Below are 55,506 nucleotides of genomic sequence, written 5' to 3'. Positions count from 1 at the left end.
CCGTCCCGGACTCCGCGTACAAGCGCCTTTCGCAGGACTGGAGCGGCTACGACACCCTGCTCGCCGCCGGCGACCAGACCGGGGACGGCCGCCCCGACCTGCTGGCCCGCGACGCCGCGACCGGCAACATCTACCTGTACGCCCACAACGGCACCGACGGCTTCAAGGCCCGGGTGAAGATCCGCTCCGCCTGGACCGGCTACAAGCGGGTCATCGGCGCCGGCGACCTGAACGGCGACGGCTTCGGCGACGTCCTCGCCCTGGACAAGTCGGGCGAGCTCTGGCGCTACAACGGCACCGGCACCGGCACCCTCAAGGACCGCGTCCGGGTCTTCAGCGACTGGGGCGGCTCCTACAAGGACGTCATCGGCGCCGGTGACCTCAACGGCGACGGCAAGAACGACCTCGTCTCCCGCGACACGTCCGACAACCTCTGGCTCAACGCGGGCAAGGGCACCGGCACGTTCGCCGGCCGCACCCAGGCCGGGACGGCGACGTACTGGAAGACCTGGGCGTCACTGGCCTGATCCTTGGCCTGATCCTTGGCCGAAGGCCTGATCGCTGGCCGAAATGGATATGGGTTCATTATCCCGTGAGTTCTGCGGGTTTATCGCCCGATCGGGGTGGATGATCGCCATGTCTCGGCACGGTTACGGGGTCCGTGGTATGATCGATCTCAGTTGCAGTTGTGGTTCCCAAAAACTTCAAGTGCACTCGTCGGCTCAATGTGCTGATGGGTGCGCTTTGTATGGCCGGTTCTTCCGGACGGGGTAATCATCACGGCGGCGTGGGGCTCACACAGTGTGGGCCCGCGGGCACTGCCCCGAAGGAGATATGACATGGCTACTGGCACCGTCAAGTGGTTCAACGCGGAAAAGGGCTTCGGCTTCATCGAGCAGGAGGGTGGCGGCCCGGACGTGTTCGCCCACTACTCCAACATCGCCACCCAGGGCTTCCGTGAGCTCCAGGAAGGCCAGAAGGTGACCTTCGACGTCACGCAGGGCCAGAAGGGCCCGCAGGCCGAGAACATCGTTCCCGCCTGACGCTGACGCGTACTTCGTAGCTGGGGCCCGCACCTTGGGTGCGGGCCCCAGCTCGTTGCTTTTTTCCGGGCCGTGAGCCCGGGGCGCCCGTCATCGAGGCGCCGCTCAGATACTCGGACGCGCCGATTCCGGCTGTTCATCCATCGCCCTGAACTCGGCAGCGTCTTTCTCCGGTTCGTTCTCGCGGTTCCCCGCACCTTTTCATTTCTTCGCCGGGAATTCCTTGATACGTGCCGCTTCAAGCCGCATCAAGGAAGGTTCCATATGAACCACACGTCTCGTAGAAATGAACGTTATTCGTACGGCCGCTCGGGCGCGTCCGAGAACTCCCGTGGCGGCGCCCGCCGGGGCGGGGGCTTCGGCTCCCAGTCAACCGGCCGCTCGGGTGGCAGCGGCGGCTCCGGCTACGCCGGCCGTTCCGGCGCTCCCGGCCGCGGCGCACGCAGGTCCGGGGGAGTGCAGGGGGAGTTCGCGCTGCCGGTCACGATCACGCCGGGGCTGCCCGCCGCGGAGGCGTTCGCCGACCTGGACATGCCCGCACCCCTGCTGGCCGCGCTGGCCGGCGAGGGCGTGACCGTGCCGTTCCCGATCCAGGCGGCCACCCTGCCCAACTCGCTCGCGGGCCGCGACGTCCTCGGCCGCGGCCGCACCGGGTCCGGCAAGACCCTCGCGTTCGGGCTCGCGATGCTGGCCCGTACCGCGGGCAGGCGCGCCGAGCCGAGGCAGCCGCTGGCCCTGGTCCTCGTACCCACCCGCGAGCTCGCCCAGCAGGTCACCGACGCGCTCACGCCGTACGCCCGGTCGCTCAGGCTGCGCCTGGCGACCGTGGTCGGCGGCATGTCGATCGGCCGCCAGGCGGGTGCGCTGCGCGGCGGCGCCGAGATCGTCGTCGCGACGCCGGGCCGCCTCAAGGACCTCGTCGAGCGCCGTGACTGCCGACTCGACCAGGTGAGCATCACCGTCCTCGACGAGGCCGACCAGATGGCCGACATGGGCTTCATGCCCCAGGTCACCGAGCTGCTCGACATGGTGCAGTCCGAAGGACAGCGGATGCTGTTCTCGGCCACCCTGGACCGCAACGTCGACCTGCTGGTCCGCCGTTACCTCCACGACCCGGTGGTCCACTCCGTCGACCCCTCGGCGGGCGCGGTCACCACGATGGAGCACCACGTGCTGGAGGTGCGCCCCGCCGACAAGTACGCGACCACCACCGAGATCGCGGCCCGGGACGGCCGGGTGATCATGTTCCTGGACACCAAGCACGCCGTGGACCAGCTCACGAAGCATCTGCTGAGCAGCGGCGTACGCGCCGCGGCGCTGCACGGCGGCAAGTCGCAGCCGCAGCGCACCCGCACGCTCGCCCAGTTCAAGACCGGTGACGTCTCCGTGCTCGTGGCCACGAACGTCGCCGCGCGCGGCATCCACGTCGACAACCTCGACCTCGTGGTGAACGTGGACCCGCCGGCCGACCACAAGGACTACCTGCACCGCGGCGGCCGTACGGCCCGGGCAGGCGAGTCCGGCAGCGTTGTCACGCTCGTCCTGCCCAACCAGCGCCGCGAGATGAGCCGCCTGATGGCGACCGCGGGCATCACCCCGCAGGTCGCCCAAGTCCGTTCCGGCGAGGCTGAGTTGACCCGCATCACGGGCGCCCGCCGCCCCTCCGGTGTGCCGGTCACCATCGCCGCACCGGCGGAGCGCCCCAGGCGCACCGCCTCCCCGGCCCGTGGCCGGGGCGGCCGGTCCGCCGCCCAGGGGCGCCGCTCCGCCACCGGGTCCTCGTCCGCCTCCCGGGGGCGTTCCGGCACCGGCCAGGGCAACTCGTCGTTGCGCGGCGCCGCGTAGTCACGAAGCTCGCAGAACGAAGCACGAAACACGGAGTGCCGGTGGGGGTCGGTCGTCGGTCGCGGTCAGCGACTCGGCCGCTGCCCGCCGGTACTCGGCGGCTCGGATAAAATCGGTGCTCATGTCGAACCCCGACGAACTGCTCATTGCCGTCGCCGCCACGGTGGAGACCGGGCAGAGCAATCAGATGTCCCTGACCGTGGTCGCCGGTGGCGCCGTGATCACCGGAAGGCTGGCGCCCGAGGCCGTATGGCGGCAGCGTGTCGCCGAAGTCCTGACGGACTCGGACCGCCTCGGCCAGTTCTCCGGAATCTTCACCGCGGACCCGGCGGAGCGCCGCGTCCGCCAGAGCAGGCCGCCCACGCATCTCCACTTCCACGTCGCACGGATCATCCAGGGCACCACCGGGATCCCCGAGACGGGCGGGATGTACCGCGTCGCGATCGAGGACATCAGCGCCTGGACCGTGGGAGATTTCAGCTACTCCGACCACTGAGACCACTGACGACCAACGGCCCCGGCCCGTCCGGACGAACCGGACGGGCCACGAGCAGCGAGCTCTGACACCTACGGGTTACGGCGTCACCGGTGAGCCGCCGAAGGTCACCACGAGGTGGCCGTCCGAGGCGTGGGACCAGCCGAGGGCGCCGGAGTACGACGAGCAGCGGGAGCCGTTCGTCCCCGTCCAGAACTGGTTGGAGCTGTCGGCGTTGCCGACGGTCTTGTCGTTCGACCCGCTGACGGCGAACCGGCACGAGGTGTCGGTCCGGAACACCGAAGTACCGGCGTCGAAGGAGAAGTTGCGCTCGGCGTTGTCGATGCTCGCGTTGTTCGAGATCGTCATCGAGCCGGGGTTGCTGTTGTAGGTGAACCCGTGGTGGCCGTTCTTGTAGGCGATGCTGTGCTGGACGACGTGGTTGACCGCGATGTCGTCGCCGCCGAGCTTGTAGCCGTTGCGGTCGCCGTTGGAGTTCACGGTGCCGTCGCTGAGCGTGCCGTTGTTGTAGGAGAGGGAGTACTCGATCGTCACCGGGCCGATGGCACCCGTGTCTGTCTTGGTGTAGAGGTCCCAGCCGTCGTCGATGTTGTTGTGCGACACGTCGTAACGGAAGACGTTCCCCGTGCCGGTGGTGAGCTTCGCGGCGAAGCCGTCGGCGTCCTCGCCGTCGGAGTCGGCGTTGTCGTGCGACTCCGCGCTCACGATCAGGTTGTTGGACGGCCACTGGCTGCTGGGGGTGGTGGAGGCGATGCGTCCGAGCTGCAGCCCCGTGTCGCGGTTGTAGCGGGTCACCGTCCGCTCGACGACGTTGTTGCTGCCGCCGACGTAGATCCCGTTGTCACCGGCGCGCTCGACGACCAGGCCGTAGACGTGCCAGTACGACGCCATCAGCTGGAGCCCGCGGTTCGACGAACTCTCGGTCTGCGCCGAGAAGTTCAGCACCGGGGTCTCGCCCGGGTAGGCGGACAGGGTCGTACGGGCGGCCGAGGTGCCGTTGCTGCCCGCCGGGACGGTCACCGTCGACGAGTAGGCGTAGGTCCCGCCGCGCAGGTAGATCGTCCCGCCGGGTGTGATGCGGGAGATGGCCGAGGGGAGCGTCGTCGGGGCGGACTGGGTACCGGCCGCGCTGTCGGTGCCGCCCGGTGCCACGTACAGCGCGCTGCTCGACGGCGGTGTGGTGGTGCCGCTCACGTCGACGTCGAGGTAGTCGAGGTTGGCGAGACCGGCGGAGCCGGTCGGGTTGAACCGGATGGTGTTGCTGCCCGCGTTGACCGGCACGGTGAGCGTCTTCGTCACCCATGTCGACCAGGCGCCGGTGGCCTCGAACGAGGCGGACGTGGCCGTTGATCCGTTCACCACGACGTTCGCGTCTCGCGCGGCGGTCGTCCCGTTGGCGAAGCGGACGTTCAGCGTCGCCGTGCCCGCGCTCGCGGCGTTCACGGTGAACTGGGCATAGCCGGAGGTCGAGTTGGTGCCGTTGCAGAAGCCGGTGCCGGAGTAGCCGGTCCAGTCGGAGTCGATGGTGCCGGTGCAGACCGCGGGCGAACTCTCGGCCTCGTAACGGGTCGACGCGGCCTGCGCCGTGGTGCCGGACAGTGCGACGAGGCCGCCGGCGAGCAGGCCTACGGCCGCGACGACTGGTCTCACGTGCATCGTTCGTCGTTGCATCGTTCGTCTCCATGTTGATCGAGGGGCAACGTGGCTGGTTCGAGTGCATGAACGGGCCGTGCGGTCGGACATCATGTTCAGCGAGGACTCGGTGAGGGTTCAGTGAGTCATCGACAAGAGGAAAGCGCTTTCTCCGGGACGCTAAAGGTGTTGCCGTGAACGCGTCAATGGATGTGCACATGATTAATGTTCATCAGTCTGAACAATCTGCAGGACCGTGAGCGGCCGACGCCGAGGCCGAAGTCCAGGCCGACGCCTGGACCGCCCCCGGCGACTTTGCCGTCTCTTTACAACCCGCTCCCGCACTCGGTCGTCTCTCCGCTCGACCCGTCACCGCCGAAGACGAAGAAGACGAAAGAGAGCGATCAATGCGCCGTACTGTCCTCAGTGCCCTGGCACTCGCCGCCACCGCCGTACTGGCGAGCACCGTGCCCGCGTTCGCCCACGGAGCGACCCCGAGCCCGGCCCCCACCACGGCCCGCCCGACCGCCACCACCGCCCCCTCGGCCACCCCCGCCCCCTCTCGCAGCGCGGAGCCGACCCGGGCGCCGTCCCCCGCTCCCTCGTCCGTGAGTGCGGAGCCGACCCGGGACACGGGCAACGGCCAGGTCTCCGTCGTACCGTCGGGCGCGCCCGACACCGGGGTGACGGCGACGTCGTCCTCGTCCTCCGGGTCCGAGGGCCAGGTGATCGGCGGCAGTGCCGCGGCGGTGCTCGCCGCGGGCGGTGCGACGTTCTTCGTCGTACGTCGCCGGCGGGCGACCGGGGCATGACCCCGCTCTCCAGGCGCGCGTTCACGACCGCGGCGATGGCCTCGCTGCTCGTCGGCTGCGGCGGCCACGGGACTCCCCGGGCCGCGACCGGAAACCCGGGGATCACGCCCTCGCCTTCGCATACGTCCTCGGGTGCGTCCTCGAAGTCGGTGCGGGCGCTGGGGCGTTCGGCTCCGGTCCGGCTGCGGATCCCGGCCATCGAGGTCGACACCCCGGTCATCCGGCTGGGGCTGGCGCCGGACGGCAGTGTGCAGGTGCCCCCGGTCACCGCGCACGACCGCGCGGGCTGGTACCGGCACTCGCCGACACCGGGCCAGGTCGGCCCGTCGGTGATCCTCGGCCATGTCACCGTCGGCACCTACGGCGACGGGGTCTTCCGCCACCTCGACCGGCTGCGCCGGGGCGACCGGATCGTGGCGCGCCTGGAGAACGGCACGGCGGCGGAGTTCGCGGTCACCACCGTACGGACGGTCGCCAAGGCACACTTCCCGGCGGACGACGTCTACGGCGACGTGGACCACTCGGAGCTGCGGCTCATCACCTGCGGCGGCGCCCGCACCGGCGACGGCTACCTGGACAACGTGATCGTCTTCGCCACGCTGAGCTCCACGAACGCCACCGGCACCACGAACTCCAAGGGCTGAACGGGCTCGGAGGGGTCAACGGGTACCGAGGGTTCGACCGGTCCGGAGGGGCCAACGGGTCCGAGGGCTCACCGGGTCGGTCCCACGGCGAACGTCCGGCCGATGGAACGCCCGCCGACGTCCGGGCATCCTCCCTCACGACCAGGTCCCCCCACGACCGTCCCCAACGACCGTCACCCGCAACTGTCCTCACGACCATGGAGAGCGTTGAAACGGTCCCGCGACCAGGCCGCGTCCGAACTGTTCGAGGCCTTGTATCCACGCCTGGCCGGCTGGTGCCGCCGGCTCGTCGACGACGACGGGACGGCCCACGAGATCGCCTCGGAGGCGTTCACCCGGCTCTGGGCCCGGTGGACGTCCGTGGAGGAGCCGCGCGGCTTTCTCTACGTGACTGCGGCGAACCTGGTCCGGGACCACTGGCGCAAGATGGAGCGCGAGCGCAAGGCGCTCCGCCGGGCCGGCACGGAAGCGGCGGTCCGCCCCCACACCGAGGACGTGGACCCGTCCGTACGCCTCCTCGTGCAGTCCCTGCCGGAACGGCTGCGCGTGCCGATCCTCCTCCACTACTACGCCGACATGCCGATCCGGGAGGTGTCCGTGCTGACCGGGCGCAAGGAAGGAACTGTCAAGGCCGACCTCCACGCGGCCCGCGAAATGCTCCGCGCCCACCTGAGGAGAAGCCTTGACCACACGCTTTGACGACGGCCCGGACTTCGACCCCGACGACCCCCTCGCCGTCATCCTGCGCCCGCCGTCCTCCGACTACCTGGCCCCGCCGCCCGACCGGTACGAGACGATCCGCCGCACCGCCTCCCGCCGCCGCCTGCGCCGAGCCGCCGCGGGCGTCACCCTCTCCCTGGCGGCCGCGGCCCTCATCGCCCTGCCGCTGCACTTCGCGGGTCCCGAGCGGCCCAGCACCCCGACAGTCCCGCTGGCCCCGCCGCCCGCGACCAGTCCCACGCCGCCGCGCCCCACCGGGCCGGCATCCCCCGAGCCCAGCAGCCCCACTTCCACCCCCGCCCCCCGGACCGCCGTGCCCAGCGCCCCGGCCGGCACCGCCCGCTCGACGCGCACGTACGCCCCGTCGGCCACCCCGCCCTCGGCCCGCGCCGAACCGTCGACGGATGGCACCAGGGCCGTCCCGACCACCCAAGGCACCGCCGGACGGTAGTGGGCAGGACCCCGGCTCCGCCTCGACCCGGTGACCGATGCCCGCGCCCCTTGCTTCAGCCCTCGACGCTTCAGCCCTCGACCCCGGTGGAGGAGTGGGCGGCACCGACGGGCTTGGACTCGGGGGATCCGCGTTGGCGCAGGTAGACCGAGAGGATGGCCATCGAGGCGACGGCCAGGAGTTCGGACTGCCAGTTCTGCAGCGTCCGATTCCAGAAGTCGGCGGAGCCCAGGTACTGCACCCACGAGATGGGTGCCTGGAGTTGCCGCAGGTGTTCCTCGTTGTAGGCGGCCGTGCCGCTGATGGACTGGGCCAGCCAAGACCACAGGAAGATGACGGCCATGACGACGCCCAGGGAACGCGAGTACAGCGTCTGCCGCCATCCCTTTTCGGCCGCCCAGGCCGGTGAGGAAGGACTCGCGTGGTCGCCGACCTTCTGCTCCCGGTCACTCTCCACGCCGATCTTGTGGAGTTCCTTGGACTCGGGTGAACCGCGCTGGACCAACCAGACGGTGCCGAAGACGTAGAGGAAGAACTGCAGGTACTCCGACTGCCAGTTCTCGGTGACGTCCACGGCGAAGTCGGAGGTCGCGAGGTACGGGAGGAACCCGATCGGCTGCAGCCCGTCGGTGACGAGCTGGTTGTTGAAGTCGGCATGGCCGGTCACCGCCTGCCCGGCGAGGCTGAGCAGGAAGCCGATGCCGAAGGCGAGGGTCAGGCTGTTGTCCTTCACGAACCGTGTCGGGCGGCTCACCGGTGCATCAGCCCCACTGCCGTGAAGTAGCCGAGACCGACGCCGACCGTCAGCAGGACCAGCGTGAACAGGGTGCGCATGGTCGCCCGCTCACCCGCCTTTCACCTTGCATTGATACGGCTGCTCAGGGCGCGGCACGCAGCCCGCCGCGGTGACCCTCCACCCGGCCGGGAAGACCGACAGGAACAGGGTGTCGGTGTCGAGGACGACCTGTGCCTGGCGCCCGTAGACGTGCACCTTTCGCACCGCTCCCGCGTAGGACAGTTGCTCCTCGGGGAGGGCCTTGGTGCAGGGGGACTCGGCGGACTGCTCCACCTCCTGCCGGGTTGCGGGGGCCAGCGCCGCGCAGGCGTGGGATGCGTCGGCCCGCCGGACGCTCTCCTCGAAACGCAGGGCCGCCCGCGACGCGGCCGCCTCCCGCTCCCCGAGCGTGCTGCAGCCGCTCAGACAGACCACGCCGGCCAACACCACCAGCCCGGTGCACCTCCAGCGCGACAACGAGACCTCCGCTTGTCCGTACGTCAGGGCTGTCGGGCCATGCTGATGCGGCGCCGGCTGCGGTGCACGGCAGCCGCGCCGTATCCGGTGCGAACACAGGGCGTTCGGGCTAGAGCGGTTGCGCCGGATCGATCGGGCCGGATCGATCGGGCCGGACCAGTCGGGCATGACCAGTCGGGCCAGAGCGGTCCGAGGGGTTGACGGAGGCTCGTGTGACGGCCACTTTGGAGGACATCTGATTGTGGGAGCGCTCCCATGAGACGGGGAGGAGGGCCTGCCCGGCCGGGGCGCCCAAGGGGCGGTCCGCGACGCCCTCGGCAGCGTTACGTCCATCCGTCAAAGGAGTGACCCTGTGCAGACGCCCCGTCAGTTGTCCCGAAGGACGCTCGTCAGTGCCGCCGCCGCGGGCGTCGTCACCGCCGTCGCACCCCCCGCGCAGGCGTCCGGTGTCCGGGCCCGCTACCGAACGGTGGGCCGAGTCGTGAAGGCCGGTGGCGGGTTTGTGCAGTACACCTGGCCCGGCATCTACTTCGAGGGCCGGTTCCGGGGTACCGGGGTCGGCATCGTCCTCGACGACTCCGACAACGACTACGACGTCCGGATCGACGCAACGACCGTGGCCACACTGGTGACTCCGGGCCGGACCACGTCCTGGATCGACGGCCTCTCCGACGCCGAGCACAGCGTGCGGCTCGTCAAGCGCACGGAAAGCCCCTGGGCCGTGGGCCGGTTCGGCGGGTTCGTCGCCGCGCCCGGGGGTGCGGTCCTGGCCGGGCCCCGGGCGCGGAGCAGGCAGATCGAGTTCATCGGCGACTCCTACACCGCGGGCTACGGCAACGCCTCCACCGTCCACGACTGTTCGGGCAACGGCGGAGTCAACCGCAACAGCAACGCCGACCTGGCCTTCGGCGCCCTCACCGCCCGGCGCCTCGACGCCGACTACCAGATCAACGCCTACTCCGGCCGGGGCATGGTCCGCAACTACAACGGAAGCAGCCCCGGTACGGACTTCCGCACCTACTACGACCGCGCGCTGCTGAACGTCGACGGCGACGTCTGGCGCAAGCCCGACACCTGGCAGCCGCAGGTCGTCGTGGTCGGCCTGGGCATCAACGACTTCTCGACCCCGCTCAACGCGGGCGAGCCCTGGACCACGCAGGACGACCTGATCGCCGCCTACGAGACGGCCTATCACGGCTTCATCGACAAGCTGCGTGCCCGGTACGGCAGCAGGACGTTCATCGTGGTCAGCGCCACCTATGTCGCCAACACGCCCGCGTTCGCCCAGACCGCCCTGCGCATCGTCCAGACACGCAACCGCCGGGGCGACAGCCGGGTCCGCTACTGGTACTACGACGGCCCCGGCCTCGACTACCTCGGGTGCGACTGGCACCCCTCCTTCCACGACCACCGGATCATCGCCGGGCTGCTCGACGACTACCTGGCCACTCTTCCGCTGCGCTGGTAGTCAGGGGCGCCCCGGCGTCTCCCGTATAGCGTTCACTCCCCTTCATTGCAACGTCAATGAGGGGGAGTGTTGCGTTAAAAGTACACCTGTTGCAACGATTTATTGCCTCTCACCTGCAGTGATGATGTTCGAGTGCAACAACATCGTTGCCGATCTAGCGAACGCAACGTAGCGTTTCCGGAGTCAGAAACACTGAACTCAAGGAGCGCACCATGCAGAAGTTCGCCACCTCCGCCCCGATCGCCGCCGTCCTCGACATCCCCGCCGGACTCATCCGGTTCATCGCCGCCGACCGGGCCGACACCACGGTCGAGGTCCGGCCCGCGGACGCCTCCAAGAACCGCGACGTGAAGGCGGCGGAACGGATCACGGTCGCCTACGAGGACGGGGTCCTGCGGATCGAGACCCCGGCAGCGGGCAACCGGATCCTCGGCACTTCCGGCTCCGTCGAGGTGACCGTCCAACTGCCCGCCGGCTCGCACGTCGAGGCGAAGGCGGCCCTGGCCGAGCTGCGGGGCGTGGGCCGGCTGGGCGACGTCGTCTTCGAGGGCGCGCAGGCCACGGTCAAGCTCGACGAGACCGCCGGCGCGCGGCTCACCCTCCAGGCCGGCGACGTCTCGGTCGGCCGGCTGGGCGGCGCCGCGGAGATCAGCACGCAGAAGGGCGACATCCGGATCGCCGAGGCCGTACGAGGCACGGTCGAACTGCGTACCGAGGCCGGCGAGATCTCGGTCGGCGCCGCCCCCGGGGTCTCCGCCTCCCTGGACGCCGGCACCGGCTACGGCCGGATCCACAACGCGCTCAAGAACACCGACGGCGCCGAGGCCGGCCTGAACATCCGCGCGACCACCGCCCACGGCGACATCACCGCCCGCAGCCTCTGACCCGAAACCGACGAAAGCCGCCCTCTGTCACGCAACCGGCAACCAGCAGCCAGCAACCGACAACCCGCAACCCGCAACCCGCAACCCGCAACCCGCAAAGGAGAACTCTGATGAAGTCGCCGCTCGCACAGAAGCCCGCGACGGCGACTCCGGCCGGCCCTGGACCCGTCGCCTCCTTCATACGGTTCGTGATCCTGGGAGGCGGCGTCGGAGTCCTCTCCAGCTTCGCGGTACCGCTGTCGGCCAGGATCATGCCCTGGGTGGTCTCGAACGCGATCGTCACCGTCGTCTCCACCCTGCTGTGCACCGAACTCCACGCCCGCTACGCGTTCGGCAAGGGCCGCGGCGCCGGATGGCGGGAGCACGGCCGGTCCGCGGCCTCGGCCGTCGCCGCCTACCTGGCGACCAGCATCGCCGTGTTCGTCCTGCATCTGACGCAGGCCTCCCCCGGCATGCAGACCGAGCAGCTCGTCTACCTCAGCGCCTCCGCCCTCGCGGGCACGGCCCGCTTCGCCGTCCTGCGCCTCTATGTCTTCGCCACCAAGGGGACGGGGCCGCAGGCCGGCGTGCCTGCGGCCCCGGTGGGGTGCTGGGGTCAGGACGGGTCGCCGTACTGGAGACCGCGTCCGTTGGTGCCGATGTAGACGCGTCGATCCGCCACTCCTGGGAGGCGGAGGAGCTGTCGGTCTGCTGCTCGGCGGCGGCCGCGCGGGCGGTCGAACCGCCCGCTATGCCCAGCACTTTGCCGCTGTTGCGGTTCACCAGCTCGTAGTAGCCGCCGCCGGTGGGCCTCAGCTTCCACTGCTGGTTGGCGGTGTGCTGGTCGGTAACCTGCTGGATACGGGTGCTGTCAGCCGTGGAGAAGCCGTTGACGTCCATCACCTTGCCGCTGCGGACGGAGACCAGCTGGTAATAGGCCGCGCTGTCGACCGGCGCGGCCTGCGATTCCTCCTGTGTGAACAGGAGATACGGCACGACGACGGCGGCGGGGATGCCGAACAGCAGACCTGTGGCGGTCCAGCGGCGGCGGTGACGCCCGCGGCGCCCGCCGTTCGTGGGGTCTGGGTCTTTCACGGGGGGTGTTCTCCTTGCGTACCGTGCACCAGAGGAAGGGCGAATCCAGGCACTGGAGGGACCGGATCCGACTCCTTGTGGTCACAGGGCACGCATAGGGTTGCCGCGCAGAAAACCCCAGATCGCTGACCTGGGGTTTCGGAGCGGGCCTGGGTTCGGCGGGCCGGGGTTCAGCGCACCGGGAAGCCGAAGGAACAGCCCTGCTGCTTGAGCCAGGGGAGGATCCGGCGCAGCGCCTCGACGGTCTGGGAGCGGTCGCCGCCCGCGTCGTGGAAGAGGAGCGTCGGACCGTTGGACAACTCCCGCTGGACGGTGGCGACGATGGTGTCCGTGCCCGGCCGCTCGAAGTCCTTGGTGTCGACGTTCCAGCCCAGCGGGCGCATGCCCCGGGAGGCGGCGAGCTTGCGGCTGTAGGGGGTGAAGGCTCCGCCGGGCGCGCGGTAGTACATCGGCCGTACGCCCCCGGACGCCTTGGTGATCATGCGTTCGGCGTCGAGTATCTGCTGCGACTGGTAGGCCTGGGGCTTCTTGTCCATGGTGGTGTCGTGCGACACCGAGTGGTCGCACAGCCGGTGCCCGGCCGCGACCACCTTCTTCACGAGGTCCGGGTGGGCCTGCGCCTGCGTCCCCACCATGCAGAACGTGGCCTTCACCCCGTACTCCCGCAGCACGTCGAGCACTTGAGGGGTCCACACGGGGTCCGGGCCGTCGTCGATGGTGATGTTGACGCCGCGCGGGCCCTTGTCCGAGGCGTGCGCGATGGTCACCGCCACCGCCTTGACGCCGCCGCCCGCGGCGCCCGCCGCGGGCGGCGCGACCGCGCGAGGCGTCGAGCGGTCCACGCCATCGGCCTGCGCGGTCCACACCGAGGCACCCACGGTCAGCAACGTCACCCCGAGCGCCGCCCCGAACACCTTGCCGTACCAGCCCCGCCCGCCACCGTGCCGTGCCATGTCCGCCCCGCTTCCCGCAGTTCTTCGCCGACCCCTCGGTCATCTCCCGACCACCTGGCAGGACGAGCAATGGCGCCCGCAGGATCCGTCTGTTACCGATCACGGACAATTCCGAGGAAGTCCACGGGAACCGCGGCGGCGTCAGCGGCAACGTGAGAGCCACGGTCACCGCCTGGCCGGCTCGGTGCCGTCGGGCGTTCTCGTACCGTCGGCGGCTGCACCGCGTCGCGCCGGCGAATCGAGCGCGGGTGAGGCCCCTCTGGGCGGTGCGGATGAGGCCCCTCAGGGCGGTGGCGGACGGCAAGTGATGACAGGTGCCCTCGGCCGGGGCGTGCGTGCCGCATGTGACGTTTGAGTCCGCAGGTGCGCTGGGTACGACGGGCTGCCTGTGTGATGGCTGTGCCCAAGTCGTGGGAATGAAGCGGGGGATGAGAGTGGCTCAGCGTGCAGCACGTCATCGGCGTTCGGTGAAGCGTCGTGTTCTTGCCGGGTTTTCGGTCGCCGCGGCGGCCGGGATCGCGGTGACCGCGACGGTGGCCATGAATGCCGAGGCCGCGTGGACGTCGACGTGGAACGTGTCGGCCTCCGGCTGGACCCCTGACGATTCCCCCACGGTGTCGGTCGACCGGCAGGGCGACGCCCTGCTGGCCTGGAACGCCTGCGACCTGTCGACGCCGGGCTGCTACTACCGGATCCAGACCAGAGTGAAGACCGCGAGCGGTACGGTGACGGCGATCCGCACCCTGTCGCCCGACGGCGCCGCGCCGTCCTGGCCGGAGGCCGCCTCCGACGACACCGGCGACTCGGCGGTGGTCTGGCAGCAGGACAGCCAGGTAGTGGGCCGCCGGGTCTCGGCCTCCGGCAGCCTCGTCGGACCGCTCCAGAAGCTGTCGACGTCGGCGCCGGCGACCACCCCGGCGGTCGCCGTGACCCCGGGCGGCACCGCGATGGCGGTCTGGACGGAGATCCGCGACGGCAGCTGGTACGCGGTCGCCCGCCGCCTCAAGCTCGACGGCACGCTCGGCGCGGCCATCACCCTCGGCAGCGGCTCCGCCGAGAAGCCGGCCATCGGCGTCGACCGAGGCGGCCAGTTCGTCGTCGCCTGGGTGCGCGGCTCGGAAGTCGTGGCCAAGCGGATCACGTCGACGTCGGTCTCCTCGACGAAGGTGCTCACCACACCGATCGCGGCGTACGGCGGTTTCGGCATGGTGCGGATCGGCGTGGACCGGGACGGTGACGCGGTCGTCAGCTACCACTCCGGCGGCGGTGACCGCTCGCAGGTCTGGGCCTCGCGCTGGAGCCGCACCGGCACGCTGTCGTCGCCGCTGCGCATCTCGGCGTCCACGGACAACGTGGGCTTTCACCACGCCCTCGCCACCGACCTCGACGGCGACTCGATGATCGTGTGGACCCGCTACACCAACGGCAAGCTGGAGCTGGCCGGCCGCCGGCTGTCCGCGGCCGGCACCAGGGGTACCGTCACCAGCCTCGGGCTCGGCGACCGGCCGGACCTGGCCCTCGACGACGACGGCGACGGCATGCTCGTCTTCCACACGGTCGTCCCCAAGTCGACGCCCCCGTACAGCTACACCAAGGCCGGCGCCCGCCTGATCAGCCGCGGCGGCACCTTCGGCACCACGAAGACACTCACGTCGGACGGCAAGGTCCCCCAGGTCGACACCCGCCCGACCTCCCGGTTCACGGTGATCTGGCAGCAGGAGAGCTTCCCGTACACGATCAAGTCGGTCACCGGCCCCTGACCGGCCTCGACTGCCCCGCCGCTCCCGCTCGGCGGGTTCCCGATCTTCCCTCTGGCAAGGAGATACATGCGCAAGCGCGCTGCCTTCGCTCTGCTCGGTGCCGTCACCGCGCTGGCCGGCTTCACTGCCGCCGGTGCCTACGCGGGCGAGACCCAGACCGACGTCCAGATCAGCAACGTCTCCTTCGACGGTGGCAAGGACATCGTGGTCGGTCTCGACGCCAAGACGGTCACGGTCTCAGCAACCTTCACCCACCCGTCGGGCATCCAGGACGCGGACTTCGTCCTGTGGCGTGGACCGGATGGCGCGAACCCCTACGAGACCTACGACGACCGCATCGTGTCGAACGAGTACTACTCCCATGCGGACTGCGTCGCCTCCAGCGCCACCACCTCCACCTGCTCCCAGACGATCTCCCTCGAGCCGGACTGGAAGTACGGCGGCACCGCGCTCACCAACGCCCACGCCGGCACCTGGAAGGTCAGCGTGCAGGGGGTGGCCAATGACGACACCTGGACCCACACGGCGAGCTACACCACGACCCGCCTGCAGCGGAGCGCCAAACTCACTGTGAACGCGAGCCCGGAGCCGATAGCCAAGGGCAAGACCCTCACCGTCACCGGCAAGCTCACCCGGGCCGACTGGGACAATCTCGATTACCGGGGTTACACCAACCAGCCGGTCAAGCTCCAGTTCCGCAAGGCCGGCACCACCACCTACACGACGGTCAAGACCGGCTACACCTCCAGCACCGGCAGCCTGACGACCACGGTTGCCGCGGCCGAGGACGGCTACTGGCGCTGGAACTTCGCAGGCACCTCCACCACCCCGCCCGCCAAGGCGACCGGCGACTTCGTGGACGTGCAGTAACCCGATCCGGACAACAAAGAACCCCCAGGTCCCTGACCTGGGGGTTTCGCATGGAACGGGTGACGAGAATCGAACTGACGGTCCCGCTTGGGGAGGTTCTTAAGCGTCGGGCGTGAGACCAGGCATCTGCCCGGGCATCGACTTGAGGTCCTGCTGCCGCACGACGACGGACAGGGCTGAGCCGTCCACACCTACGGCACAACCGGCGACCGGACTGACGGGGCGACCGTAGGAGATCGTGCACAGCGGCCCGCGTACTGGTTGCTGCGTAAGGGGCTGCTCACTGCCTTCACCTCCATGAGGGGCCGATGCTTCGGAAGGCACACGCGGGATCAGGCCCTCAGAGCCATCCGCTGCGTTTGAAGCCCCGCTCAGGAAACCGAGGATTATTGATCAACGGCTGACGACGGCGCTGGGCGGCAAGGAGGTGGTTGTGGGTCCGAAGTGGCCGCTGGTCGGGGCGTCGACCGTATTCTGGGAGCCGATGGGAAGGAGCCGTTGATGAGCGTCGATGCGATCATGCACACCGAGTTCCCCGAGGGATACACGATCTTCTTCGGTGTTGACGGGAAGGTGATCATGACCCCGCAGAGCTTCGAGCACTCCAGCACGATCAAATCCATGCAGATCGACTCGCTCGCTCTCGGCAGGCATGCGAAGACCGTTTCCGACGTCTACATCGACTTCCCGGCGGACGAGAACTCCGCCCCTGACTTCGCCATCCTGCGTGAGGACGCCCAGCGGCAGGGCAAGCGCTACAGCTTCGAGGACGTGCTGCTGATCGCCGAGGTGGTGTCGGTCTCCTCCGCACGCAAGGACTACGACGACTGCACCGCCAAGTACGGCCGCTACGGCATCCCCGTCTACCTGGTGGTGGACCCGTACGCCGGCGAGGTCGTCGCCCACACCGAGCCCACTGGTACCGGTTACATCACGGCACGCACCCACAAGTACGGCACGGGCAAACTTCCGATCGAGCTGGCCGACGGCCGTACCTTCACTCTTGACCTGGATGAGCTGCCCAAGCCCGAAGCGGAGACCGGCGCTCATTGATCTGGAGGGAGGGGAATCCTCGGAGGACACCTGCGTGGGCCCGCTTGTGGGCCGTGTGCAGGGGCGTGGACGACGCTGGCGGGCCTACCTCGGCATAGCCATGCCCTGGTCCGTGACGTAGTAGTTCGCCATGCAGGTCGGGAAGGCCGAGTTGTCTCCCGCCTGTCCGCGCATCTGGGACGAGTTGCAGAACTTGTTGAGGATCTGCTGTTTTTGCTGGAAAGTCAGCCCGCCTGGCTGGTCATCGTCCGCCTGCGTCTGAGCGGACGACGATTGCGACGAGTGTCCTCGCTGTTGCCGGAGCCCAACACCCAGCCGCCCATGAGGAATGCGGTAGTGGTCTCGTACCCCGCCTGGGCGGGCGGGATCGGCGTTCGAGATCGCCTCCACCAACCTGGTTGTCGAACTCGGACTTCCGGTAGATGTTCAGGATCGGGCGCGGCCAGGCTGATCGGTCCCCTCATCGGACCGCTGGTGGCGATTCCTGTTCCTACGCCGCCGTGGCCCTGGCCCGCTCCCTCTTTCGCAAGGGAGCCGACTTCACCGCGGCGGCCGGTCGTCACCGAGCAGCCGTACGGCACGCACTGTCCATTGCCGGGTCGATGACCTGGGAGGTCACCTGGGCGCTGATTCTCGGCTTCGCGCTGTCCGCCGTCGTGCAGGCGGTGGTGCGCCGCTCCACGGTCCGACGAACTCCGCGGCGGTGAACTGCCAGCCCATCAACAGGGCCGCATCCACAGACCCGCGCCCTTCCGGAGGTGGCAGTGCTACGGGGCGAGTATCCCCCTGGGGGGTATGCCATGCCGGTGGCTCGACCCGGCATTTCGAGTTCCACCCGCGCAGGCCGTCGCGCAGGTCAGCTCCGGCCCTGGTCCGCAGACACAACGGCCTGGATCAGGCCGGGGAATCGGCGCTCCAGGTCGTCCTTGCGCAGACGCATGTACAGCCCGTTCCCGGCGTCCCGCTGATGGACCAGGCCCGCCTCGCGCAGCACTCGCCAGTGACGGGTGCGGCTGGACTTGCTCACCGGTAGGTCGAAGGAAGCGCAGAGCCGCTCCTCGTCCGGCCGTTCGGCGAGTTCGGCGATGACACGGCGCCGATTGCCGTCCGCGAGCGCCAGAAGAACGGGCCCCATCTCAAGGTCCTCGACGCGAGGGTGCTCCAACTCGTCTGCCGTCATCTCTTCACCCCTCGACAAGGTACGCGTGAGTGCGTACCTTCACCTTAGGTACGCACCCGCGCGTACCTTACCTCTGGGGGAGCCATGTCCACACCCGCCTTGTCGCGCCGCCGAGTTCTGTCGCGTCTTCGTTCGGCGCTGCGCAAGCTCCTGCTCATCGAGCATTCGCCGTTCATCACCCTCTGACCTCAAACCCTGCCGCCGGTCCTCGCCCCACCGGTCGCAGCAGTCGCATGAGGGTGGCGACGGTGGACCCGAGGCCCGGCCATGTCGCCGACCGGCCCGACCGGTCAGGCTCAGGCGCATCGACCGCAGTTCAGGATTTTCTGAATTCATGTAGTCGTGTACTGTCTTTTTGTGCTGACTGTTGCCCCTGACATCGAGGTGCTGGCGCGGTTCGGTCGCGCGCTCGCCGACCCGATCCGCTGCCGCATCCTGCTCACGCTGCGCGAGTCCCCTGCGTATCCGGCCGAGCTCGCCGACACGCTCGGCATCTCGCGCACCCGGCTCTCCAACCACCTCGCGTGCCTGCGTGACTGCGGCCTCGTCGTCACAGTGCCCGACGGCCGCCGCACCCGCTATGAACTGGCGGACGAGCGCCTCGGTCACGCGCTGGACGACCTGCGTGCCGCTGTGGTGGCTGTCGAGACGGATCGCACCTGTGCCGATGCCGACGACAAGGGATGCTGCTGATGACCGCGATATCCCTCGGCCCCTCCTTGGCCCGCCGAGACGAACTCGCCCGTCGCATACGTCTGTTGGTCACAGCGACCATCACCTACAACGTCATCGAAGCGATCGTCGCCATCACCGCCGGCACTCTCGCCTCATCCACCGCCCTGATCGGCTTCGGCCTGGACTCCGTCATCGAGGTCTCCTCTGCCGCTGCGGTGGCCTGGCAGTTCTCCGCCCGCGAGCATGCCGTGCGCGAGGCGCGCGAGAGGACAACTCTGCGGATCATCGCGCTGTCGTTCTTTGCGTTTGCCGCCTACGTCACTGTCGACGCCGTCCGCGCGCTCACTGGCACGGGGGAGGCGGAGCGCTCCATTGCCGGCATCGTGCTCGCCGCCCTCTCGCTCGCGGTCATGCCGTTCCTGTCGGCGGCCCAACGCCGCGCGGGCCGCGAACTCGGCTCGGCCAGCGCGGTCGCCGACTCCAAGCAGACGCTGCTGTGCACGTACCTCTCGGCCGTACTCCTGGTCGGCCTGGTCCTCAACGCCACCCTTGGCTGGTCGTGGACCGATCCCATCGCAGCCCTCGTCATCGCCGCCATCGCCACAAAGGAAGGCCGCGACGCCTGGCAGGGCAAGGGGTGCTGCGCGACCCCTGCGGTGACGGTACCGGCCACCGGTACTGAGGCGGACGACGGGTGTGGCTGCCGGCCAGGCTGCGATTGCTGTAACTGACCCTCCGGCGGCTCTCCGGTGCAAGGATTGCGCGGCGGCGAGGTCAGTGCGTGCACTGCGAACAGGCCGGGGACAGCTGCCGAGCGGCCGGGCCCCAATCGAGGCCGCGACCTGAGCGCGTGCCTGGTCGAGCGCGTGGGACCGGCCCGCCCCGCAACCCCGGGGGAGCGGGGATCACGCGGCTTCCTCGGTGGCCGTCGGCAGGTCGGCGAGGCGCCACTCCAGCATGCCGTCGGACAGTCGTACGGCTCGCCGCCCGCGGGCGTTGAGCAGCCGTACGGCCTCGTGGGCCAGGACGCAGTACTCGCCGCGGCAGTAGGCGACCACCTCGGTGTCGGCGGGCAACTCGGCGATACGGTCGGCGAGTTCCTCGACCGGGATGGAGAGCGCGCCGGGGATGTGCCCGGCGGCGTACTCCTCGGCCGGACGCACGTCCAGCACGACGACCACGCCCGCCTGCACGCGGGCCAGCAACTCCTCGCACCCGACCTCCTCAGGCTGGTCGTTCCCGAGATAGGCGGCGCGGGCGGCCTCGACGCCCGCCTGGTGGGTCTGGGCGACCCGGCGCAGCGTGGCGTAGAGAGCGGCGACGTCGTCTCCGGCCAGCCGGTAGTGGATGCGCACACCCTGACGGCGGGTGGCCACGAGCCCGGCCTGCTTGAGGGTCTGCAGGTGGGCCGAGGCGGTAGTCAGGTTCAGTCCGGCCGCCTTGGCGAGGGCGTCGACGGTGCGCTCGCCCTGGGCCAACAGGTCAAGCAGTTCCAGACGCTTTCCGCTGCTCAGCGCCTTGCCGGTGTGGGCGAAGGCGTCGTAGAGCGCCGACTTGCGCGCGGGGTCTCCCATGGCATCCTCCATAAATCCATGGAATATTGTACCTAGAGGCGGGCGCCGTCACCATCCGGCACCTACCGTGACACCAGGAGGACCTGATGGGCTTCGCCGACGATCACCTGATACCGCTGGTCGACGAGGGGCTGGGCAACAGCGCCTACCTCGTCGACCTGGGTGACGGGCGCGCCCTGGCGGTGGACGCGAGCCGGGACCTGCGCGCCCTGCGCACCGCCGTCGAGCGGCGCGGGCTGAGCGTCGCCTACGCCGCCGACACCCATCTGCACGCCGACTTCCTCACCGGCGCGCTCCAACTCGCGGCCGACGACGGCGCGACCGTCCTGGCCTCCGCCGCCGGACACCGCGCCTTCCCGCACACCGCGCTCGCCGACGGCGACGAGGCCGACCTGGGTGGGCTGACCCTGCGGGCCCTGGCCACCCCGGGCCACACCGACGAGCACCTGTCGTTCCTCCTCCTGGACGGCACAGGGGAGTTGGGCGTCTTCACCGGCGGCTCCCTCATCGTCGGCTCCGCCGCTCGCACAGACCTGCTCGGCGCCGACCGCAAGGAGGAACTGGCCCGCGCCCAGTACCGGTCGCTGCGGCGGCTGGCCCAACTCCCGGACGAGACCGCCGTATGGCCCACCCACGGCGCCGGCTCCTTCTGCTCCGCTCCGCCCGGCGCCGAGCGCACCACCACCATCGGCGCCCAGAAGCAGGCCAACGCCCTGCTTGCCGCGCCGGACGAGGACACCTTCGTACGGAAGCTGCTGGCGAGCCTCGGCTCCTACCCCGCCTACTTCGACCGCCTGGGCGAGATCAACCGAAGCGGTCCCGCGGTCCTCCCCAGCACCCCCACCTTCCCCGCGCTCTCGGCGGCCGGGACGCGCCAACTACTGGGCCGGGGCGCGCAGATCATCGACGTACGCCCCGTCACGGACTTCGCCCACGGCCACGTCCCCGACGCGATCTCCATCCCGCTGCGCGACCAGTTCGCCACCTGGCTCGGCTGGCTGCTGCCCGACGACACCCCGCTGGTCTTCGTCACCGCACCCGGCCAGGACCTCACCGAACTCACCTGGCAGGCCCTGAAGATCGGATACGAGCGGCTGGCCGGCCACCTGGAGTGGGCCGCGTGGCAGGCAGCGGGCGGCAAGGAACAGACCATCGACCTGGTCACCGCCGACCGCATCGCCGACCGCCCGGTCCTCGACATCCGGCAGCGGGCCGAGCACGCAGCCGGACACATCCCCGGCGCCCTCGGCATCGAACTCGCCGAACTGACCACCCGTAGCGACGAAGCGCCCGCCGGAGCCGTGGTCGCCTGCGGGCACGGCGAGCGCGCCATGACCGCCGCGAGCCTCCTCGCGCGCGCCGGCCACGACGACCTCGCCGTCCTGGTCGGCGGACCGGCCGACTGGGCCAAGGCCACCGGCCGCGAGCTGGAGTCAGGTGCGTGACCACCACTGCCACCCCCGGCGGCATACGGCTCGGACTGCGCGCCAACCTCGCCCAGTTCACCCTGCTCGTCCTGGTCAACGCCCTGGTCGGCGGCATGCTCGGCCAGGAACGCACAGTTCTGCCCCTGCTCGCCGACGACGTCTTCCACCTGTCCGCCTACACGGCCTCCCTCACCTACATCCTGGCGTTCGGCACCACCAAGGCGATCACCAACTTCTTCGCCGGCACCTTCTCCGACCGCTACGGCCGCAAGCCGGTCCTGATCGCCGGCTGGCTGATCGCACTGCCCGTGCCCGCCATGCTCGCCTGGGGCCCCTCGTGGGGCTGGATCATCGCGGCCAACGTCCTTCTCGGCATGAACCAGGGCCTGACCTGGTCCACCACGGTCATCATGAAGATCGACCTGGTCGGCCCGGAACGCCGCGGCTTGGCCATAGGCTTCAACGAAGCCGCCGGCTATGTCGCGGTCGCCGCCACCGCCATGGGCACCGGCGCCATCGCCGAACACGCCGGGCTGCGACCGGAGCCGTTCCTCCTCGGCGCCGCCTACCTGGTCCTGGCCCTGGGCCTGTCCACCGTCTTCGTCCGCGAGACCCGCGACCACGCCCGCGCCGAGGCCGCGCTGCACCCCGTACAGGCCGCCACGGACCTGACGACGGCCCAGATCGCCCGCCGCACCAGCCTCACCGACAAGGCCCTGTCCGCCGCCAGCCAGGCCGGCCTGGTCAACAACCTCAACGACGCCCTCGCCTGGGGCATCTTTCCTCTGCTCTTCGCCGCCCACGGCCTGTCCGTCACCCAGATCGGCGTCCTCGCCGCGCTCTACCCCGCGGTCTGGGGCGCCGGCCAGATGCTCACCGGCTGGTGGTCCGACCACATCGGCCGCAAACACCTCATCACCGCGGGCATGCTCCTCCAGGCCGCCGCCATCGCCCTCGTCGCCGCCGGAACCGCCTTCTCTGTCTGGGCCACCGCCCAGATCCTGCTCGGCATCGGCACCGCCCTGGTCTACCCGACCCTGCTCGCCGTCATCGGCGACGTCGCCCACCCCGCCTGGCGGGCCCGCGCCGTCGGCGTTTACCGCCTGTGGCGCGACGGCGGCTTCGCAGTCGGCGCGCTGGTCGCCGGAGTCCTCGCCGACGCCTGCAGCCTCACCACCGCCATCTGGACCGTCGCGGCCCTGACCGCCGTCTCCGGGTTCGTTGTCGCGGTCCGCATGTACGAAACTCACCCACGTCCCGCTCCGGTGGACAACTGAGACCGTGGATGTCCCTGGTCTTCGAAGCGCCGGTACATCTGGGCGGTCCAGCAGGGAGCGACGAAGCGGCTCTTCTGCTCGCGGGTGAGGCGGGAGGCGCGGCCGTCGCTGAGGTCGAGGACCGGGCTTGGGTTCGCCGGGGAAGAGGTTGCGCATTCCGGTGATCCAAGCCTCGCGGAACAGTCGTGCGCCGCGAGCGTCTCGGGCGCACGGGGGAAGGCCGGGGCCGCGGTGCGGTCCCGGCCTCCCTGTGGTTACGGGATCCCTGTGCGTTACGGGATCGGGATCACCGGACGGTGGCCTTGCTCTGCACGAGATACGCCGAGCCCGATGCCGGCTTGATCGTGGTGGAGTTCGTGCGCACCGTGGCGTTGCGGACCGTCAGGCCGGTCCTGGCGCTGATGGTGACCGAGTTCAGGGTGATCCCGGTGACGGGCCGTTCGGGGACGCCGATGATCTGACCCGCCTCGGTGGCGCCGGTCGCGGTGATGCCGGAGATGGTGATGTCGTGGTAGTTCGGGGTGCTGCTGGTGACCGCCTGGGCGGCGTCGCCGTCCGCGGGGACCTTCGGGTAGTAGCCGACGACCTGGATGGGCGTCCGCACGTTCGTCATCTTCAGGTTCCGGTAGGTGATGTCGTGGACCTCGCCGCCCCGGCCGCGCGCGGTCTTGATCCGGACGCCCGCGTTGGTACCGCTCAGGGTGTTGTCGTGGATGTCGATGTCGTGGATGCCGCCCGCGGTGAAGCTGCCGATGGACAGTCCGTGGCCGTGCAGGATCATGCAGTTGCTCAGTGAGATGTCGTGGGCGGGTCCGCCCTGCGGCGAGGAGTCGATGGCGATGTCGTCGTCACCGGCGTCGATGGTGCTGTTGGTGACCGCGACGTGGGACGACGACCAGACGTCGATGCCGTCGGTGTTGGGGGAGTCCGCCGGCGACGAGATCGTGATCCTGTCGATGGTGCCGTCGGTGACCTTCTTCAGGGTGATGTGCACGTTGGGCGCGTTCTTCAGCGTGATGCCGGTGATCTTCACGCCGGAGGCGTCACCGATGTCGACCAGGCCGGGCCGGGACGACGGCGTCTTGCCCGCCGCGTACTCGGCCCTGGTCCGGGTCCACCAGGGACCGCCCTGGCCGTCGATCGTGCCCGAGCCGTTGATGGTGAGGTTCTTCGCCCCGGACGAGGACAGCAGCGGGGCGAGCCTCGATCCCGAGGAGGGATAGTCCGCGGCGTTCTGCGAGGCGAGCAGGGTCGCGCCGGAGTCGAGGGTGAAGGTGAGGTCGCCGGGCAGGGTCAGGGCGCCCGAGAGGTACTTGCCGCTGGTCAGTTCCACCGTGCCCTTGCCCGCGCAGGCGTCGATGGCCTTCTGCAGGGCGGCCGTGTCCTTCGTGACGCCGTCTGCCTTGGCTCCGTAGGCGGTGGGCCTGCAGACCGTGGCGGACGTGGTGGTGGTCGTGCCGGTTGTGGTGACGGGGTTCCAGCCGTCCGAGCCGGCCAGGTACTTCTGCGGGGTGTAGTCCGCCGCCTGGGCGTCGCTCAGCTGCCGCCGGTTGGAGTTGACCGTCGCGCCGGCGCCGGCGTTGCGGTACTCGCTGAAGCGGGCGTTCTTCCAGGTGGCGCTGGACATGTCGCTCCAGGGCTGCCCGGTCTTCACGAACGGCCCGATGGTGGACTCGCGGTAGAGCACCTGCCCGTCCTGCCGCCACGGGCGGCCCAGGCTGCTGGTGCCCGCGGTTCCGGAGCCGGTGATGTCCGACTTGTAGAAGAGGAATCCGTAGCGGCGGGCCGCCGGAGTGCTGGCGGCGGTGAGGTAACCGCCGTTGCCCACCTCGTGGATCTCGGACCGGTCGAAGACCCCGATTCCGGGGCCGAAGACGAAGTCGACGGTGCCGGACACGTAGGACTTCAGGAAGTAGGCCCGCGCGGACTCGTTGAGCAGCAAGGTGTCCTGGTGGCCGAGGATCCGCACGTTGGTGAAGACCGCCCGGTCGGAGGACAGGCTGAGCGCCACCGCCTGGCTGGTGCCGACGGTCCCCTTGTCGTAGTCGTTGGAGAGGGTCAGGTTGGATGCCGAGAAGTCGTGCCCGCTGACGAACGCGGTCGCGCTGCCGTTGGTTCCGTACGGCGTCCCGTCCGGCTTCTTCGCGTCGGCCGGGTGGTTCTCCACCAGCACCACGTCGGAGGGGGCGGACCCGAGGCCCTTGAGCGTCACGTAGGGCTTGTCGGCCGGGACGGTGAAGACGCCCCGGTAGGTGCCCTTCTTGACGGCGATGGTCACCGGCTTGGTGTTGTTCGCCGGGACCTTGTCGATCGCCGCCTGGACGGTCCTGGCGTCGCCGGTGCCGTCGGCCGCCACCGTGATGGTCTTGCCCGAGGGGGCCGTGGGCGCGGGCGAGGGCGCGGTGCTCGGTGTGCTGCCGACCGCGGTCAGCGACCAGCGCTTGTTGCTGTTGGTGGTGCAGGTCTCCTGGATGACGGCGGCACCGGGCGCGGTGCTCGCCCCCGCGTCGCTGACGCACAGGCCGTTGCCGGCGTTGACGATCTGGTACGTGTTGTCCCGGGCCGGCTTCAGCGTCCACATCTGGTTGGTCTGACCGGTTCCGCAGCCCCACTGCTGGAGGCGTGTGCCGGAGGCGGTGGAGGCGCCGGGGACGTCGAGGCACAGGCCACTGGCCACGGACTTGATGCCGAACCTGCCCGACCCCCGGTCGACCAGCGTCCACTGCTGGTTGCTCTGCCCCGCTCCGCAGCCCCACTGCTGGATCAGCGTGCCGGGGGACTTGCCGCTCCCGACGAGATCCATGCACTGGCCGCTCTTGGCGACCGCCAGGGTGTACGTGCCCGCCTTGACACCGGTCGCCTGGTCACCTGAGTTCGTCACCACGGTGGCCGCCGTCGCGACCCCGCCCAGGACGACGAGGGCGGCCACGCCGGCCGGCCCCGCGATACGCCACCGGGGCCGCTTGCTCCGGGCCCGCTTGCCGCGACTTAGGTACATGCCGTTCGGTTTCCTTCCTCCGCTGACACCACGGAGATCTCCGCTGTCATCACGGAGACGGCCCACCGCCACGGCCCATAACAAGTCCCGTCACACAAATTCCCGAAGCCGCCCGGAAGTTGCCCCGGATCCACCCCGGAGGTGCCCCAAACCAGGCCCGGTGCCTGCTAGGGCGACCGGCGTGCCATCATGACCGCTTCCGCCGAGCGATGACTCTGTGAGGATGCTTTGCGCAAGGCTTCAGCTCGGCCCGCAGCGGCTGACACGACCGCGCGGCCGTCGGGCACCGACCTGGTGAACGCCGCCCGCTCCGGTGACACCGACGCACAGGCGGCCCTCTTCCACGAGTACCTGCCCCTGATCTACAACGTGATCGGGCGAGGTCTGCACGGCCATCCGGACGTGGACGATGTCGTCCAGGAGACGATGCTGCGCGCTCTGCGGGCGCTTCCCCGGCTGCGGGAACCCGAGCGGTTCCGGTCCTGGATCGTGGCCATCGCGATCCGGCAGATGCATGATTACGGGAGGCGTCAGAAGGCCTCCTCGGTCCGCCACTTGGCGCTGACCGACGCGGACGACATACCCGACTCCTCCGCCGACGTCGCCGAACTCACCGTGGACCGGCAGACGTTGGCCCGCGCGGGCAGTGATCTGCTGGAGGCCGGCCGCTGGCTCAGCGACGACCAACGCCGGGAGATGGCACTGTGGTGGCAGGAGGCCGCCGGTCAGTTGAGCCGCCAGCAGGTCGCCGAGGCCATGAACCTGAGCGTTCCCCACACCGCCGTACGCCTCCAGCGGATGAAGGCCAAGCTCCAGCTCGCCGTCGGCGTGCTCGCCGCGTGGCGGGCCCGACCCCGCTGCCCCGAACTCGGCGCACTGACCGACGGCGGTCCGCCCGCCCCAGGGGCGCGGGTGCTGGCCAAGCTCGGCCGCCATGTGACGGACTGCCCGCGCTGCCAGGCGGCGGTCAGTTCCTGGGGCTCCGTCGACAGCCTGCCGATCCGGCTCAGCGGCCTGGCGGTCCCGGCCGGCCTGGCGGCGGGCATCCCCTCCCTCGTCGCCCGGCACGGCACGGGTCACGGCCTGCTGTCTTCACTGTGGCACAGCCTTCACCGGATGGTCTCCGCCAAATCCACCGCGGTCGTCGGCGCCACGGTGACCCTGACCGCCGTCATCACCCTCGCGGTCCACCAGTACGCCCCCCACCCGCACGACGGTCCGGCGGCACGCGGCCCGTTCCCGTCCCCGGCCACGAGCGTCGAGCACCTGCCCGGCTCCGCCCCCTCGGCGTCGCGGTCGCCGCGGTCCGCCACTGCGACGACCGGCGCCCGTGCCTACTCCGGTGTCGCGACCGCCGACTACTACGTCGCCCCCGACGGCGACGACACCAATCCGGGTACCCTGGCCCGGCCGTTCGCCACGGTGACCCGGGCGGCCGCCAAGGCCCTGCCCGGTCAGACGGTCGCCGTCCGCGGGGGCACTTATCACCCGGGCGACACGATCGCCCTCAAGTCGTCCGGTACGCCGTCCCGCCGCATCACGGTGAGCAACTACCGGGACGAACGGCCCGTGTTCGACGGATCCCGGCTCCCGTCCCGCGCCTGGTTCGTCGTCCAGAGCGGCGCGTATGTGACGGTGCAGGGCATCGAGATCGTACACGCACCCGACGTCAGCTACGCCTGCGACTCCTGCCATGACGACGTCTTCACCCGTCTGAGCGTCCATGACAACGTCCGGGGCGGACTGCTGTTCCGCGGCACCGGAACACACGACAACCGGGTGCTGAACAGCGACTTCTTCAACAACCACGAGACCGGCCCCCAGGGCGGATACGCCGACGGTCTGGTGTTCCGGGACGGTACCGGCACGGGAAACAGGATCCAGGGATGCCGCAGTTACGACAACTCCGGCGACGGCATGGACATCAGCGGTTTCACGGGCGCCGTCACCATCGATCACACCTGGTCGTTCGGCAACGGCGTCAACCGCTGGGGCCTAGTGGACTTCTCCAGCGGGGGAAGCGGCTTCAAACTCGGCGGGGATACGACGGCCCAGGCCGCCCAGATCACCACGGACAGCGCAGCCTGGGACAACGCCGGCTTCGGATTCACCGAGGTCGGCGACAGGGCGGCCCCACGGCTGACGAACGACACGGCCTATCGCAACGGGGCTGCGGGCTTCGCCTTCGTCCACTCCGCCGCGACGCTCCAGCACAACCTCGCCCTGGCGAACCACCCCGAATCGTGGCTGGGCGACGCGGCACGGCAAACCGGCAACTCGTGGAACCAACGGGGCTGGACGACGACGGCACTGCACCTCACCGAAGCCTCGAAGACGACCGCCCCGCGCGGCCCGGACGGAACCCTGTCCGCCACACCGTTCCTGAGCAACACCCGCGACAGCGGGATCGGCGCCGAGATGTCCTGATCGGTGCGACCGAGGGGAGTCGACGCGGTGCGACGGCGGGACCGGCCCAGCGCCACTGCCCATGCTGAGCTCTCGCCGCACGTGGCCCGACCGAGGTGCGCACAGTCCGGCACTGGGACGGGGCCTGTGGAGTCGGCTCGGCTGGTCCCCGTCAACGGGACATGGGAAAGCACACCGGATACATCAATCCGGTACATGGACTACGCTTGGTACATGTCCATGAAGCGCACGAACGTCTACGCCGACCCCGAGGACCTGGCCATCATCAAGGAGGCCGCCAAGCGCCGGGGTATCAGCGAGGCCGAGATCATCCGCCAGGGCATCCACCTTGCGGCCATGGCGAACCGGGTCTGGGACGAGCCGCTGTTCTCGCGCACCTTCGAGGGGCCGGGGCGCACGCCGTCCAAGTCGGAGGTCCGCGACACGGTCGCCGACGCCGCCCGGCGTGAGGCCGGCTCGGGTTCCGGATCCGCCGCGTGATCATTGTTATCGCCGATACGTCCGGCCTTCTGGCAGCCCTGGACTCGTCTCATCCGGAACACGGGGCGGCGAACGAGGCGATCATGGCGGCCGGCCTACTGGTCATGTCCCCGCTCCTGCTGGCCGAACTGGATCACGTGGCGACGCGTGAGCTCGGCAGGGAGGCCGCCCTCAGCGCGGTCGACGACCTGCGGCGCTGGATGAGCCGGGGGCGTGTCGTCCTGCCGGAGATCACGGAGGACCACCTGGGTGCCGCCCAGTCTGTCCGTGTCCGCTACCGCGCGCTGGACCTCGACCTCGCCGACGCGGTGAACGTGGCGCTTGCCGCCGACTACGACACGGACGCGATTCTCACCCTCGACCGACGGGACTTCCGGGCCGTACGCCCGTTGGGCCGCTACAAGGCGTTCCGGGTACTCCCCGAGGACCTTCCGCTCTGACGCAGGGTCCTCGGCGGTCAAGTGCCCCCTCCCGCAAGGGGCTTGTGCACCGGCCACGACGAAGCACGTGCAGGACGGTTGTCGCCCTCGCCCGGGGGACAGCGGGCTGAGGGCTCGCCTCCGGCTCATCTACGTGAAAGTGCAGGTCACCGCCACGCTGCGACGCGATTGGGGCGCCCCCGCGAGGCGCGCTTGCCCTCTACGTGCCCGATCTCGGGGCGCAGAAATGCCCGCAAAACGCAGCAACGGCTCCCCAATGAACAAGCCCCAGGTCGCTGACCTGGGGCTTCAGAAAAGAGCGGGTGACGAGAATCGAACTCGCACTCTCAGCTTGGGAAGCTCAGGTGACACAGACGTGGGCATCCTTCTGGCCTGCGACAGGACTGTGCTAGCACCTGATAGGTGCACGTTGTGTTTCCCGCTGTTCCCCGTGGTTCCCCGCATGACCTGGCACGGTTCTGGCACGACCTCTTTTCCGATCCCTCGGCTAGGAGGCCATCGGGGTGCCTCCGGCGGGGCCCGGCGCTCAGGGACTGCGGCGCGAGTGATTCAGCCCGATCCTGGATGGGGCAAGGAGTACCGAGAGTGGACGTACGCGAACGCTGGGGGTGACGCCATGGCACGGGGGTATCGAATCCGGGCACGGCGGGTTGTCGCACCGGTGGTGGTGCTAGGTGCGGCCGCCGGGGTGGTGGCGTTGTTGGAGCTGGAGGAGCAACCATCGTGGCTGGCGTGGTGCCCGCCGTGGCTTGCGGCTGTGGCAATCGCGGTTCTGGGCGTGGTCGGGGCAGGAGGGCTGGAGCAGTGGGCCGCCCGTCGCCAAACCATGGCTGAAGAGGAATATCGCGCGGTGGACCGGTTGCGCCAGCATCTCGGCCGCCAGGAGCGATTGCCGCGGATCGGCGCTGGGGGAGCTGACGGATTGATGCTTCGTGTGCACGAAGCGATCCCGCCTGATCCGCCTGTCCAGCCGACGACAGCAGCGCAGGAGTCTCAACGAGCGGGCTGGCTGCACCGCAGGCGCCAACCCATGCACCAGCCACAGCTAGGCCCGGATCCTTACTTTCCCGTCTTCGTTGAGCGTGACGCTGGTGAGCGGGTGCGCACCTGGATGGGTACCGCTAGCCGGGAGGGAGGGTTCCTGGTACTGGTGGGAAACTCGTCCGTTGGAAAAACCCGGCTGCTGTACGAGTCGGCCCGCAAGGAACTGCCCGACTTCGCAGTTCTCGCGCCAGATTTGGGAGACGGTGGCTTGGTCAACACCCTAGCCAGCGTTGCCTTTCCCCTGCCAAAACTGCTCGTGTGGCTGGATGAACTGCAACGCTTCCTTCCCGGCCCCTACCATGTGACTGACGAGCAGGCCAACTACAGCCCTCTGTCCGCGGCGGCGGTCCGTAAATTGCTAACTGCGGACACGCCTGTGGTCATAGTGGGAACGCTGTGGCCGCAGTACGCAACCGAGTTGCGTGGCAGTGAGTCGGCGACAGCGCCCGGTGGCCAGCGGCCCCGCTACCCGGCGGCCATGGACATTCTCAGCAGTGCGGCAGTGACCGAGATTCCGTTGGAGTCGTTCTCGCGCACCGAGCGTTCCCGAGCAGCAACTCTTGCGGCACGGGACTCACGCCTGGCCCGAGCGGTAGCCGACACCGACTACAACGTCACCGAGGCCCTCGCCGGTGCCCCACAAATCATGCGCCGCTATCAACAGGCCACGGACCTCAACAAGACCATAATCCACGCGGCCGTCGATGCTCGTCGCCTTGGCATACAAGCCCCCCTGTCCACCGATCTGCTGCGCGCCGCGGCCCGCGGATATCTCACTAGCGTTCAACCCGATGACAGTTGGTTCGATCAAGCCCTGGCCGAACTCACCAGCACAATACGCCGTGACGACCGAGCCACCGCTCCCCTCATTATCATTCCAACCGCTGATCACCGTGGTGTACGCGGCCTCACGGTCGCCGATTTCCTCCTGCAGGACCTTGTCCGTCAACGCCGCAGCATCCGGGTGCCCTCGCACACCTGGCACGCTTTCATCGACCACGTCACCGACTACGACGACCGCTGGAGACTCGCCGACAGCGCCAGACGCCGACTGTTGCCCCAGAAGGCGCAAGCGCTCTACACCATCCTTGCCCCTGACGACCCCAACGCCGCCACGCGGCTGGCTGCCTTGCTAGCTGAGCGGGGTGACATCGATGCATTGCGTGCCGGTGCCGACGCTGGCGACCGTCATGCCGCTCGCGCCCTCGTTGAGCTACTGCTGGAGCAGGGCAACCTTGATGAGGCCAAGGACATCTTGCGGGCCCGTGTCGACGCCGACGACTCTTACGCTGCCCGGCGGCTGGCACGTTTGCTGATTGAGCACGGCGATGTTGGCGAAGCCATGGACATGTTGCGGACCCGTGCAGACGCCGGCGACTTCGACGCTGTAGGCGAGCTGGCTGCCTTGCTAGCTCAGCAGGGTGACGTCGACGCGTTGCAGGCTCGTGCCGACGCTGGCGATCGTCATGCCGCTCGCCAGTTGACAGGAGTACTGGCCAAACGGGGGGACCTCGACGCGCTGCGAACCCGCGCTGACGTCGGCGACTTCTATGCCGCTGGCGCACTCGCCGAGCTGCTGACGGGCCAGGGCGACGTCCATGAGGCCAGCGATGTACTCCGGGCGCGCGCCGACGCCGGCGATAGGGCTGCCGCAGGCGAATTGGCTAGGTTGCTTGCCAGGCAGGGTGACGTCGACGAGTTGCGGGTGCGCGCCGACGCTGGCGATTCCATTTTCGCGCGTCGACTGGCTAGTTTGCTGTTTGAGCAAGGCAACCAGGGTGAGGCCATCGACATATTGCGGGCCCGCGCCGACGTCGGAGACGGGCTGGCCGCGGCCGAACTGGCGAAGCTGCATGCCAAACAGGGGGACACCGAGGCTCTGCGGGCACGTGCCGATGCTGGCGATAGGGCCGCTGCCGACCAACTGGATCACTTGCTGGCTGAGCAGAGCGACCTCAGCGAGGCCATCGTCAAATTGCGGGCACGTGCCGATGCTGGCGACACCTACGCCATTGGCCTACTGCCAGAGCTGCTGATTAGGCATGGCGATATTGATGAGGCCATCCAGTTGCTCCGCGCCCACGACAGAGTCGCGCGTAACGTTAGTGGACTGGCATGGTTGCTAGCCGAAAAGGGTGATACCGAGATGGCCATTCACCTTCTTCGCACCTTCGAGGACTCTCCTCTTGCCGCGCATCGGCTGGCCCAGTTGCTGGTCGAGGAGAACCGCATTGATGAGGCCATCGACACACTCACGACGCACGCCGACGCCGGCGATTCTCTTGCCGCTGATGACTTGGTCAAGTTGCTGGCCAGAGAGGGAAACATTGACCGGCTTTACGACGAAGTACACGCAGGTACGCACGGTGCGGATCAGGAGCTGATCAGCTTCCTCGCGGCTCGCGGCGAACCCGAGTGCGCAGAAAGATTGCGCATCGAGGGCTTCGATGCCGAAGATCCTGTTTGACCTTCGCTATCGCGCGGCACACCGCGCAGTTCTTGTCTAGGCACTAGCACTGCAAACACTTCGCGAGCCTCAGCGGGGACAAACGCAGATTCTTCGCGTGACTCCTAGGTCGGCGGAGCGGGTTTGGCCGGTGGCCTGCCCGGTTTGGGGTCGGGCATGATCAGGGGGCCGTACGCTGGTTGGCAACTCGGGCAGGCTTTGGGCCTGACCGCAATGAGCACGAGTGGCTCCCTGGTCTTGCTCGACGCGGGACCCTGACCGGGGAGGTGGCTAAAGCCGTGGAGCCGACCGCCCCAGCCGCGACGTATCCCTTCTCTGAGATCAGGCGGTTGACTGCTCGGCGCGCGGCATGGGCGCCGGCCGGGCTGGAGCGGGGCGGAGACAGGAGCGCAGGCCCGGCCGGGGGTCGGGCCGCGCGCGGGGAGCGGAGCGAGCCGCCTTGAACCCGTGAGGAAGGTTGTAACTCAGTCGCTGGCACGGGTTGGTCGGGCCTGATAACCCAACGGTCAGAAGGGCGGGCCCGAATCGTCTCCCAGAGCGAACCTGGGCCCGGCAGGCCAGGTAGAGGTGCTGTCCGTCGAGAGTTCCGAGTCGCAGACCTCGAACGGCTCTCGCTGGACCTCAAGTCCTGCGGTGTCCTCGCCCCACATGGCGAGGGCTTCGATGGCTCGTTCGCGGTACTGCCAGAGCTTGCTTGTGGCCAGTACGTCGCGCAACAGAGGGGCCAGCGTTGCTCGGTGCGGAATCAATCGCGGGTCGTCCGCCAGGGGCATGCAAGCGGCAATGGCTGCCTCGCGTACATGTGGGTCCGAGTCGTTGATGCACGCATGGACCGCCCGGAATAGCAGCGGACGGATTTCGCGGGTCTGGACGGCCGGAGGGTACTCCTCAAGGGGGAAGCCATGGCGGCGACCTATCGCCTCGGCCTCGTCACAAACCTCGTTGGCGACCGAGTCCAACCAGCCCAGCAACTCAGCGCGCAGCGGGCCGGGGAAGTCGTGCGGCTTCTTGTCTACGGGGAGTGCTGTACGTGGATCGGCGAGGACAGCGGCCACGTAGAGCGCGGCGGGGACAGTCGAGTCGTACAGCGTGCTTTGGTGGTTCAGCACGTGGACCAGATAGCTCAGAGCCTGGGACCTCACGTCTTGGTCGGCATCCAACAAAGACGGGAGCATCTCAGGCGCGTCCGCAGCAGGCCCCATTCCATGTTCCATTGCGGCCCAGTTGGTCTCGGTCAGCACCCTTTCCGGATCAGGCAGGTCCACGGGCATGCGGTCAGCATTGCCCGTCATGCGATGCGCCACAGCGGAGCCGCGTACTGCTCCGGCCGGCTCTCGATGAGCAGAGTTCTGAGGGGCTCGCGCCGGGCTCCGGAAAGGCCGATGGCCTCGGTGATGCGGCGGAAGGTCGTGTGTGTGACTCCGCGGGAGCGGGCCTCAGCTTCGAACTGGGCGACCTGGTCCAGCGTCGTCTTCGGGTCGAGGTTCTGCTGAGGAAGAGTGCCGAGCCAAGAGGCCTTGTTGCGCTCGTAGTCGATCTCCGAGTATCCGCAGATCTCGCGGCTGTGCTGCTCTGCCTCGTCGAGGCTCGTCGTCATCACGAGGGCTTGGGCCAGACGGTTGCGGCTGAGGGCCTCGTCCAGGTCGACTTCGTGGATGGTCGGGCCCTCGTCGGTCAGGGGGACCGGCAGGCCCGCGTCTCGGACTTCGCAGAGGCCGCGCACACCTCGTGCCGTTGCGGCCAGCATCGCGGTTGCCTCGGACGGGTGCCACTCCAGGACGCTGCTGATCAGTTCGACGTGATCCGGCGTCAGGGTGAGGGCAACTGGACCCAGGCAGCTGCGGAGTTGCTCGGCGGGGAGCTCTCCGTCCAGGCCTGGGCCGGCGACCAAGAGGCGTACCGGGGCGAGGACTTGGGAGCACGCTGCGAGCGTGAGGGCGTCGGCCAGTGGGCTGCGGAGTGTGGGTTCGTCGCCCTGGGCCAGGATGTCGCCGCCTACGTCGAGTAGGTCGATCGACTCAGGCGCGAGGTGGGCGATCAGTTCTTCGAGTTGGCGTGTGATGCCCTCAGCGCCGTGGTGCGGGTCGATGAGCGCGAAGGTCTGCGGGAGTTCGCGTGCCAGGCGGGGGAGCGTCGAGCCCGCGGGCGCTATCGGTTCCGCGTTGCCGGGGACGGTTTGGACTGCGGGGGTCAGTGGGCGCAGGCCTGTGAAGTTGGCGGGGCCTCGGGGGCCTGGGACCGGGTCGATCAACAGGCGGTCCCACGCGTAGGTGAGGACTACCGCTGGGTCCTCGTCGCCGTACAGGGCGGCGTCCAGCATTGCGGCGGCGACTGCGTCGCCCCCGCCTCCGGCTGCCACGATCAACCGAGTCACCCGGTCAGCCTACGGGTTGGCGACTTAGCCACTCACCCTATAGTGGCAAGAGGACTTAGCCACTTGAGGGAGGGTTCATGCCGCAGATCGAAGAGGCGCAGCCCAAGTACTTGCAGATCGCGCACTTCATCCGCGATCAGATCTTGCGCGGTGACCTGCGGGCGGGCGACGAGGTGCCCTCGGAGCGGCAGCTTGCCTCGGACTGGAGCGTTTCGCGGCCGACGGCGGCTCGGTCGTTGGAGGCGTTGCGGCAACAGGGTCTCGTCGAGAAGCGGCAGGGTTCGGGCACGTATGTGCGGAGTCTTCAGGTCAATCGGCGGGCCCGGGAGCTCTACGGCCGGGCGCGGCAGACTGGGAAGATCTACACGGCTGGTGAGTACGCCGTGATCACGTCGGCCGGGTGGATGGATGCGCCGGATCATGTTGCGGAGGCGCTCGGCCTGGTCAAGGATCGGCGGGCTGTGCACAGGCGGCGCGTGACCAACAATCAGGACGGTCCGATCACGATCTCTACCTCTTGGTTCGGCCCGGAAGTCGGTCAGCGTGCACCGAAGTTGATGGACCCGGAGCGTATCCAAGAGGGCACGCTGATGTACGTGGAGAACATGACGGGTCGTCAAGGCAGCTATGCCGAGGACCGGATGTGTGCGCGAGCGGCCACTGAGGATGAGGTCGCGGACCTTCGACTGGAGTCGTCGGCGCCGGTTTTGATTGTGCATCACGTGGTCTATGACTTGCAGGATCGGCCGCTCGAATTCGCCGAGGCCACCTACCCGCCCGGTCGTTGGGCGTTCGAACAGGGCTACCCCCTCACGTGAGTTGATGCCGCCGATCTCGGCGAAGTGCTTGCGGGCTCCAAGTGGCTAATGCCACTATCCAGGAAGTGGCCTTAGCCACTTGGAGGAGAGGGGCGCGTCGTGGGCGTTGACCGGCCGAGGAGCGAGGCACGTTCCGTCTGCCGGGGGTGTCGTGGGCGAGGTTGGAAGCACGTCAGCTCCCGCTCGGCTCTCGTGATGGCGTCGGCCAACGGCCGGCCCCGCGCAACGTCCAAGCGCCGCTGCCTTGACTGTGACGGCACCGGTGAGGAGTAGGCGCGTATGCAGGGCAGTGAAGACGACCGTGGCGGCGCCACGAAGAAGCGGGAACCGCTCGGCGCCATGACGCTCTACCCCATGGCGGAGTCCGTTTCCCGGGCGCGTCGATGGTTCCGCAAGTTCATCGAGCCCCACCAGCCGATGTGTCCGCTCGACGACTGCGTACTGATGATCTCCGAGCTGGTCACCAACGCCATCCTCTACGGCAAGGCTGACGAGGAGTGGCTCGTGCGAGTCGAGTGGTGGCGCGAGCGAGGGTCTTTGCGTGTCGACGTGCACAACCCTGGGTTCCCCGCGAATGTCCGTCTGCGGGAGCCGACTGCCGATGAGGCCCACGGACGCGGCTTATGCCTGGTCAATGCGTTGTCGGACAGCTGGTACGCGGGGCCGAGTTCGTACGGCGGGACTGTTGTTTCGTTCGTCGTCGAGAAGGCGTGGCCTGCCTGAGCGGGAGCCGTCGTTCCATCCGTGGACGGTATGTTCCGCCCGTGGATGGAACGCTAGAGTGGTTGACCAGTTGACTTGGCCAATCTGACGGGTGGACATCGATGGCGTACGAGGTGGAGGCGCCGAAGTACGTGCGTCTGGCGCAGACGCTTCAGCGCCGCATCGAGGACGGCACGTATCCGCCCGGCTCCCGCGTCCCGAGTGAAAACCAGCTGGTGCAGTCGTTCGGGATGTCCCGACCCACTGTCGTACGGGCGCTGGAGCTCCTGAAGCGGGACGGCTGGCTTGAGTCCCGGCAGGGGTTCGGCACGATCGTTCGCGGCCGCCCCGAAGAGGTCGAAGAGAGAGACCGTCGGGGCCGTGCCGCGCTGGAGCGCGACGAGTCGCAGACTCCTGGGCGCATCGTGGATGTGGGCGTGGTGCCGGCGCCGCAGCGGGTTGCCTCGGTGTTGGGCGTGCCGAAGCGGACCAAGGTGCTTGCCCGGCGATTCCTCGTCGAGGAGAACGGCGAGCCGATCGAGCTGGTCTCCTCCTACTTCCCCGTGGGCCTGGCCGAGGGGACCGAGCTGGGCGAACCTGCGGAGCTGGGCGAAAGTGCCCGCGCGCATCTCGAATCACGGAAGAGGGTTCGGTTCGATCACGTCACCGAGCGTGTGTCGGCCCGGCTTGCCTCGCACGATGAGGCGGGTCTCCTGGACATGGCCGAAGGCGGACCGGTTCTCAGCGTGCTCGTCGTGGCCTGTGGCGTGTCGGGGGAGGCGCTCCAGGTGTCAGACGTCCTCCTGCCTGCTGATCGCCAGGAACTTGAAGACGTCTACCGGCTGAACTGACCAGCGGATAAGGGGTATTGGGGCTCCTCTCCCCCCGGGATCTCACTTGACAAGTCAACTTGGCATCCCTAGCTTCGAACTTGCTAAGTCAACCTGTCAGGTCGTCTGGCGGGTACCGATCGAAGGAGAAGTTCTGTGCGTGTGATCCGTGTCGAGACCTCGGCCGCGACGATCCTGCTGACCGAAGCTCCCGAGCCGAAGGTCAAGGACCGGCAGACGGGCGAGATCGCCAAGGATGCTGTCAGCGGTGAGTCGCTGATGAAGGTCGGCGTGGTCTACATCGACGAGGGGGAGTCCTCGCTGATCGCGGTGACCGTTCCGGAGAGTGGGGTGACAGACGGCCTGGCCGTCGGCGCTCCGGTCTCCCTCCCCGGGCTGATCGCCCGGCCGTGGGAAAGCGTCTTCAGCGGGCAGGCCCGCCACGGCATCGCCTATCGGGCGGCTGCTGTGGTTCCCGGAGCCTTCCCCGCCGGGCAGGAGAGCTGATCTCGTGTCCGAGCTGATGACGCTGGTAGAGCTGAGCGGGCCGCTCACCGCCATGGGCGGAGCGGTATACGCCCGGAAGGCGCACCCGGCGGTCTACTGGGCCACGGTCGGGCTGCCGATGTCGGCGGTACGGCTGATGACCTCGTACGGCTCCACGATGGATGCGTGCGGTCTGACCGTCGAACCGTCCCGGCTGCGGGCCCTGGCCGTAAGGGCGACCACGCGCCGCGAGGTGCGCCCGGTGCCTCCCCGGCGGTGTCTGCTCCGCCCGACGTCCACGGGGCTCCGGGTGCGGCTGCGGCTCGCGCCCGGCCAGGAGCCGGCTGATGTGGCTGCCTCGTGCGAGCGACTCAGGCATGCGTGGGGCGTCCATGCTGTGCACGTCCGCAGCATCAAACCGGGCGTGGTCGAGCTGCGGTTGGTCGGCTTCGACGTGCTGCGGAAGGTGAAGATGCCCCGCGCGGTCGAGGGTGGCCTCCTGGCGGTGCCGGTGGCTCTGCGGGAGGACGCGACCGCGTTCGTCCGTGACTACAGGGCCGTCCCACACGAACTCGTGCTCGGGGCCACGCTGTCGGGGAAGTCGATGTTCCTGCGGAACCTGCTGACAGGGCTGGCAGCTCAGCCGGTCGCCCTCGTCGGAATCGACTGCAAGCGCGGTGTGGAGTTGGCGCCGTTCGCCCCTCGACTGTCGGCGCTGGCCACCGAGCCGAGCGAGGCAGCGGAACTGCTGCCCGTACTCATCAAGGAAATGGAGGACCGGTACGACCTGATCAAGGCCCGGCAGGGGATAGCGCCCGGCATGCCCGACGAGGAGATCACCTCGGACATTTGGGGCCTTCCGGAGGACGAACGCCCCGCGCCGATCGTGCTGTTCGTGGACGAGGTCGCCGAACTGTTCCTCGTCGCCACGCGCAAGGACGAGGAACGGCGGGACGAGATGGTCACCCAGCTCATCCGGCTCGCTCAGCTCGGTCGGGCGGCGGGGATCTACCTGGAGGTCTGCGGGCAGCGCTTCGGCGCCGAGCTCGGCAAGGGCGCGACCATGCTCCGCGCTCAACTCACGGGCCGCGTCTGCCACCGCGTCAACGATGAGGCGTCGGCCAAGATGGCGCTCGGCGACATCGCCCCCGAGGCGGTCGGCGTCGCTTCCACGATTCCGGCCAAGCTGCCGGGACTGGCAGTGGTCGGCGACTCCTCCGGCGGCTGGGCGCGTATCCGTACTCCGTACCTCTCCCTCGCTGATGCTGCGGCCATCTGCCGGGAGACGGCCGAACTCGCCCCGGACATACCGGCCTTGGAGCGCTTCCGGACGCACGTTCCCGTCTCTCTCGTGACCGCTCCGATCGCGGTGGCCAAGCCGAGTCCGGCGACCGGCTGACCACACCCCCTCACCGGTTGGCGCGACCGTCTCGTGCCGAGTCCCTACCCCCGCCATGCCCGAAATCGAATGAGAGGACGTGATCAGAGATGGCCGAACGCCCCACCGTGCACGAGATCGCCGAGTTCTTGGCAGACGTCAGGGAGATTCGTACCGGCGACGGAAACTCGGCTGGCCTGGCGGCTCGTAAGGCCGATCTGCTGGAGCGGATCGCCGCCGCGATGCCCGGTGACGCCGAGGCCGCTGAAGTGGCGCGCATCGCTCGTGCCGCTGCCGACGAGGCCGAGGAACGGTGAGCACGATGCGCGCCGGGCCGGTCCGCGTGGATGCCGTACTGATCCAAGCGGTCATCGCCGCCGCGCTGTCCTTCGCGCATCTGCACGACGTGGCCGTAGCCGCAGGACAGGACGGCTGGAAGGCGTGGGCCTATCCGGTGAGCGTCGACCTCCTGTTGGTCGCCGCCTGGAAGCGGCTGCGGTCGGGGGAGTCCAAGGCGGCCGGATGGTCCTGGTTCCTGGTCGCGCTCGTTGCCAGCCTCGGGGCGAATGTCGCCACAGCCGGTCTCCTCGACCTCGACGACGTTCCGGCCTGGCTCCGCATCGCCGTTGCCGGTTGGCCGGCGGTCGCCTTCCTGGGCGGCACCCTGCTTGCTCACAGTCCCACCGATCGCCCCGTACCGGTCGCCGAGTCGTACGACGACACGGCCGATACGGCACCCGAGCTGGGACGGGCCTCCGAGGCCGTTCCAGAGCCGCCCGCCATCGCCCTGGCGCCTGAACCAATCACCGAGACTGCCGCTCCGGTCGACCGGCTTCCGGCGGCGCTCGTCGACCACGCCCGGAAGGTCGCCGCCGAACACCGCACCCGTACGGGATCACCCATCGACACCGCCACCCTTCGCGCCCGGCTCGGTGTCCCGGCCCCGCTCGCCGAGGCCATCGCCGCCCAACTCACCTGATCGACAAGGAATCCGCCGTTGCGACCGTCCACCCTGCGCGCTCTCCAGCGCGCTGCCGAACTCACCCGCCAGAACTGCTTCACCGAGGCCGTCCTCGTCGCCGAGCCGGTGATCCTCAACGCCGACGACCAGGAGGGCGCCGAGATCCGCCGTTGGCTGGCCGACCACGTCGCCGACTTCACCGACCAGAAGGAGACCCGCTCATGACTGCCGAACGCCGCTTCCGCCGAGTGATCCGCATCGGTCCCGTACAGGTCGGCACCTTCTACGACGGCCGAGGCCGCGAGAAGCACACCGCCGCCTGCACCGCTCCCCGCTGCGGCTTCTCGACCGACTACGACAGCCGGGCTGCCGCCGAGCTGGCCGCACGCACCCACCGCTGCTCGGCCCGCTGAGGAGATCTCCGTGACCGTCAGCCTGCCCCTCGTCTTCGTCCTCGGAGTCGTCGCCTGGGCCGCGATCAAGTTCCTCGGCATCCGCCTCTGGGTCGCTGTCGTGATCGCGCTCTTCGGCTTCTGGCTCTCGCAGACCTTTCTCGCCCCTGCCATCGAGTCCGGTACGCGGTCCGGCGTCGACGTCGTCAACGGCACCAACCGCTGAGAGGAGAAACCGCCATGCTGCTCCGCCCGAAACTGCCCGACGCCGCACCGCTCCCTACCACTCACGTGATCACCTCGGCCGTCTCCGCCGAGCGTCATCACGCCCCGGTCGCCTGCTCGTGCACGCACGCCCCGGCACCCTCCGCCGGTCGTCCGCTCGCCCCGTACGTGGGCCTCGGCGCCGGGGCTGTCGCCGCCGTTCTGGTCGTAGGCGTGGTGTTGACCGCGCTCCTGGCCACGGTCGCCATAACGGCCGTGTCCGTGTCCATCGCGGCCGTGGTGCTGCGCTCCCTGCTCAATGGCGCTCCGAAGCGCTGACCAGCCTGCCGGGGGCGGCCTCGATACCGCCAAGCATCCCGCCGCCCCGGCAGGCACGGACCCTCCCGAACGCAGTCGAAAGGACAGCTCCATTACTACCGGACGCACTTCGCCCCCGCTCGCAGACCTGGGGGCGCTCGCGACGCTCGGCAACATGCCGACCCTCGTGCGGCAGTTGCGCGGCCTCGGCGGGTGTACGAACCCCGTACGCCTCGACGGGCGCCGGACCGAGTACCAACTCAACACTCAGACAGGAGAGATCGACCGTGTCCTGCACCACCTGGATTCGTCCACGCTCCCCGCCGGCCGTCTGCTCGTGCGGTGCAACAACCGTCGTACGACCCGCTGTTCGGCCTGCGCCGAGACCTACCGGCGCGACACCTACCACCTGATCACAGCGGGCTTGCGAGGCGGCAAAGGAACCCCCGAGACCGTCACCGCGCACCCCCGAGTGTTCGCCACCTTCACCGCACCCGGCTTTGGTCCGGTCCACAACCGACCCGCCGACCGGCGGGGCACCGTGCGCCCGTGCCGCTGCGGCACGCTCCACGACCAGGACGACGGCACCCTCGGCACTCCGCTCGACCCGGCCACGTACGACTACGAAGCGGCGGTCCTCTGGAACGCTCACGCCGGAATGCTCTGGCGCCGGTTCTCCATCTATCTCCGCAGAGAGGTGGCCAAGCGGGCGGGGCTGACCCAGCGGGCCTTCCCTGACCACGCTCGCGTGTCCTTCGCCAAGGTCGCCGAGTACCAGCGGCGGGGCGCCGTGCACTTTCACGCCGTGATCCGCATCGACGGGCCAGAGGGCGGGAGTACCGCTCCTCCTGCCTGGGCCACGGCCGAGCTCCTGACCGACGCCATCGCCGCCGCGACGGCCAAGGCAACAGTGACGGGCCCCGTGCTCGACGGCCGGGCACACGTCTTCACCTTCGGGCGCCAACTCGACGTACGCCCCATCCGATCGGCCGACTTCGACGGCTCTTCCGAGCTGACGGAACGCGCGGTGGCGGCCTACATCGCCAAGTACGCGACCAAGGGCGCAGAGGCCGCGACCGGCACCCTGGACCGGCCGATCAAGTTCCTCGCCGAGCTCGACCGCGTACGGATCACGGAGCACGCACGTCGGCTGATCCGAACCGCCTGGACCCTCGGCGCGCGCCGCGACCTGGAAGAGCTGAGGCTCAGGGCCTGGGCCCACATGCTCGGCTTCCGCGGCCACTTCTCGACCAAGACCCGCCGCTACTCCACCACCCTCGGTGCGCTCCGCAGCGCCCGAGCCGAATGGCGGCGCGCAGAGGCACTGGCGGCCCTGCCCGAGGAGCTGCGCCCCGCCCTCGACGACCAGGAGGAAACGACGTACGTCCTCGCCCACTGGTCCTTCGCCGGAATCGGCCTCACACGCGGTGAGGAATGGCTCGCCGCGACCCTCGCCCCTGCGCCTGGAGCGGAAGGAGAGCCCACCACATGAACGACCGATACCTGTCCGTCGACCAGGTCGCCGAGTTGCTCGGTACGACTGCCCGCTTCCCTCGGCGGCTGATCGAGGAGCGGCGCATCCGGTACGTGAAGGTCGGTCGGCATGTCCGCATCCCCGAGAGCGCGGTCGAGGACTTCATCAGTTCCCGCACCGTCGAGCCGCTGAGGCGCCCTCGCCCGAGCTGCAGGAGGGCTGCCTGATGGCCAACAACAAGGGCAGGCGTCGCCGTTTCGGCGCGATCCGACGGCTCGCGTCCGGCCGGTATCAAGCGCGCTATCCGGGACCGGACGGCGTGATGCGTCCCGCGCCGGAAACCTTCGCGACAACGACGGAGGCTGACGACTGGCTCGCCGAGAAGCAGACGGAGATCAGACGGGGCGAGTGGCGCGACCCAGAGGCAGGGTCGGTCAACTTCCGCGTCTACGCCGCGAAGTGGGTCGAAGAACGGGACCTCGAAGTGCTGAGCGTGGACCTCTACCACTACCTCCTCGACAACCACCTCTTGCCCACCTTCGGTGAGTCCGACTTGGACGAGATCACGGCGCCAAGTGTTCGCGAGTGGCGCGCCGAGCGTCTCCGTACGACCGGAGCCAAGACCGCGACCGCCAAGGCGTACCGCCTGCTGAAAGGCATCATGGAGACCGCCGTCGACGACGACCTGATCAAGCGCAACCCGTGCCGGATCAAGGGCGCAGGAAAGGAGAAGGCGGCCGAGCGTCGCATCGCCACCGTGGCCCAGGTCGACGCGCTCGCCGACAACATCGGCCCCCGCTGGCGCCTCATGGTCTACCTCGGTGCCTACGGCCCCCTCCGTCCCGAAGAGCTGGCAGGCCTTCGCCGACGAGACGTCGACGTCCAAGCATTGAAGATCACGGTCAGACGCGCCGAGCCCGAGCGCACGAACGGCCGTCGCGCTCCCGGCGACACCAAGTCCGAGGCGGGCACCCGTACCGTGCACCTATCGGAGTTCCTCCGCCCGGAGCTCCGCATCCACATGGAGCTCTACGCAGGCAAGGGGCCCAACGGCCTGGTCTTCCTCGGCGAGAAAGGCGCGCCCTTCCGCCGTAGCAGCTTCGGCCGGAAGTGGCGCAAGGCGCGTACCGCCGTCGGCGCCCCCGAGGGCTTCCGCTTCTACGACCTTCGCCACACCGGACACACGCTGTCGACCCGCTCGGGCGCCACCCTCAAGGACACGATGGTCCGCGCCGGCCAGTCCTCCGAGAAGGCGGCGCTGATCTACCAGCACTCGGACGACGATCGACAGCAGGAAGTTGCAGCCGGTCTCGACGCGACTGTCCGCAAGGCACGCCAGGAAGCTGCGGCCGTGCCGGAGGAAGGCACTGTTGATCCAGACGATCAGTGTTCTGGCACGGATCTGGCACGCGACGAGTGATCACAACGGACAGCAAAAAAGGCCCGGGTCGATGACCTGGGCCTTTGTCATGGAGCGGGTGACGAGAATCGAACTCGCACTCTCAGCTTGGGAAGCTGATGTTCTACCACTAAACTACACCCGCGTAAGACGCCGGTTGAACCGGTGTCGTAAACGCTCAGTCACTCTACCTCATGGCAGGCCCCCGGCGCTGAAGCCGTGGGGCCTGTGTGCATGGGAGGGGGTGGACGGGGCTGCGGGGGCCGGGAGTTGGGGCGTACGGTGGAGGCGGCGAAGAGGGTCCGTGGTTGGTCGGAGTGCCGCCTGGAGGGCCGTTCCTTTCGTCCCGTAATGTGGCTTTCGTCGTCACTCACGCCAGTGAGACGAAGGCTCTTGGGGAAGGGACTCTGTGGACTTGATGGAGCACACCGTCGTCCGTTGTGCCGAAGGGCACGTGTTCAGCACCGCTTCGTTCCCGATGCAGCAGGCCGAGCGGCTCGGTCCCGGACGGCTCGTCCGGTGCCCACGCTGTGCCCGGCTCCGCAGTGCGGTGCCCGTGGCCCTGGAGAAGCAGCAAGTGAAGCGGTGAGTTGAAGCAGCGAGTGAAGCGGTAAGGGCGTAGGACCCGGCGCGTGGAGTCGTCACGATTGTGGTGGCTCCGCGCGCCTTGCGTATCCTCAGGGCGTGCTTCTCTCAGACAAGGACATCCGGGCCGAGATCGACGCCGGGCGGGTCCGTATCGATCCGTACGACGCATCCATGGTGCAACCCTCAAGCATCGACGTGCGGCTCGACCGCTACTTCCGGGTGTTCGAGAATCACCGCTACCCCCACATCGACCCCTCCGTCGAGCAGGCCGACCTGACGCGGCTCGTCGAACCCGAGGGGGACGAGCCGTTCATCCTCCACCCCGGGGAGTTCGTGCTCGCGAGCACGTACGAGGTCATCAGCCTGCCCGACGACCTGGCGTCGCGCCTTGAGGGCAAGAGCTCGCTCGGGCGGCTCGGCCTCGTCACCCACTCCACCGCCGGGTTCATCGACCCCGGCTTCTCCGGGCACGTCACGCTGGAGCTCTCCAACCTCGCGACGCTCCCGATCAAGCTCTGGCCGGGTATGAAGATCGGGCAGCTGTGCATGTTCCGGCTCAGCTCGCCGGCCGAGTTCCCGTACGGCAGTGACCGGTACGGCTCCCGTTACCAGGGCCAGCGCGGGCCGACCGCCTCCCGGTCCTTCCTCAACTTCCATCGGACCCAGGTGTGAGCGGGAGCGACATGAGTGACCTGCCTGTGCGCGAGAACCTGACCTACGAGCGCTTCGGCGGCGCGATCCGTGAGCTGGCGCAGACCATCGCCGACGACGGGTACGAGCCCGACATCGTCCTCAGCATCGCCCGGGGTGGCGTCTTCGTCGCGGGCGGGCTTGCCTACGCCCTCGACTGCAAGAACATCCACCTCGTGAACGTCGAGTTCTACACGGGCGTGGGGACGACCCTCGAAATGCCGGTCATGCTCGCCCCGGTCCCCAACGCCATCGACTTCTCCGACAAGAAGGTGCTGATCACGGACGACGTGGCCGACACCGGCAAGACGCTGAAGCTCGTCCACGACTTCTGCGTCGGCGAGGTCGCCGAGGTCCGCAGCGCCGTGATCTACGAGAAGTCCCAGTCGCTCGTGAAGTGCGAGTACGTGTGGAAGCGCACCGACGAGTGGATCAACTTCCCGTGGAGTGTGCTGCCTCCGGTGCATAGGCTGGGCGAGGCGTCCAAGGAGAACAAGGAAGCGGTCTGACCTGCGGGTAGCGGGGTCAGCAGCACTGGCGACGTACGGGGCCCTCGGCTGATCACCGAGGGCTTCTTCTCGTCCGGCGCCCGGCTCTGGAGCCGTTACTCGGGGCGCACGCTGCCGCTCGCGAGATGCCGCCGGTGCTCCGGGCCGCCCTCTGGGAGGAGGGCGGCCCGGACACGGGGTCACTTCGAGACTGTCACCTTGAGCGGGGCCAGATCCGGGCTCGGAACGGGCTTGCCGGTGCTCGCGGTGCTCGCGGACAACGGCTGGGAGGCCGGGCTCTGCGGGATGTCACCCTTGTAGTACGGGGTGTACGTGTAGGTGCTGTCCACGCCGATGGCCCTGCCGATCAACGGGACCACCTTCGCGTCGACGGAGCCGCTGCCGCCGAACACGGCCACGTGGTTCAGGCTCGCCGACGTGCGCATCATGTACCACTTGGTGTCGTACGTCAGCGAGGTGACGTCGGTCCACAGCAGCGGACCGGCGGTGCTCATCGCCGAGGATGCGGAGACCCCGCCGCGCCAGCTGCCCACGGAGGCCACCGCGGCGTCCGACGGCGACGACCACCAGAACTCGGCGAGCCTCGCGGCGACCGGCGCCGGGCTGCCGCCGAAGCGGTAGTAGCTGTACGTGCTGGGCCAGTGGGGCAGCTTGCCGGCGTTGTACGCCTTCGTCAGCGCCGACTCGGCGTCGACCCCCACCGTGATGATCTTCGTCGTGCTCGGGCTGTACTGGTTCAGGTAGCCGTACACGGACGTGGTCATCGTCGAGCCCTCGGTCAGCAGTACGACCGAGGTGCCCGAGGTGCCCATGGCGCCGGCGGCGGAACTGGCCGCGAGGGCGTTGTGGTAGTCCGTGCCGGTCGTCAGGAACACGTACTTCGGGGCGCTGGTGATCGTCTTGGCCACGGCCACCGAGGTGGAGTAGCGCGAGACGTCGGACAGCCGCTTGGCGACGTACCCGAGCGAGGTCACCTTGGACGCCACCGAGCTGCTGAGGATGCTGGTGCCGCCGACCAGGTAGACGGTCCTGCCCTTGGGCAGCATGCGCTTCAGCTCGGTCTGGACGGAGGAGTCCAGGCCCGTGCCGGAGGTCATCAGCACCGGTCCGTGCTTCTTGCCGGCCAGCGAGGTCGCGGTGGTGGCGTACGCGGAGTCCGACTTGCTGATCAGGACGGCCGAGCTCGCGTTCATCAGGCCCGGCACACTTCTGCCGAGGGTGTTCCACGTCCACTTGGACGCGGCGATGTTGCCGTCGTAGATGTCGGAGCCGTAGACCCGGGAGATCGCGTTCTTCCGGAGCGGCTGCCAGGCCACGTCGGTCCCGCCGGCCATGGGCACACGTGTCTCCGTGCCCGCCGCGAGGTCGTGGATCCATAGCTGCGAACCGCTGGGGCCGGTGTCCGGGCTGCCGGTGAAGTAGGTGTCGTACGCGATCCGGTCGCCCTTGGGCGACCAGGCGGGACGGTTGTGGTCGGCGGGGTCCGTGGTGACCTGGGTCAGCCCGGTGCCGTCGAGCTTGACCGTGAAGAGCTGTTTGTGTCCGGCGACGGTCCGGGTGAAGACCAGCGACTGCCCGTCCGGGGACATGCTCGGGTCGTCCGCGTTGGCGGCCACCTTGGTGAACGCCTTGGTGGGGCCGTTGTAGACCCAGACGGCCGGAGTGCCGGTGGTGGAGCAGCTCGTGCCGGTGCGCACGAAGGCCAGTTTGCCGTTGACGGCGCCGCTGGCCTTGGAGTCGCAGCCGTCGACGTCGCTGCCGAACAGTGTCTTGGGAGCGAGGGCGCTGTTGGCTACGGCCACCCGCAGTCGGCCTCCGGCGGTGAAGACGATGTCGCCTCCGCCGTACCAGAACGTCGGGTGGGTCGGATGCCAGCCACTGCCCGCCGGCATGACGATGTCGTTGCCCGATATCGACTCCTGGGCGTACGTCTTCGTGCGGAGACGGCCGTCGGTGGAGCCCACGTAGGCGATCTGGCTGCCGTCGGCGGACCAGGCGGCCTGGTTCCCGGTCTCGTAGAACTGGGCGCTCTTGGTCCCGTCGGGGTTGATGTAGCTCAGCGAGCCGCCTTCGTTGTACAGCAGCCTGCCGTCCGTGGCCGGCCAGCCGGCGGTGTCGGCGGTCGCCTGGCCCGGGAGCCCGGCGACGAGACCGGCCGCGAGTGCGGCGACGGTCGTGAGCGCCGCGAATTTGCGACGCGCAGAGGTGTTCAATGTGCCCCCACAGGTGAATGGATGGCTGCGTTGCCCCTCCCCCGAGGCGAACGGACGGCATCGTGTTCGTCGTCCGTACGGCAGCGGCGAAACTTTAGCGCCGTGCCACGGCATCCGTGGAGGCAGGGGCGCCCGTTATTGACAGACCCACTTGAACGACGGTGAAGGTCGCTGAACGAGACGCTGTGGTGCGGCTCACGCGGTGCGGCGCCCGCTGCTTTCCGCAGGCGCCGGTACGCCTCCGCGCGCTCTGCCGGGCAAGGCTCGTGCGATGGCACGATCCCCATGCCTGTCCGGCGTGGGGACACCATTGGCCGTCGCGGAGGTGTGTGCGGCAGCGGATGGATGTTGGCTGGTCGGAGAAGCGCGTACACCTCGACGAGTAGTAAGGCGGGCTGGACATGGCTGTCGTGATGTCGATGCACTGGGCGGGAGTCACGCCGGAGCAGTACGACACAGTGCGGGACGCGGTCGACTGGGAGGAGGTCCCGGCGGCCGGTGGCCAGGTGCACGTGGCCTGGTTCGACGCTCAGGGGTTCCACGTGACCGATGTGTGGGAATCCCAGCAGGCGTTCGAGACCTTCTTCACCGAACGGCTCGCACCCGCGATCCAGAAGGCCGGCATCACCGGCACACCCGACACCGGCTTCAGCCCGCTGCACCGGCGCTTCGTCGCTCCCGGGATCAGCGGCGCCGCGTAGCGGACAGGCACCGACGGTCCGGACAACGGGGAACCCCTGGGTCACCGACCTGGGGGTTCTCCGGTCGGACCGGGCGGTCCTCAAAAGCCTCGGTGGTCCGCCTGGCGAGCGCTGACGTGCGCCCACGGGAATCAGCGTCCACGTTCAGGCGTACGGGGGTGCGATCGAAGCCACATGCGTCCATCCCGCCGTCGGGGCGCTGTGCGCGAGGCCGAGGCGGCGCAGGAAATCCTTGCCCTGACGGCTCGGATCGAGCGCAGAGCTCACCGATACCTTGTCTTCAACGGTGACTGAGCCGCGGGCGGGAGGGGGCGGCGTTGGTCTTTCACGGGGTGGTGGCCCTGGTCGTGGGCGGCACTTTCATGGTGGTGGCCTGCGGCTGCCGCGGTGTCGACATGTGGGTGTGGGACCGGGCGGACGTGGCGTTCACCCGGCGCACCCGGTACGGGACGCCGTGGAAGAACCTCACGACCATGCGGATCCAGTTCGGGATCGCGGGAGTCTGCTTCCTGGGTCTCGGTCTGCACACCTTGATGCGTTGAACACCCTGACGCGCGTGCAAAGGACCCCCGGCCCATCCGGACCGGGGGTCTTCGTTCTGTGGGGCGGCGGCAGTCCTAGAACGTGCCCAGCTTCACGATCGACAGGATCGCGATCAGCTGGATCGCCGAGGCGGCCAGGGCCTTGGGCCACGGCAGGTCGTGGGAGCGGCTGACCATCATGGTCAGCAGGGCGCCCGCGGCCACCCAGGTCGCCCAGCCGAGGACCTGTACGAACGAGGCGTTGCCGCCCGCGAACATCGCGACCAGGAGGCGGGGCGCGTCCGTGATGGACATGATCAGCATGGAGAGGCCGACCGTGGGCTGCCACGCGCCGTCGCCGCCGAGCTGGCGGGCCAGGGTGTGGGTGACCACGCCCAGGATGAACGTGCTGATGACGAACGCGACCGCGGTCGTCAGCACGATCGGCACCGCGTTGGACAGCGTCGCGTTGATCGCGTCCTCACGGGCTCCGTCGAAGCCGAAGACCGCGAGCAGGCCGTAGATGAACGTCACGATCAGGGCCGGGCCCCACATCGTGTAGTCGCGCATCTGGAGGAAGGTCTGGTTGGGGCGGGTGATGACGCCCTTCAGCAGGTCCTTCCAGTGCAGGCGCGGGCCGACCGGCGGCGCCGCGGCCTGGCCGGCGCGGTAGGTCTCGCCCTGGCTGTAGGGGTCCTCGCCGATGGAGAACGCCTGCGTGTGACCGGGCTGGTTGGCCGCGTACGGGTCCGGGCCCTGCTGGGGGTGCCCGTCACCGAAGTACTCCGGCTCGCCCTGCCCGCCGCCCGGCTGCGGCCACTGCTGCTGACCGCCGTAGGGCTGCTGTCCGCCGCCGTACTGCTGCTGCTGTTGCGGCGCAGGCGGGTAGCCGTACGGCTGGCCCTGCGGGGACGGGTATCCCTGCGGGGGCTGCTGCCCGTACGGCTGCGGCTGCTGCCGCGGGTTTTGTTGCGGTCGCGCCTGCGGGGTCCGGTTGTCCCGGTTGCCACGTCCGATCCTGAATCCAGCCACGTTATCGAACGTACCTGGTCCCGGAGAGTGACGTGCGGGACCGGGGCCCGCGGGGGCGGCTTTGCTGCCGACCTGTGACATCACCTAGGGGAGCCGCAGTCCCTCCCCTACGGGTCCTCTACGGCCCCCACGGGGAGTTCGCACCAGACGTACTCGTACAGCCATGTGGGAGGTCCGGAGCCCGGCACGGTGGCGGCCACCACCGTGCCGGGCTCCGGAGCTCATACGTCAAAGGCGGTCAGTCGGCGAAGTTCACGCCGAAGGACGGGGTGCCCGTTGTGGAGACGCCTGAGGTGCTCGGGGAGACGGTGCGGGAGCCGGTGGTGGTGATCTTCGTGCCGTTGGAGGGCAGGTAGAGGACCGCGCCGTTGCCGTCGTTCTCGTAGGAGCCCGCGAGGAGGTCGGCCTTGCCGTCGCCGGTGACGTCGTCGAGCTTGACGTCCGCGCCGAGGGCGTCGTTCTTCTCGTCGTCGCCGGGGACGCCCGCCGTGCTCTGGGCGAAGGCCTGGGCGCCGGAGGAGGTCTTGATGCCGCTCGCGGAGCCGTACAGGACGGTGACCATGCCGGCGTCCGTGACGCCGTCTATGGTCTCGCCGGCGACGCCGACCACGAGGTCCTGGTAGCCGTCGCCGTTGATGTCGCCGAGGTCCAGCTCGTAGCCGAAGTAGTCGGTCTTCTCCGAGGTGCCGGGGACCGAACCGGTGTTCTGGGTGATGCCGGTCGCCGAGCCGGGGCCGCCGGCCGAGCCGTAGGTGACCCACACCTTGCCGCCGGTGGCGGAGTCGGGGACGGTCGTGCCGTCGCTCGTGGTGGTGTCCCAGTACGCGCCGCTGACGATGTCGCCGAAGCCGTCGCCGTTGACGTCGCCGATCGCGGTGATCACGCCGGGCTTGAGGGTCTGCGCGGACGCGACGCTCAGGCCGCTAGCCGTGCCGGGCACCCAGTAGTTCTTGTTCCAGCCGTAGTCGGTCTGGGTCTCGAAGCCATCGACCACGAGGTCGGTGCGGTGGTCGCCGTTGACGTCGCCCGCGGTGAGGTTCAGCGGGCCGCGCGCGTCGCCGCCGGACTGGATCGGGGGCTTGATCGTGTAACGGCCGCCGGGCGTGCCGGACGTGGTGAAGCCGCCCTTGTAGACGTAGATCGTGTTGGTGGAGCTGCCGACGGCCAGGTCGGCCTTGCCGTCGCCGTCGAAGTCACCGGCTGCGAGGTTCTTGCCCCAGTAGTCGTGGCCCGAGACGGACGGGTCGGGGACGTCGGAGGACTTGCCGGTCAGGCCGCTCGCCGAGCCCCACAGGATCGCGAGGGCGCCGCCGTTGGTGTCGTCGCCGACCTTCTCCCACGGCGTGGCCACGGCGAGGTCGTCGTAGCCGTCGCCGTTGAAGTCGGCGTACGCCGTCTCCGCGCCGAAGCCGTCCCCGGCCTCGGCGGTGCCGGGCACCCCGGAGGTGTTCTGGCTGATCGTCGAGCGCTTCGCGGACGACACGCCGGTGGAGGTGCCGTAGAGCGCGACGACCTGGCCGGCGGCCTTATGGCCGTTCACATAGGCGCCGGAGGCCGAGAAGGCCACGTCGCCTTTGCCGTCGCCGTTGAAGTCGGCCTGCGGGACCGTCGCGGAGTCCGCGGCCGTGGCGGTCGTGGCGGCGAAGGTGAGGAGACCGCCCGTCAGCGCGGCCGCGGTGGCCGTCGCGAGGGCGAGTCGCAGGTGGTGCTGGTGACGCTTGTGCATGCGGGGTTCTCCTGCGGCATGCGGGGATGCCTGGCGGGCATCCGCAGTTGATGGGGGCGAACCGCCCGTGTTTGCCCGGAGTTGGCCTGGGCTTTGTGCGGCGGTTGCGATCAGGAGACACGTGTGGGGCACACAGGGTTGTACGTGAGTTCGAGGGAATCTTCAGGGAATCTTCGAGGGGATCTTCGAGGAAACTGCCCGGGAGGCCGCGGACGCGGAGAGGGGCACCCCCCGGCCGTCCGGCCGCGGGGTGCCCCTGGGTGTGGGTACGTCAGCCCGCGAGCACGTTGCCGAAGTACGCGTCGCCCGACGGGCCGCCCAGCGTCGTGCCGCTGAAGGACTTGGAGCCGGTGGCGGTGGTGCCGGAGCCGGTGGACTTGAAGAGCCACACGGAGCCGTCGGAGGTGTTCTCGCCCATGGCGCCGACCACGAGCTCGGCGCGGCCGTCGGCGCCCGCGTCCGTGAGGAAGACGGCGTCGCCGAAGTAGTCCTCGGACTCGGCGGTGCCGGGGACGTTCGCGGTGTCCTGGGAGTACGACTTGGAGTTCGTGCCGGTCAGACCGGTGGCGGAGCCGCGCAGGACGGTGACCTGGCCCGCGTGCTTCACCGAGCCGAGGCTCTCGCTGTTGGCACCGACCACGACGTCGCCGTACCCGTCGCCGTTGGTGTCGCCCGACGACAGGCTCCAGCCGAAGCCGTCCCCCTTCTCGCCGGTGCCGGAGACGCCGGTGGTGTCCTGGGTGATGCGGACGGGGGTGCGGGTGCTGAGGCCGCCCGCCGCGCCGTACGTCACCGTGATCGCGCCGCCCAGGCCGCCGTTCGGCTCGTTCGTGGACTTCTCCATGAAGTTGCCGGTGACGACGTCGCCGAAGCCGTCCTTGTCGACGTCGGCGATGGTGGCCGTGTAGCCGCCCGCGAGCTTCTTGCTGTACTTCGGGCCGGTGGCCGAACCGAGGTAGAGGGCGCTGCGGGTGCGGGAGTCGCCGCCGCTGGTCTCCTCCAGACCCATGACGAGGAGGTCGGTCTTCCCGTCGCCGTTGACCTCGCCCGCGACCAGCGCGTCCGGGTAGATGGTGGTCTGCTCGACGGTGTCGACGCCGATGAGCGAAGCCGCCTTGCCCGTACGGGAGATGGGGCCCCGGAAGATGTTCAGGGCCGGCGTGGAGTTGTTGGCGGCGGCAAGGTCGGTGTGACCGTCTCCGTCGAAGTCGCCGGCCGCGATCTGCCAGCCGAGCTCGTTGCGGAACTCCGGCAGCGGCGAGGAGATGTCGGTGCCGGACTTCACGCCGTCCGCGCCGCCCCACAGCACCGTGAGGGCGCCGAAGGAGTCGGTGGAGCCGATCCGCTCGCCGTGCACGCCGACGACGATGTCCGTGTAGCCGTCGCCGTCCATGTCGCCCGTGGTCAGCCGGTCGCCGAAGTAGTCGCTCGACTCGGGCACGCCCGGGATGCCGGTGGTGTCCTGGCTGATGATCTGCCGCTTGGAGGTGTCGAGGCCGCTCGCGGTGCCGTAGACCACGGCGACGTATCCGGCACCGGTCTTGCCGCCCACCTTCGCGATCGGCGCGGCGATCGCGAGGTCGCGGTAGCCGTCGCCGTTGAAGTCGCCCGACAGGTTCGAGGGCGCGGCCGTGGCCGTGGCGGCGGGGAGGGCGGTGAGGAGGCCGGTGGTCAGGGTCGCGGCCAGGAGAAGGGTGCGCTTGCGCATGGAGGTCCGTTCGGAATTCGGAGATCGGAGATCGGAGAAAGGGGGGGAGGGCTCAGCCGATGAGGTTGGTGCCGAAGCTGCCGTAGGTGCGCGACTGGCCCAGCGAGCCGGGGCCGAAGGAACGGGCGCCCGTGGTGGTGATGCCGCCCGAGGAGCCGAGCAGGGCGGTGATCGCGCCTACGCCCTCGTCCTCGAAGGTCGCCGCCACTGTGAAGTCGGGGTGGCCGTCCTTGTTGACGTCCGAGAGGAGGACGTCGGAGCCGAAGTAGTCCATGGACTCGGGGGCGCCGGGGACGCCGTAGGTGTCCTGGGAGATCGGGCTGCGGCCGCCGGTGAGGGACCAGCCGGCCATCACCACGGTGGTGCCGGTGTCCTCCTTCGTGCCGATGTCCTCGAAGGGGACGCCGATGGCGAGTTCGCCGTAGCCGTCGCCGTTGACGTCGGCGATGGAGACCGAGCCGCCGAAGCCGTCGTTCTCCTCGTCGGTGCCGGGAACTCCCTCGGAGGCCTGGGTGAGTTCCGCCATGGGCGCGTCTCCGTTGACCGGGCCGCCGGCGCTGCCGCGGATGACGGTGACCTTGCCGCCGAGGCTGCCGCTGTGGTCGTCCTCCTTGGCGAAGACGTTGCCGAGGGCGATCTCGTCGTAGCCGTCGCCGTTGATGTCGCCGAGCGCGATGGAGGTGCCGCCGTTCAGCGGGCGCCCCGCGGCGGTGTCCGGGCCGGCGGCGGTGCCGAGGTAGGCGACGCCCTTGGACCAGCTTCCCGAGCGGTCCGAGTCGAGCCGGGCGCGGTAGGTGAGGACGAGGTCGGCCTTCTTGTCGCCGTTCGTGTCGCCCGCCTTCATGGCGTCGATGCCGAACAGCGCCTGCTCGGGCAGCGTGATCTTCTGCGTGCCGCCCGTGGTGCCGGAGGCGGTGAAGCGGCCCTTGACGACGTACGCGTGCGAGGAGCCGGTGGCGACGGCCAGGTCGGCCCTGCCGTCGCCGTTGAAGTCGCCCGCCGTCAGCCCGCGGCCCCACTGGTCGTGCGCGGAGGCGGCCGGGTCCTTGACGGTGGTGCCGTTCTTCAGGCCGCCCGACGAGCCCCACAGCACGGTGACCGAGCCGCCGTCCACGTCCGTGCCGACGTCCTCGCCGGGGGCACCGACCGCGAGATCGGTGTAGCCGTCGCCGTTCAGGTCGGCCACCGCGAGCGCCCGGCCGAAGCCGTCCTCGACCTCCGCGGTGCCGGGCACGCCGGTGGTGTTCTGGCTGACCACGGTGCGCTTGGCCGGGTTCAGGCCGGTCGAGCTGCCGTAGACGACGGCCACGTAGCCGGCCATGCCCTTGCCGTCGACCTTCGCGTACGGCGCGGCGAACGCGACGTCGCCGTAGCCGTCGCCGTTGAAGTCCGCCTTGTAGGCATGGGTTGAGCCCGCGGCCGTGGCGGTCGTGGCCGCGAGGGTGAGGAGACCGCCCGTCAGCGCGGCCGCGGTGGCCGTCGCGAGGGCGAGTCGCAGGTGGTGCTGGTGACGCTTGTGCATGCGGGGTTCTCCTG

56 protein-coding genes, 1 tRNA gene and 1 pseudogene (1 of these 58 only partly in view) are annotated in these 55,506 nt (G+C 69.2%); 42 read left to right on the top strand and 16 right to left on the bottom strand.

Annotated features, from left to right (window positions below):
* The 4 genes from ABZS97_RS08330 to ABZS97_RS08315 form a co-directional block, all read left to right on the top strand.
* On the top strand, positions 1 to 527 hold the 3' portion of the coding sequence (locus ABZS97_RS08330) for a VCBS repeat-containing protein (protein ID WP_356134995.1). The gene continues 1,654 nt to the left of window position 1, outside the view; only the last 527 of its 2,181 coding nucleotides appear in the window; the start codon falls outside the window, past its left edge; it ends in the stop codon at positions 525 to 527.
* 312 nt (positions 528 to 839) lie between these two features.
* Positions 840 to 1,043: a cold-shock protein gene (locus ABZS97_RS08325; protein WP_046247661.1), complete on the top strand. Its 204-nt coding sequence runs from the start codon at positions 840 to 842 to the stop codon at positions 1,041 to 1,043.
* Positions 1,044 to 1,307: 264 nt separating this feature from the next.
* Positions 1,308 to 2,888 carry a DEAD/DEAH box helicase gene (locus ABZS97_RS08320; protein WP_356134993.1) on the top strand — a complete coding sequence of 527 codons (1,581 nt, stop codon included), beginning with the start codon at positions 1,308 to 1,310 and terminating at the stop codon, positions 2,886 to 2,888.
* 121 nt (positions 2,889 to 3,009) lie between these two features.
* Complete coding sequence (locus tag ABZS97_RS08315; RefSeq protein WP_356134991.1) at positions 3,010 to 3,384, top strand: hypothetical protein; 375 nt, start codon at positions 3,010 to 3,012, stop codon at positions 3,382 to 3,384.
* Between the two features lie 78 nt (positions 3,385 to 3,462).
* On the opposite strand, the gene ABZS97_RS08310 is transcribed toward ABZS97_RS08315, so the two are convergent.
* The gene (locus tag ABZS97_RS08310; protein ID WP_356134989.1) at positions 3,463 to 5,040 is read right to left on the bottom strand and encodes a CBM35 domain-containing protein; all 1,578 of its coding nucleotides are present in this window, start codon (positions 5,038 to 5,040) and stop codon (positions 3,463 to 3,465) included.
* Between the two features lie 383 nt (positions 5,041 to 5,423).
* Here ABZS97_RS08310 and ABZS97_RS08305 point away from each other — a divergent pair, with 383 nt between their 5' ends.
* From ABZS97_RS08305 to ABZS97_RS08290, 4 genes are all read left to right on the top strand, one after another.
* The gene (locus tag ABZS97_RS08305) at positions 5,424 to 5,828 is read left to right on the top strand and encodes a sortase-dependent protein (protein ID WP_356134987.1); all 405 of its coding nucleotides are present in this window, start codon (positions 5,424 to 5,426) and stop codon (positions 5,826 to 5,828) included.
* Positions 5,825 to 6,472 (top strand): class F sortase, encoded by a 648-nt coding sequence (locus ABZS97_RS08300; protein WP_356134985.1) that lies wholly within the window; start codon positions 5,825 to 5,827, stop codon positions 6,470 to 6,472. Before ABZS97_RS08305 ends, ABZS97_RS08300 begins: the two co-directional genes overlap by 4 nt.
* 207 nt (positions 6,473 to 6,679) lie before the next feature.
* On the top strand, positions 6,680 to 7,171 hold the full coding sequence (locus ABZS97_RS08295; protein WP_356134983.1) for an RNA polymerase sigma factor: 492 nt from the start codon (positions 6,680 to 6,682) through the stop codon (positions 7,169 to 7,171).
* Positions 7,155 to 7,643, top strand: a complete 489-nt coding sequence (locus tag ABZS97_RS08290; protein WP_356134981.1) for a hypothetical protein — start codon at positions 7,155 to 7,157, stop codon at positions 7,641 to 7,643. Before ABZS97_RS08295 ends, ABZS97_RS08290 begins: the two co-directional genes overlap by 17 nt.
* Positions 7,644 to 7,713: 70 nt before the next feature.
* Here the strand turns inward: ABZS97_RS08290 and ABZS97_RS08285 are convergent, their stop codons facing one another.
* Both ABZS97_RS08285 and ABZS97_RS08280 read right to left on the bottom strand, forming a co-directional pair.
* Positions 7,714 to 8,397, bottom strand: coding sequence for a DUF6766 family protein (locus tag ABZS97_RS08285; RefSeq protein WP_356134978.1), 684 nt, complete (start codon positions 8,395 to 8,397; stop codon positions 7,714 to 7,716).
* Positions 8,398 to 8,487: 90 nt separating this feature from the next.
* Positions 8,488 to 8,895 (bottom strand): hypothetical protein, encoded by a 408-nt coding sequence (locus ABZS97_RS08280; protein WP_356134976.1) that lies wholly within the window; start codon positions 8,893 to 8,895, stop codon positions 8,488 to 8,490.
* A gap of 352 nt (positions 8,896 to 9,247) precedes the next feature.
* Between ABZS97_RS08280 and ABZS97_RS08275 the strand changes: the two genes are divergently transcribed.
* From ABZS97_RS08275 to ABZS97_RS08265, 3 genes are all read left to right on the top strand, one after another.
* Positions 9,248 to 10,363, top strand: a complete 1,116-nt coding sequence (locus ABZS97_RS08275; RefSeq protein WP_356134974.1) for an SGNH/GDSL hydrolase family protein — start codon at positions 9,248 to 9,250, stop codon at positions 10,361 to 10,363.
* Positions 10,364 to 10,575: 212 nt separating this feature from the next.
* Positions 10,576 to 11,247 (top strand): DUF4097 family beta strand repeat-containing protein, encoded by a 672-nt coding sequence (locus ABZS97_RS08270; RefSeq protein ID WP_356134972.1) that lies wholly within the window; start codon positions 10,576 to 10,578, stop codon positions 11,245 to 11,247.
* Positions 11,248 to 11,357: 110 nt separating this feature from the next.
* Entirely contained in the window at positions 11,358 to 11,891 is a 534-nt protein-coding gene (locus ABZS97_RS08265; RefSeq protein ID WP_356134970.1) for a hypothetical protein, read from the top strand.
* Here ABZS97_RS08265 and ABZS97_RS08260 read toward each other — a convergent pair.
* Positions 11,848 to 12,321: pseudogene (locus ABZS97_RS08260) on the bottom strand (RICIN domain-containing protein); the annotation flags it as partial. The gene ABZS97_RS08265 and the pseudogene ABZS97_RS08260 overlap by 44 nt on opposite strands.
* Before the next feature lie 170 nt (positions 12,322 to 12,491).
* Positions 12,492 to 13,274, bottom strand: coding sequence for a polysaccharide deacetylase family protein (locus ABZS97_RS08255; protein ID WP_356134968.1), 783 nt, complete (start codon positions 13,272 to 13,274; stop codon positions 12,492 to 12,494).
* Between the two features lie 467 nt (positions 13,275 to 13,741).
* Here ABZS97_RS08255 and ABZS97_RS08250 point away from each other — a divergent pair, with 467 nt between their 5' ends.
* From ABZS97_RS08250 to ABZS97_RS08235, 4 genes are all read left to right on the top strand, one after another.
* Positions 13,742 to 15,034, top strand: a complete 1,293-nt coding sequence (locus ABZS97_RS08250; RefSeq protein ID WP_356134966.1) for a hypothetical protein — start codon at positions 13,742 to 13,744, stop codon at positions 15,032 to 15,034.
* A gap of 66 nt (positions 15,035 to 15,100) precedes the next feature.
* On the top strand, positions 15,101 to 15,904 hold the full coding sequence (locus ABZS97_RS08245; RefSeq protein ID WP_356134964.1) for a calcium-binding protein: 804 nt from the start codon (positions 15,101 to 15,103) through the stop codon (positions 15,902 to 15,904).
* A gap of 501 nt (positions 15,905 to 16,405) precedes the next feature.
* Complete coding sequence (locus ABZS97_RS08240) at positions 16,406 to 16,957, top strand: Uma2 family endonuclease (protein ID WP_356134962.1); 552 nt, start codon at positions 16,406 to 16,408, stop codon at positions 16,955 to 16,957.
* 500 nt (positions 16,958 to 17,457) lie between these two features.
* On the top strand, positions 17,458 to 17,664 hold the full coding sequence (locus ABZS97_RS08235; RefSeq protein WP_356135007.1) for a hypothetical protein: 207 nt from the start codon (positions 17,458 to 17,460) through the stop codon (positions 17,662 to 17,664).
* Positions 17,665 to 17,813: 149 nt separating this feature from the next.
* On the opposite strand, the gene ABZS97_RS08230 is transcribed toward ABZS97_RS08235, so the two are convergent.
* The gene (locus ABZS97_RS08230) at positions 17,814 to 18,137 is read right to left on the bottom strand and encodes a helix-turn-helix transcriptional regulator (RefSeq protein WP_356134960.1); all 324 of its coding nucleotides are present in this window, start codon (positions 18,135 to 18,137) and stop codon (positions 17,814 to 17,816) included.
* A 357-nt stretch (positions 18,138 to 18,494) separates the two neighbouring features.
* On the opposite strand from ABZS97_RS08230, the gene ABZS97_RS08225 reads away from it, so the two are divergent.
* On the top strand, positions 18,495 to 18,830 hold the full coding sequence (locus ABZS97_RS08225) for a metalloregulator ArsR/SmtB family transcription factor (protein WP_356134958.1): 336 nt from the start codon (positions 18,495 to 18,497) through the stop codon (positions 18,828 to 18,830).
* Positions 18,821 to 19,543, top strand: coding sequence for a cation transporter (locus ABZS97_RS08220; RefSeq protein WP_356134956.1), 723 nt, complete (start codon positions 18,821 to 18,823; stop codon positions 19,541 to 19,543). Before ABZS97_RS08225 ends, ABZS97_RS08220 begins: the two co-directional genes overlap by 10 nt.
* A 174-nt stretch (positions 19,544 to 19,717) precedes the next feature.
* Here ABZS97_RS08220 and ABZS97_RS08215 read toward each other — a convergent pair whose 3' ends face one another.
* A complete protein-coding gene (locus tag ABZS97_RS08215; RefSeq protein WP_356134954.1) occupies positions 19,718 to 20,386 on the bottom strand; it encodes a metalloregulator ArsR/SmtB family transcription factor in 669 nt (222 codons plus the stop codon).
* 86 nt (positions 20,387 to 20,472) lie between these two features.
* Between ABZS97_RS08215 and ABZS97_RS08210 the strand changes: the two genes are divergently transcribed.
* Both ABZS97_RS08210 and ABZS97_RS08205 read left to right on the top strand, forming a co-directional pair.
* Positions 20,473 to 21,831: an MBL fold metallo-hydrolase gene (locus ABZS97_RS08210; protein ID WP_356134952.1), complete on the top strand. Its 1,359-nt coding sequence runs from the start codon at positions 20,473 to 20,475 to the stop codon at positions 21,829 to 21,831.
* Positions 21,828 to 23,090, top strand: coding sequence for an MFS transporter (locus tag ABZS97_RS08205; RefSeq protein ID WP_356134950.1), 1,263 nt, complete (start codon positions 21,828 to 21,830; stop codon positions 23,088 to 23,090). Before ABZS97_RS08210 ends, ABZS97_RS08205 begins: the two co-directional genes overlap by 4 nt.
* A 286-nt stretch (positions 23,091 to 23,376) precedes the next feature.
* Here ABZS97_RS08205 and ABZS97_RS08200 read toward each other — a convergent pair whose 3' ends face one another.
* Entirely contained in the window at positions 23,377 to 26,088 is a 2,712-nt protein-coding gene (locus ABZS97_RS08200; RefSeq protein ID WP_356134948.1) for a pectinesterase family protein, read from the bottom strand.
* Between the two features lie 228 nt (positions 26,089 to 26,316).
* Between ABZS97_RS08200 and ABZS97_RS08195 the strand changes: the two genes are divergently transcribed.
* The 4 genes from ABZS97_RS08195 (at position 26,317) to ABZS97_RS08180 (ending at position 32,946) form a co-directional block, all read left to right on the top strand.
* Positions 26,317 to 28,515 (top strand): sigma-70 family RNA polymerase sigma factor, encoded by a 2,199-nt coding sequence (locus ABZS97_RS08195; protein ID WP_356134946.1) that lies wholly within the window; start codon positions 26,317 to 26,319, stop codon positions 28,513 to 28,515.
* Between the two features lie 213 nt (positions 28,516 to 28,728).
* Positions 28,729 to 28,995 carry a CopG family transcriptional regulator gene (locus ABZS97_RS08190; RefSeq protein ID WP_356134944.1) on the top strand — a complete coding sequence of 89 codons (267 nt, stop codon included), beginning with the start codon at positions 28,729 to 28,731 and terminating at the stop codon, positions 28,993 to 28,995.
* Positions 28,992 to 29,435, top strand: a complete 444-nt coding sequence (locus tag ABZS97_RS08185; RefSeq protein WP_356134942.1) for a PIN domain-containing protein — start codon at positions 28,992 to 28,994, stop codon at positions 29,433 to 29,435. Before ABZS97_RS08190 ends, ABZS97_RS08185 begins: the two co-directional genes overlap by 4 nt.
* Positions 29,436 to 30,132: 697 nt before the next feature.
* Positions 30,133 to 32,946 carry a hypothetical protein gene (locus ABZS97_RS08180; RefSeq protein WP_356134940.1) on the top strand — a complete coding sequence of 938 codons (2,814 nt, stop codon included), beginning with the start codon at positions 30,133 to 30,135 and terminating at the stop codon, positions 32,944 to 32,946.
* A 506-nt stretch (positions 32,947 to 33,452) separates the two neighbouring features.
* On the opposite strand, the gene ABZS97_RS08175 is transcribed toward ABZS97_RS08180, so the two are convergent.
* Complete coding sequence (locus ABZS97_RS08175; RefSeq protein ID WP_356134938.1) at positions 33,453 to 34,217, bottom strand: HEAT repeat domain-containing protein; 765 nt, start codon at positions 34,215 to 34,217, stop codon at positions 33,453 to 33,455.
* A 17-nt stretch (positions 34,218 to 34,234) separates the two neighbouring features.
* Positions 34,235 to 35,320 (bottom strand): DUF1152 domain-containing protein, encoded by a 1,086-nt coding sequence (locus tag ABZS97_RS08170; protein WP_356134936.1) that lies wholly within the window; start codon positions 35,318 to 35,320, stop codon positions 34,235 to 34,237.
* 77 nt (positions 35,321 to 35,397) lie between these two features.
* On the opposite strand from ABZS97_RS08170, the gene ABZS97_RS08165 reads away from it, so the two are divergent.
* From ABZS97_RS08165 to ABZS97_RS08100, 14 genes are all read left to right on the top strand, one after another.
* Entirely contained in the window at positions 35,398 to 36,138 is a 741-nt protein-coding gene (locus ABZS97_RS08165) for a GntR family transcriptional regulator (protein WP_356134934.1), read from the top strand.
* Positions 36,139 to 36,417: 279 nt separating this feature from the next.
* Positions 36,418 to 36,861 (top strand): ATP-binding protein, encoded by a 444-nt coding sequence (locus ABZS97_RS08160; RefSeq protein ID WP_356134932.1) that lies wholly within the window; start codon positions 36,418 to 36,420, stop codon positions 36,859 to 36,861.
* A gap of 101 nt (positions 36,862 to 36,962) precedes the next feature.
* Positions 36,963 to 37,691 carry a GntR family transcriptional regulator gene (locus ABZS97_RS08155; RefSeq protein ID WP_356134930.1) on the top strand — a complete coding sequence of 243 codons (729 nt, stop codon included), beginning with the start codon at positions 36,963 to 36,965 and terminating at the stop codon, positions 37,689 to 37,691.
* Between the two features lie 135 nt (positions 37,692 to 37,826).
* The gene (locus ABZS97_RS08150) at positions 37,827 to 38,177 is read left to right on the top strand and encodes a hypothetical protein (protein ID WP_356134928.1); all 351 of its coding nucleotides are present in this window, start codon (positions 37,827 to 37,829) and stop codon (positions 38,175 to 38,177) included.
* Positions 38,178 to 38,181: 4 nt separating this feature from the next.
* Positions 38,182 to 39,555 carry an FtsK/SpoIIIE domain-containing protein gene (locus ABZS97_RS08145; RefSeq protein WP_356134926.1) on the top strand — a complete coding sequence of 458 codons (1,374 nt, stop codon included), beginning with the start codon at positions 38,182 to 38,184 and terminating at the stop codon, positions 39,553 to 39,555.
* Between the two features lie 89 nt (positions 39,556 to 39,644).
* Positions 39,645 to 39,851, top strand: a complete 207-nt coding sequence (locus ABZS97_RS08140; RefSeq protein WP_356134924.1) for a hypothetical protein — start codon at positions 39,645 to 39,647, stop codon at positions 39,849 to 39,851.
* Positions 39,852 to 39,856: 5 nt separating this feature from the next.
* Positions 39,857 to 40,513, top strand: coding sequence for a DUF2637 domain-containing protein (locus ABZS97_RS08135; protein WP_356135005.1), 657 nt, complete (start codon positions 39,857 to 39,859; stop codon positions 40,511 to 40,513).
* An 18-nt stretch (positions 40,514 to 40,531) separates the two neighbouring features.
* Positions 40,532 to 40,720 (top strand): hypothetical protein, encoded by a 189-nt coding sequence (locus tag ABZS97_RS08130; protein ID WP_356134922.1) that lies wholly within the window; start codon positions 40,532 to 40,534, stop codon positions 40,718 to 40,720.
* Positions 40,717 to 40,908, top strand: coding sequence for a mobile element transfer protein (locus tag ABZS97_RS08125; RefSeq protein WP_356134920.1), 192 nt, complete (start codon positions 40,717 to 40,719; stop codon positions 40,906 to 40,908). Before ABZS97_RS08130 ends, ABZS97_RS08125 begins: the two co-directional genes overlap by 4 nt.
* 10 nt (positions 40,909 to 40,918) lie before the next feature.
* Entirely contained in the window at positions 40,919 to 41,113 is a 195-nt protein-coding gene (locus tag ABZS97_RS08120) for a hypothetical protein (protein ID WP_356134918.1), read from the top strand.
* 17 nt (positions 41,114 to 41,130) lie between these two features.
* On the top strand, positions 41,131 to 41,430 hold the full coding sequence (locus tag ABZS97_RS08115) for a SpdD protein (protein ID WP_356135001.1): 300 nt from the start codon (positions 41,131 to 41,133) through the stop codon (positions 41,428 to 41,430).
* Positions 41,431 to 41,584: 154 nt separating this feature from the next.
* Positions 41,585 to 42,901: a replication initiator gene (locus ABZS97_RS08110; protein WP_356134916.1), complete on the top strand. Its 1,317-nt coding sequence runs from the start codon at positions 41,585 to 41,587 to the stop codon at positions 42,899 to 42,901.
* Positions 42,898 to 43,110, top strand: a complete 213-nt coding sequence (locus ABZS97_RS08105) for an excisionase family DNA-binding protein (protein ID WP_356134914.1) — start codon at positions 42,898 to 42,900, stop codon at positions 43,108 to 43,110. The genes ABZS97_RS08110 and ABZS97_RS08105 overlap by 4 nt, the downstream gene beginning before the upstream one ends.
* A complete protein-coding gene (locus ABZS97_RS08100) occupies positions 43,110 to 44,303 on the top strand; it encodes a tyrosine-type recombinase/integrase (RefSeq protein WP_356134912.1) in 1,194 nt (397 codons plus the stop codon). Before ABZS97_RS08105 ends, ABZS97_RS08100 begins: the two co-directional genes overlap by 1 nt.
* 50 nt (positions 44,304 to 44,353) lie before the next feature.
* Here ABZS97_RS08100 and ABZS97_RS08095 read toward each other — a convergent pair.
* Positions 44,354 to 44,427 (bottom strand) — tRNA-Gly (locus tag ABZS97_RS08095).
* A gap of 264 nt (positions 44,428 to 44,691) precedes the next feature.
* Here ABZS97_RS08095 and ABZS97_RS08090 point away from each other — a divergent pair.
* The 3 genes from ABZS97_RS08090 (at position 44,692) to ABZS97_RS08080 (ending at position 46,069) form a co-directional block, all read left to right on the top strand.
* Positions 44,692 to 44,871 carry a hypothetical protein gene (locus tag ABZS97_RS08090; RefSeq protein ID WP_356134910.1) on the top strand — a complete coding sequence of 60 codons (180 nt, stop codon included), beginning with the start codon at positions 44,692 to 44,694 and terminating at the stop codon, positions 44,869 to 44,871.
* 95 nt (positions 44,872 to 44,966) lie between these two features.
* Positions 44,967 to 45,542, top strand: coding sequence for a dCTP deaminase (gene dcd / locus ABZS97_RS08085; RefSeq protein ID WP_356134908.1), 576 nt, complete (start codon positions 44,967 to 44,969; stop codon positions 45,540 to 45,542).
* Positions 45,543 to 45,553: 11 nt separating this feature from the next.
* Positions 45,554 to 46,069, top strand: a complete 516-nt coding sequence (locus ABZS97_RS08080) for a phosphoribosyltransferase (protein WP_356134906.1) — start codon at positions 45,554 to 45,556, stop codon at positions 46,067 to 46,069.
* Between the two features lie 179 nt (positions 46,070 to 46,248).
* Here ABZS97_RS08080 and ABZS97_RS08075 read toward each other — a convergent pair whose 3' ends face one another.
* Positions 46,249 to 48,282 (bottom strand): cell wall-binding repeat-containing protein, encoded by a 2,034-nt coding sequence (locus ABZS97_RS08075; protein ID WP_356134904.1) that lies wholly within the window; start codon positions 48,280 to 48,282, stop codon positions 46,249 to 46,251.
* A gap of 401 nt (positions 48,283 to 48,683) precedes the next feature.
* On the opposite strand from ABZS97_RS08075, the gene ABZS97_RS08070 reads away from it, so the two are divergent.
* Both ABZS97_RS08070 and ABZS97_RS08065 read left to right on the top strand, forming a co-directional pair.
* Positions 48,684 to 48,983 carry a hypothetical protein gene (locus tag ABZS97_RS08070; protein ID WP_356134902.1) on the top strand — a complete coding sequence of 100 codons (300 nt, stop codon included), beginning with the start codon at positions 48,684 to 48,686 and terminating at the stop codon, positions 48,981 to 48,983.
* Between the two features lie 317 nt (positions 48,984 to 49,300).
* Positions 49,301 to 49,525 carry a hypothetical protein gene (locus ABZS97_RS08065; protein ID WP_356134900.1) on the top strand — a complete coding sequence of 75 codons (225 nt, stop codon included), beginning with the start codon at positions 49,301 to 49,303 and terminating at the stop codon, positions 49,523 to 49,525.
* A 75-nt stretch (positions 49,526 to 49,600) separates the two neighbouring features.
* Here ABZS97_RS08065 and ABZS97_RS08060 read toward each other — a convergent pair whose 3' ends face one another.
* The 4 genes from ABZS97_RS08060 to ABZS97_RS08045 form a co-directional block, all read right to left on the bottom strand.
* Positions 49,601 to 50,617: a Yip1 family protein gene (locus ABZS97_RS08060; RefSeq protein ID WP_356134898.1), complete on the bottom strand. Its 1,017-nt coding sequence runs from the start codon at positions 50,615 to 50,617 to the stop codon at positions 49,601 to 49,603.
* A gap of 157 nt (positions 50,618 to 50,774) precedes the next feature.
* Positions 50,775 to 52,262 carry an FG-GAP and VCBS repeat-containing protein gene (locus ABZS97_RS08055; protein ID WP_356134896.1) on the bottom strand — a complete coding sequence of 496 codons (1,488 nt, stop codon included), beginning with the start codon at positions 52,260 to 52,262 and terminating at the stop codon, positions 50,775 to 50,777.
* Positions 52,263 to 52,533: 271 nt separating this feature from the next.
* Positions 52,534 to 53,970 carry an FG-GAP-like repeat-containing protein gene (locus ABZS97_RS08050; protein ID WP_356134894.1) on the bottom strand — a complete coding sequence of 479 codons (1,437 nt, stop codon included), beginning with the start codon at positions 53,968 to 53,970 and terminating at the stop codon, positions 52,534 to 52,536.
* A gap of 52 nt (positions 53,971 to 54,022) precedes the next feature.
* Positions 54,023 to 55,492 carry an FG-GAP-like repeat-containing protein gene (locus ABZS97_RS08045; RefSeq protein WP_356134891.1) on the bottom strand — a complete coding sequence of 490 codons (1,470 nt, stop codon included), beginning with the start codon at positions 55,490 to 55,492 and terminating at the stop codon, positions 54,023 to 54,025.
* Positions 55,493 to 55,506: the final 14 nt, after the last annotated feature.

Origin of the sequence: Streptomyces sp. NPDC005485 (genome assembly GCF_040606085.1) — a bacterium.
GTDB lineage: Bacteria > Actinomycetota > Actinomycetes > Streptomycetales > Streptomycetaceae > Streptomyces.
Note: the sequence above shows the minus strand (reverse complement) of the source record. Positions and strands in the feature narration are given on the sequence as shown.

What these genes read in the sequence shown, in the direction of transcription:
- ABZS97_RS08190 (WP_356134944.1), top strand. Translation starts at nt 28,729, where the DNA reads ATGTCCATGAAGCGCACGAACGTCTACGCCGACCCCGAGGACCTGGCC.
- ABZS97_RS08160 (WP_356134932.1), top strand. Translation starts at nt 36,418, where the DNA reads ATGCAGGGCAGTGAAGACGACCGTGGCGGCGCCACGAAGAAGCGGGAA.
- ABZS97_RS08305 (WP_356134987.1), top strand. Translation starts at nt 5,424, where the DNA reads ATGCGCCGTACTGTCCTCAGTGCCCTGGCACTCGCCGCCACCGCCGTA.
- ABZS97_RS08240 (WP_356134962.1), top strand. Translation starts at nt 16,406, where the DNA reads ATGAGCGTCGATGCGATCATGCACACCGAGTTCCCCGAGGGATACACG.
- ABZS97_RS08045 (WP_356134891.1), bottom strand. Translation starts at nt 55,492, where the DNA reads ATGCACAAGCGTCACCAGCACCACCTGCGACTCGCCCTCGCGACGGCC.
- ABZS97_RS08155 (WP_356134930.1), top strand. Translation starts at nt 36,963, where the DNA reads ATGGCGTACGAGGTGGAGGCGCCGAAGTACGTGCGTCTGGCGCAGACG.
- ABZS97_RS08270 (WP_356134972.1), top strand. Translation starts at nt 10,576, where the DNA reads ATGCAGAAGTTCGCCACCTCCGCCCCGATCGCCGCCGTCCTCGACATC.
- ABZS97_RS08080 (WP_356134906.1), top strand. Translation starts at nt 45,554, where the DNA reads ATGAGTGACCTGCCTGTGCGCGAGAACCTGACCTACGAGCGCTTCGGC.
- ABZS97_RS08200 (WP_356134948.1), bottom strand. Translation starts at nt 26,088, where the DNA reads ATGTACCTAAGTCGCGGCAAGCGGGCCCGGAGCAAGCGGCCCCGGTGG.
- ABZS97_RS08265 (WP_356134970.1), top strand. Translation starts at nt 11,358, where the DNA reads ATGAAGTCGCCGCTCGCACAGAAGCCCGCGACGGCGACTCCGGCCGGC.
- ABZS97_RS08060 (WP_356134898.1), bottom strand. Translation starts at nt 50,617, where the DNA reads ATGTCACAGGTCGGCAGCAAAGCCGCCCCCGCGGGCCCCGGTCCCGCA.
- ABZS97_RS08140 (WP_356134924.1), top strand. Translation starts at nt 39,645, where the DNA reads ATGGCCGAACGCCCCACCGTGCACGAGATCGCCGAGTTCTTGGCAGAC.
- ABZS97_RS08315 (WP_356134991.1), top strand. Translation starts at nt 3,010, where the DNA reads ATGTCGAACCCCGACGAACTGCTCATTGCCGTCGCCGCCACGGTGGAG.
- ABZS97_RS08230 (WP_356134960.1), bottom strand. Translation starts at nt 18,137, where the DNA reads ATGACGGCAGACGAGTTGGAGCACCCTCGCGTCGAGGACCTTGAGATG.
- ABZS97_RS08100 (WP_356134912.1), top strand. Translation starts at nt 43,110, where the DNA reads ATGGCCAACAACAAGGGCAGGCGTCGCCGTTTCGGCGCGATCCGACGG.
- ABZS97_RS08215 (WP_356134954.1), bottom strand. Translation starts at nt 20,386, where the DNA reads ATGGGAGACCCCGCGCGCAAGTCGGCGCTCTACGACGCCTTCGCCCAC.
- ABZS97_RS08110 (WP_356134916.1), top strand. Translation starts at nt 41,585, where the DNA reads ATGCCGACCCTCGTGCGGCAGTTGCGCGGCCTCGGCGGGTGTACGAAC.
- ABZS97_RS08135 (WP_356135005.1), top strand. Translation starts at nt 39,857, where the DNA reads ATGCGCGCCGGGCCGGTCCGCGTGGATGCCGTACTGATCCAAGCGGTC.
- ABZS97_RS08300 (WP_356134985.1), top strand. Translation starts at nt 5,825, where the DNA reads ATGACCCCGCTCTCCAGGCGCGCGTTCACGACCGCGGCGATGGCCTCG.
- ABZS97_RS08125 (WP_356134920.1), top strand. Translation starts at nt 40,717, where the DNA reads ATGACTGCCGAACGCCGCTTCCGCCGAGTGATCCGCATCGGTCCCGTA.
- ABZS97_RS08175 (WP_356134938.1), bottom strand. Translation starts at nt 34,217, where the DNA reads ATGCCCGTGGACCTGCCTGATCCGGAAAGGGTGCTGACCGAGACCAAC.
- ABZS97_RS08165 (WP_356134934.1), top strand. Translation starts at nt 35,398, where the DNA reads ATGCCGCAGATCGAAGAGGCGCAGCCCAAGTACTTGCAGATCGCGCAC.
- ABZS97_RS08325 (WP_046247661.1), top strand. Translation starts at nt 840, where the DNA reads ATGGCTACTGGCACCGTCAAGTGGTTCAACGCGGAAAAGGGCTTCGGC.
- ABZS97_RS08210 (WP_356134952.1), top strand. Translation starts at nt 20,473, where the DNA reads ATGGGCTTCGCCGACGATCACCTGATACCGCTGGTCGACGAGGGGCTG.
- ABZS97_RS08320 (WP_356134993.1), top strand. Translation starts at nt 1,308, where the DNA reads ATGAACCACACGTCTCGTAGAAATGAACGTTATTCGTACGGCCGCTCG.
- ABZS97_RS08255 (WP_356134968.1), bottom strand. Translation starts at nt 13,274, where the DNA reads ATGGCACGGCACGGTGGCGGGCGGGGCTGGTACGGCAAGGTGTTCGGG.
- ABZS97_RS08070 (WP_356134902.1), top strand. Translation starts at nt 48,684, where the DNA reads ATGGCTGTCGTGATGTCGATGCACTGGGCGGGAGTCACGCCGGAGCAG.
- ABZS97_RS08055 (WP_356134896.1), bottom strand. Translation starts at nt 52,262, where the DNA reads ATGCACAAGCGTCACCAGCACCACCTGCGACTCGCCCTCGCGACGGCC.
- ABZS97_RS08050 (WP_356134894.1), bottom strand. Translation starts at nt 53,970, where the DNA reads ATGCGCAAGCGCACCCTTCTCCTGGCCGCGACCCTGACCACCGGCCTC.
- ABZS97_RS08105 (WP_356134914.1), top strand. Translation starts at nt 42,898, where the DNA reads ATGAACGACCGATACCTGTCCGTCGACCAGGTCGCCGAGTTGCTCGGT.
- ABZS97_RS08310 (WP_356134989.1), bottom strand. Translation starts at nt 5,040, where the DNA reads ATGCACGTGAGACCAGTCGTCGCGGCCGTAGGCCTGCTCGCCGGCGGC.
- ABZS97_RS08220 (WP_356134956.1), top strand. Translation starts at nt 18,821, where the DNA reads ATGCTGCTGATGACCGCGATATCCCTCGGCCCCTCCTTGGCCCGCCGA.
- ABZS97_RS08245 (WP_356134964.1), top strand. Translation starts at nt 15,101, where the DNA reads ATGCGCAAGCGCGCTGCCTTCGCTCTGCTCGGTGCCGTCACCGCGCTG.